A 55,753-nucleotide genomic window follows, 5' to 3' on the forward strand; every position below is an offset into this window, starting at 1 on the left:
CCACCAACGGCTCAGGCTCCGCCTCGGCAGCACCCACCGGCTCAGCCACCAACGGCTCAGGCTCCGCCTCGGCAGCACCCACCGGCTCAGCCACCAACGGCTCGGGCTCCGCCTCGGCAGCACCCACCGGCTCAGCCACCGGCGACTCAGGCCCGGCTTCGGGCCGCACCTCGGCAGCCGTTCCGTCGGCCACCTCGGGCTCGACCACCTCGGGTTCAGCCGCCGGCGGCTCGGGTTCGGGTTCGGCCGTGCTCACCGACTCGGCCACCAGCAGCTCGGGCTCGGTCTCCGTCGCGTGCACCGGCTCGGCCACCGCAGGCTCGGCCACCACAATCTCGGCCGGCACCTGGGCGCGCTCGGCGTCGAGCGTCTCCGTGCCCTCACGGACCTCTTCGTCTGCCACGCCCTGCCCTCCGCCGGAGCCGACCTACAGGTAGAGCCCCGTCCCGTGCTCGGTCCGCTCCGTCGCCACGGCGTGGATGTCGCGTTCGCGCATCACCAGGTGCCCCTCGCCCTGGATCTCGACCTCGAGCTGGTCCTCCGGGTTGAAGAGCACGCGGTCGCCCGTCTTGACGTTCCGCACACTGTTGCCGACGCCCAGTACATCACCCCAGGCGAGGCGGCGCGCGACCTGCGCCGTCGCCGGGATCACGATGCCGCCGCTGCTGCGGCGCTCGCCTTCTTCCGGGGACAGCCGCACCAGCACGCGGTCGTGGAGCATCTGGATCTCGAGTTTCGGCCCGTCAGACACGGCGTGCATGCTACTCGCCGGTCCGGGGCTCCCCGGCCATGACCAGGCTCAGCTCCCGCGCCCCGCCGTTCTCCAGCCGCACCGGGACTCCCCAGTCCTGCCGGGTGATGCGGCACACCGGGTGCTCGGCGCCGTCGTCGCAGCTCGCCGCCTGGGCGACCACCTGCAGCACGCCCTCGCCCGCGGCGAGCCGGATCTTGCGGCTGAGGTCCGTGCCCGTGCCACCGCCGTCCAGGAGCAGCGACGGCGGTGACGCGCTGATCTCCAGCCGCGTCGACGGGCCGAAGCGGTCGTCCAGCTTCTCGCCAGGCGGCGCCGTGAACACCACCGAAAAGTCGATCTCGCCCGGCGCGAGCACCGTCGGCGGACGGCGCACGGCGTGCGCGTCGCCGGTGACGACCGTCGGCTCGGCCGTGGGCAGCGCCGCGATCCGGTTGCCCGCGGACTCGACGACCAGCAGGTCACCCTCGTGCAGGAGCAGGCCCTGCGGTTCGGCGAGGCCGGTGGCGATCGTGGTCACCTCGCGGGTGAACACGTCGAAGCTACGGACGGCGCCGTTGTAGGTGTCGGCGATCGCGATCTTGTCGCCGGGCAGCACGGCCAGGCCAAGCGGGTGCTGGAGCAGCGCCTTGTCGGCCGGGCCGTCGGTGTGGCCGAAGGAAAACAGGTCGACGCCGATCGCGGTGTGCACCGTGAACGTCTCGCCGTCGGGCTCGATCCAGCGCAACGCCGATGTCTCCGCGTCGACCAGCCACAGCTTGTCGCCGTCCACGGCCAGGCCGGACGTCTGCGCGAAGAACGCTTCGCTGACGTCGCCGTCTCGGAGACCCTCCACGGTCGTCCCGGCGAAGCGGCGGATCGTGCCCGTGACCGGGTCGAACACGCTCAGCGTGTGGTTGCCCGCCATGGCGACGACGATCCCGCCGGCCGGGCCCCACCAGGCGACGTCCCAGGGGCTGGTCAGGTCGACCTCGACGCCCTTGCCGGAGTCCGGTCCGCTGCGCCACTGCGCGCCGGTGCCGGCGACCGTGGTGACTTCGCCGGTGATGAGGTCGAGGCCGCGCAGCCGATGTCCGGCGGTGTCGGCGACCACGGCGTGGTAGCCGGCGCGCTCGGCGATGTCGTACGGCAGGAGCGCGATGCCCGACGGCTCGGTGAAGGTCGCGATGTCGAACGGGCCGTCCTGACCACCGCGTTCGCCGCTGCCGAAGCGGCGGATGACGGTCTCGCCGTCCGAAGCGAACTCGACGATCGCGTGGTGCCCGGTGTCGGCGACCAGGACGCGTCCCTCGGCGGTGGCGACGGCCTTGCTGGGGAACCGCAGCTCGCCGGGCTGCTCCTCGACCGGCACGTACGGGCTGCCGCCGTGGCGGAGCGTCCCCTTCGCTTCATGCTTCGTCACGAGGTCGGCGATGACGCGGCGAAGCGCCTCTCCGTGCCCTTCGCCGGCCGCGACGTGCACGACGTACCCCTCGGGGTCGACGACGACCAGCGTCGGCCACGCACGCACGGCGTACTGCGACCACAGCTCCATCTTCGGGTCGTTGACGACCGGGTGGTGCACGTCGTAGCGGCGGACGGCGGCTTCGATCGACGCGCGCTCGCCCTCGTGCAGGAACTTCGGCGAGTGGACGCCGATCGTGACCAGCACGTCCGCGAACTCGGCCTCCAGGGGCCGCAGCTCGTCGAGCACGTGGTGGCAGTTGATGCAGCCGCTGGTCCAGAAGTCCAGCAGGACGATGCGCCCGCGCAGCCCGGCGAGGGTGAGCGGGTGGTCGCCGGTGTTCAGCCAGACGTCGCCGCGCAGCTCGGGGGCACGCACGCGGCTCTGCGGTCGTGGAGAAGTCACGGGAAGAGTGAACTACACGCGGGCGCGCTGTGTTCCGCGGTCCGGCCGATGAGAGAACAAACTCACCCCACCGGGGTCCGCCCAGGTCGGCGTGGAAAAGGACGCGCGGTGCGGGTGAGCCGCCGCTTAGGCTCGTGGTCATGACCCCCGTCCAGCCGGCCGGCGCCCTCACTCCGGAGGAGGCGCGGCACCTGCAAGAAAATCTCCGGGAACCCGTGCGTCCCGGGCTGACCGAGACCGAGCTCGACGACGTCGAGCGCCGCTTCGGCTTCCGCTTCGCCGCGGACCACCGCACGTTCCTGTCCGCGGGCGTCCCGATCGGCGACCGCTGGCCCGACTGGCGCTGCGGCAACGCCGAACAGCTGCGCAAACGTTTGGCATGGCCGGTCGACGGAGTGCTGTACGACGTCGAGCACAACGGCTTCTGGCTCCCGGACTGGGGCACGCGCCCGGTCGGCCCGGAGGACGCGGTCCGTGAAGCCCGCCGGCGCCTGGCCGACGCGCCGCAGCTGGTGCCGGTGTGCGGGCACCGCTACCTGCCCGGCCTGCCGGGCACAGTGGGTTATCCGGTGCTGTCGGTGTACCAGACGGACATCGTCGTCTACGGCTCCGACCTGCGGGATTACCTGCACCGCGAGTTCGCCACGGGCGGGATAAGCACCGCCCCACCGGACGGGCCGCGGTACATCCCGTTCTGGTCCCGCTTCATCGACTGATCAGCTGTCGCGACGCAGCATGCGGCTCACGCCCGCCGCCACGGTCGTCGCCAGGATCCAGCCGGATGCCGTGAAGCCCGCTGCCACCCAGTTGTCCGGGCCGTGCATGTACCACCGCGACTTGTTGCCGAAGTCGACGATCGGGACCAGCAGGTCCGCCGTGTAGATCACCGGGTTCCACTGCAGGCCCGTGTCCTGCTGGTTCACCACGCAGCGGGGGCCGCTCCTGACGTACCGGCCGCTGGTGTCGGTCACGCAGTCGTCGGTGCCCAGGCCGAACCACAGGCTGCCCAGCACCAGCAGCGTCAGCAGCCAGCCGAGCGCGCGCACCGGGCGGTAGCCGTAGCCGACCATCGAGCGCTGCAGCCAGCTCCACAGCCGCACCCCCGGGCCGAAGAACTTGAAGCCCCGCGCGAGTGCCTCGTAGCGGAACTGCTGCTTGCGCAGGGCCACCGTCGAGGCGTGCTCTTCGTTTCCCGCCGCGCGCAGCATGTGCGCGAGCTGGTCGTACGGGCCCGGCCGGTAGCCGCGCATCGCCTTGCGCAGCATCTCGATGCGGTCGTCGAGTGCCTTGTCGTCGGCGAGCGGGATGCCCTTCTTGAGCGCGTCGTAGCGGAAGTCCTCCAGCTCGATGCCGCCGGACGCGTCCCAGAACTGCTTGTTGTCGCTCAGCGTGCCGCAGTGGGCACGCCGGAGCACGATCCGGCCCGTCGGCGGGCTGCTGGGCGTCAGGATGAACTCGTCCGAGGCGACATCACCGGCGTCGAGAGCCACGCCGAACGGCGGCAACGAGCCCAGCTGGGAACCGCGCAGGTCCACGCGCCGGGCGACCTGCGCGCCGTCGAGGTTGACGCCCCCTTCGGCGACGAACGGGCGGCCGTTGTTGTCCCGCAGCGTCAGGTCACGACCGACGCGGCCGGTCCGGACGTCGAGGGAGTAACTGCTGGTGGCCCGCTGGCCGGGCTCGGTGAGCCGGGTGCCGGCGAGGTTGATGCTGCCGCCGACGTCGAGACCCTGCAGCCGCAGCGTGCCGTGGATCGTGGCGTCGGTGAGCTGGAAGTTGCCCGCGATCTTCGACCGGCGCGCCGAGAAGACGTCCCGGCCGGGGTGGCGGAACATCGAGTTCCAGGCCAGGAAGTTGCCGCCGACGGTGACGTCGGCCAGCCGCAGCTGCCCGGCGGGCACGCGCAGGCTCGTCGCCTCGATGTCGCCGCCGATCTCGGTGCCGTCCAGGTGCAGCGCGCGGTCGTAGTACGGCACCGTCTTGCCGCGCTCGACGCGGATCTCGGCGCCGGCCAGCCGCAGCGAGCCGCCGATGCGGGCGTTGACCATCCGCAGCGTGCCCAGCGCCTGCAGGCCGTCCGACAGCTCGACGTTCCCGTCGACGCGCATCCGGTCCGCGACCAGCGCCGGCCGCGGGTCCAGGTACGGGTCGTTGGACTTCCACGCGTCGACGGCGATCGGCCCGTGCTGCGACACCGTCAGCTTGGCCTCGCGCAGCGAGATGTCGCTGTCGACCGTGGCGCTCGGGAGGTACATGATCCCGGTGGCGGAGAAGCGTTTGCGCTGGCTGGCCGGGCCGTAGTTGTCCACCTCGCACAGCAGGCTGCCGCCGATGTGCAGGCCGTTGCCGTTGAGCGCGAAGCCGTCCGGGTTGTTCAGCGTGGCGCCGGAGAAGTTGACGTTACCGCCGGTCCGCACGCCGGGCAGCCGGACTTCGCCGTTGGCGACCATCCGGTAGGCCAGCAACGCGCCGGTCAGCACGAGCCGGTCGGCCTGGATCGCCTTGCCGTGCGGGTGCGAGATGACGGTGCGGGTGAGCACCATCGACCCCTCGATCACGGCGTCGGTCAGGTTGACCGCGGCGTTCGGCATCCCGCGTTCGCGGTCGTCGCCGCGCTGGACGGTGGTCTCTTCGATCTCGCGGTCGGCCCCGTCGACCTGCACGACGCTGCGGATCAGCCGGACGTCGTTGCGGCTGCGCATGTTGCGGGCCTTCAGTCCGGGCAGCCAGCACTTGCGGAACACGAGCCCCAGCAGGTTCGCCTCGCGCACGTCCGGCGGCTGCTCGAACCGGCAGCGCTCGAACCGGAACAGGTACTTCAGGTCCGCGGCCCGCAGGTCGAGGGTGCCGGTGATGTAGGCGTCCTCGACGTAGACGATCGGGGCGTTCGTGGCCTGCCGCCGCCAGCGCAGCAGCCCGGCGTTGCCGGGTTTCAGCAGCTCGGACGCCCTGACCTCGTATCGGCGGTCGGGGATCCCGGCGAACGGATCGAGAGGGGGCAACGCGCTTTCTGTCGTCAAAACACCCCGCCCCCTCCCTCACCCGCTTTCAAAATAGCGAATCCGAACGGTTTTCGTCAGGCGTTCGGGTTCAGCACCCGGGCGAGGAACGACTTGGTCCGTTCTTCACGGGGGCTCCCGATGACCTGGTCGGGCGGCCCCTCTTCGACGACGACGCCGCCGTCCATGAACAGGACCTTGTCCGCCACCTCGCGCGCGAACTGCATTTCGTGCGTGACGACGACCATGGTCATGCCGTCCTTGGCGAGCTGCTTCATCACGCCCAGGACGTCGCCGACGAGTTCCGGGTCCAGCGCGGACGTCGGTTCGTCGAACAGCATCAGCTTCGGCTGCATCGCGAGCGCCCGCGCGATCGCCACCCGCTGCTGCTGCCCGCCGGACAGCTGTGCCGGGTAGTTCTTCGCCTTGTCCGCGAGGCCGACGCGCTCCAGCAGCTCCAGCGCGCGCTGCCGGACCTGTGCCTTCGGCTCGCGCCGGACCTGGATCGGCGCCTCCATGATGTTCTCGAGCGCCGTCATGTGCGGGAAGAGGTTGAAGCGCTGGAACACCATGCCGATGTCCTTGCGCTGGAACGCGACCTCGTTCTCGCGCAGCTCGTGCAGCTTGTCGCCGCGCTGCTTGTAGCCGACGAGCACGCCGTCGACGTAGAGCCGGCCGGCGTCGATCTTCTCGAGGTGGTTGATGCAGCGCAGCAGCGTCGACTTGCCCGAGCCGGACGGCCCGATCAGGCAGAGCACTTCGCGTTCGTGCACCTCGAGGTCGATGCCCTTGAGGACGTCGACGCTGCCGAAGCTCTTGCAGATCTTCTGCGCGGAAACCACGGGGGTCATCGGCCTCCTCCACTGGAGCCGGAGCCGAACCGGAAGCCCAGCATCCGGGCCGCCCATCGGCTCTTCGTCGCGACGTCCCGCGAAGTACCCCGCGCGAAGCGCTTCTCGATCTGCATCTGGACCAGCGTCAGCACCGACGTCATGAACAGGTACCAGGCGGCCGCCACGATGAGCAGCGGGACCGTCTTGTAGTTCTGCGAGTAGATGGTCTGCACCGCGACCATCAGCTCGAAGTACCCGATCGCCACGACCAGCGACGTCGTCTTCAGCATGGAGATCGTCTCGTTGCCGGTCGGCGGGATGATCACCCGCATCGCCTGCGGCAGGACGATCCGCCGCAGCGTCTTCGTCCGGCTCATGCCCAGCGCGCTCGCCGCTTCCAGCTGGCCGCCGTCGACCGACTGGATGCCACCGCGCACGATCTCGGCCATGTACGCGGCCTCGTTGAGCCCGAGGCCGAGCAGCGACGCGGTGAACTGCGTGATCAGCTGGTTGGTGTCCCAGCTGACGAACTCCGGCCCGAACGGGATGCCCAGGCCCAGGCGCGGGTAGGCCAGCGCCAGGAAGTTCCAGATCACCAGCTGCGTGATCAGCGGCGTGCCGCGGAACAGCCAGATGTAGATGCCCGCCGCGCCCGACATCAGCGGGTTCGGCGACAGGCGCATCACGGCCAGCAGGATGCCGCCGACGATCCCGATCAGCATCGAGATCACGGTCAGGATCAGGGTGTTCTGCAGGCCGCGCAGCACCCGGTCGTCGAAGAGGTAGTCCCCGACGACCGGCCACTGCAGCGCGTCGTTCGTGATCACGCTGCGGATCACGATGAACGCCAGGAAAAGGATGACCACCCCGGCCACCCAGCGCCCGTAGTGGCGCACTGGGACGGCCTTGATGGGCTCGGCGTCGATCGGCGCCCCGTCGGGAAGTGCTTCGGGAGGCGCTTCGGAGGAACTCACGAACTACGTCCTATTCTCAGGAAGCCGGGTTGATCTCCGACTTGGTGACCGCGCCGGCGGCGTTCAGGCCCCACTTGTCCAGGATCTTCTTGTACGCGCCGCTGTCGATCAGCTTCTGGATCGCACCCTGGACGGCCTTGCCGAAGTCGCCGCTGTTCTTCGGCAGCACGATGCCGTACGGCGCCGTGTCGTACGGCGCGCCGACCGACTCGAGCTGGCCGTTGGTCTGCTTGACCGCGTAGTCGATGACCGGGGAGTCCGCCAGCTCACCCTGCACGCGCTTGGCGGTGAGGGCCAGGTTGACGTCGGTCTGGGCCTGCAGCTGCGTGACGTCGATGGCGGGCTTGCCCGCGCCGGTGCAGGCGGCGTTCTTCTTGTCGAGGTCCTCGACCTGCGTGGTGCCCTTCTGGACGGCGATCTTCTTGCCGCAGAGGTCGTCGACCTTGAGGCCGTCGGGGTTGCCCTTCAGCACGGCCAGCGAGGTGCCCGCGCTGTAGTAGGAGATCATGTCGACCGACTGCAGCCGGTCGGCGTTGATGCTGAACGACGAGATGCCCATCTCGTACTTCTTCGCGCCGATGCCCGGGATGATGCCGTCGAACGAGGAGTTCTGGAACTCCATCTGCACGCCGAGCACCTGGCCGATGGCCGTGCCGAGGTCGACGTCGAAGCCGGTCGCCTTGCCGCCGTCCTGGAACTCGTTCGGCGGGTAGCTCTGGTCCTGGCCGACCACGATCTTGCCGTCGGACTTGACGGCCGCGGGCACCATCGCGGCGAGCGCGTCGTCCTTCGCCACGGTCCCCGCATCCCCCGCGCCCGGCGCGGCCGCGCTGCTGGAGCTGACGCCGCCGGCGCCGCTGCCTCCCGCTCCGCACGCCACGGTCAAGCCGACCAGGGCGAACGCAGGCAGCAGGGCGATCGCCTTCAGCTGGGTTCCTCGGGCCACGTCGTCACTCCTCGTAGTTCTCAGGTTCTGAGAGCACGCATATTGCCACTCATCCATACCAAAGCACAGCACCGCGAAGTTACGGCGATGTTTAGACCGGCGCGCGTCGTACCGCCGGGTATCGCGTCCGACCCGGGGAGTGAGTAAGGATGTCGACCATGAACGCCACGCCGCCCCGGCTGCCCCCGTCCGGTCGACGTGCGCGGAAGGCGGCGACCAGCCGGATCACCCGGCCGGGTGCCCGGTTCGAGGGCTATCTCGCGCCGGACCGGCCGCACGCGGGTGCCTACGACGAGATGTTCGGCGCCGACGGCACCGTCCGCGGCCACTACCGCGCGCTGTACGAGTCGATCGCGGCCCTCGACGCGCACGACCTCAATTCGCGGGCGCTCGCGCTCGACCGGGCGATGGTCGACCAGGGCATCACGTTCTCCCTGTCCGGGCAGGAGCGGCCGTTCCCGCTGGACCTGGTGCCGCGCGTGATCCAGGCCGCCGAGTGGGCGAAGCTCGAACGCGGCGTCGCCCAGCGCGTCCGCGCGCTCGAGGCGTTCCTCGCCGACGTCTACGGCGATCGGCAGATCCTGCGCGAAGGCGTGCTGCCGCGCCGGCTGATCACCTCGTGCGAGCACTTCCGCCGGGAGGCGTTCGGCATCAACCCGCCCAACGGCGTGCGCATCCACGTGTCCGGTGTGGACCTGGTGCGTGACGAGGAGGGCACGTTCCGGGTGCTGGAGGACAACCTCCGCAACCCGTCCGGGGTCTCGTACGTGATGGAGAACCGGCGCACGATGGCCCGGGTCTTCCCGGACCTGTTCGCCCAGCACCGCGTGCGCCCGGTCGGTGACTACGCGTCGCACCTGCTCCGGGCGCTGCGCGCGGCGGCCGCCGCGAACGTCGCCGACCCGATGGTCGTCGTGCTCACCCCCGGCGTCCACAACTCGGCGTACTTCGAGCACTCGCTGCTGGCGCGGCTGATGGGTGTCGAGCTGGTCGAAGGCCGCGACATGTTCTGCCGCGACAACGTCGTCTACCTGCGGACGACCGAGGGCGAGCGCCAGGTCGACGTCATCTACCGGCGCATCGACGACGAGTTCCTCGATCCCGTGCACTACCGGCCGGACTCGGTCCTCGGCGTCGCCGGCGTGCTGAACGCGGCGCGCGCGGGCAACGTCGTCGTCGCGAACGCGATCGGCAACGGCGTCGGGGACGACAAGCTCGTCTACACCTACGTGCCGGAGATGGTGAAGTACTACCTGAACGAGAAACCGCTGCTGCCCAACGTGGACACTTTCCGGTGCTGGCTGCCGGACGAGTTCGACCACGTCATGGCGCACCTCGACGAGCTCGTCGTCAAGCCGGTCGAGGGTTCCGGCGGCTACGGGATCGTCTTCGGGCCGGAGGCGTCCAAGAAGGAGCTGGACACGCTCCGGCGCAAGGTGCGCGCGAACCGGCGCGGCTGGATCGCGCAGCCGGTGGTCCAGCTCTCGACGGTGCCGGCCAAGGTGGACGACCGGCTCGCGCCGCGGCACGTCGACCTGCGGCCGTTCGCCGTCAACGACGGCAAGGACATCTTCGTGCTGCCCGGCGGGCTGACCCGGGTGGCGCTGCCGGAGGGCAGCCTGGTCGTCAACTCCTCGCAGGGCGGCGGTTCGAAGGACACGTGGGTGCTGGCGTCCCGCGCGTCGACGGCCGAACGCGAGCTCGAGCGGCCCGCACTCGGCGCCGTGTCCACTGTGGACGGCATGGCCGCCGAGCAGGGGCCGGAGCTGACGACGTCCCAGCAACAGCAGCAACAACAGAGCTAGGGAGGTTCCGATGCTGGCTCGCAACGCGGAGTCGCTGTACTGGATCGGCCGGTACGTCGAACGCGCCGACGACACCTCCCGGATCCTCAACGTCTCGGTCCACCAGCTGCTGGAAGACGCGACGGTCGACCCGGACCACGCGAGCCGCCAGCTCCTGGCCGTCCTGGGCATCGACCCGGCGGGCACGGAGTCGCTCGACGTGTGGAAGCTGACCGAGCTGGTGGCGTACGCGAAGGACAACCCGGCGTCGATCGTCGGCTCGATCAACTCCGCGAGGGAGAACACGCGTGGCGCCCGCGAAGTCGTCTCGACCGAGCTGTGGGAATGCCTGAACGCGACCTGGAACGCGGTGCCCGACCGGCAGCGCTACGCCCGGCGCGCGGGGCCGCACGCGTTCCTGTCGTTCGTCGAGGAACGCGCGGCGATGTTCGCCGGCCTCGCGGATTCGACGATGAGCCGCGACGACGGCTGGCTGTTCATGGTGCTGGGCCGCTCGATCGAACGCGCCGACATGGTCGTGCGGCTGCTGCTCTCGCGGGTCGCGGACCGCGCGTCGTCGCCGGGCTGGATCACGGTGCTGCGCTCGGCGGGCGCACAGGACACCTACCTCAGGACGTACCGAGGCGCCCTGGACGCCGGCCGCGTCGTCCAGTTCCTGTTGCGGGACACGCTGTTCCCGCGCTCGGTGTTCCACGCGCTGCGGCAGGCGGAGGACTGCCTGCAACGGCTCGACCCGGGCGGCGGCTCGCGCAGCAACGAGAAGTCCGAGGCACTGCGCGAACTCGGCCGGGCCCGCAGCGAGCTGGAGTTCCTCCGCCCGTCGGAGCTGCTCACCGACCTGCCGAGGCGGCTCGCGGCGTTGCAGACGTCGATCAAGGAAATCGGGGAAGCGGTGTCGTTGCAGTACTTCAGCACGTCGCCGTGGGTGGCGTGGAGCGGTGCGGAGGTTTCGCTGTGACGTGGCAGCTGCGGGTGGCGCACCGCACGGGGTACCGGTACGCGACACCGGCGACGCAGTCGTACAACGAAGCCCGGCTGACCCCGCGCTCGGACCGCCGCCAGACGACGGTGGCGACGCGCATCGAGACGACCCCGGCGACCCGCGCCTACCGGTACACCGACTACTGGGGCACGGTCGTGACGTCGTTCGACCTCCACGCGCCGCACCGGGAGTTCACGGTCCTGGCGACGTCGGTGGTCGAGACGGCGGACGAAGCGGAGCCGATCCGCACGGCTTCTTGGAAGGACCTGCGTTCCGAGACGGTGATCGACCACCGCACCGAGTACCTGACCCCGACCGACTACACGCCGCGAGACGTCACGCTGGCGCGCGAGGCCCGCGAGCTGCGCCGCGGGCTGGACCCGGCGGACGCGGTGCTGGCGGTCTGCGAGTGGGTGAACAAGCAGCTGAAGTACCAGCCGGGCACGACGGGCGTCCACTCGACGGCGACGGACGCCTGGCAGGCGCGTGAGGGCGTCTGCCAGGACTTCGCGCACGTGACGCTGGTGATGCTGCGCGCGATCGGGGTGCCGGCGCGGTACGTGTCCGGGTACCTGCACACCAAGCCGGACGCGAAGCTCGGCGAGGTGGTCGAGGGCGAGTCGCACGCGTGGGTCGACGTCTGGACGGGCGGGTGGTGGGCGTACGACCCGACGAACGCGATCCCGGTCGGGCCGCGGCACGTGTGGGTGGCGATGGGCCGGGACTACGCGGACGTGGCGCCGTTGAAGGGGATCTTCACCGGCGGTGGGCAGTCCACTTTGGACGTCTCGGTCCACCTGACCCGGCTGGCCTGACGCTTCAGCTCGCGTGCGGAACGCCGGTCCGTTCGTCGAGCAGGGCCCGGAGGTGGTCGATCGTCGCGCGGACGTCGTTCTCCCACTGCCGGGCCCCTTCGTCACCGGCGCGGGCCGCGTCGAGCTGAGCGAGCACCCAGGCCCGGATCAGGGCGGCGAGCCGCCGCAGCTCTTCGATGCGATCCACGGGAATGCGCACGCTGTAGACCGCTGTCGGGCTCTTCGACGGCTCGCGATGCGGCACCCAGTCGACTTCGGCCTCCGGATCGGCCTCGGCGGCCTCGGCGACGCGGTCGCGAAGTTCCTTGTCCGTCATCACGGCACCTCCCACAGTCCTCGGTACACCTGCCGCACTCGCTTGCCGGCCGATCAACCGACACGGATCGAACACGGCCTCCACCGCGTGCTCCGGCTCGATGTCGAGCGCCCCCGGATAACGCAGTGACCTTCGAAGGTGCAATGGATCAGGTACGTGCACCTCCTCGAACGGCAGGCGGTCCATCCCCGATCGGGACAACGCCGACCTCGGCTGTCACAGCAGGAAGGTCCCGCCCGCCGCTTCGGCCAGGTCCGCGCCCAGGGCTGACGCCGGTGTGTGCGCACCCGGCTTGCCTTCGCCGCGGGCCAGGCGGACCGCCGTTTCGGCCACGACCGCCGCGGTGAAGTCCATGGCTTCGCCCGCACGCAGCCAGCCCTCCCGGGTCGTTCCGCCAGGCCAGGTCACGACCGCGTGCCCCCACGTGTGCGTGCGGGGGCGCGGCGCCGCCTTCGTCCGGACCGCGGCGAGCCGCCGGACGGCGAACCGGCGCACGGCCGGGATCGACACCACCCGCCCGAGCAGCGGGAGCAGGGCCCGGACCACCGGCGCGGTGGGGGCGAGCCCGGAGAAAACCGTGACGGCCGGTGTGCCGCTCGCGCGCTGAGCCGCAATCAGTTCCCCCGAGGGGACGCCCGCCACCTTCGCCGTCTCGCCGTCCGGCAGGACAAGGGTGCGCGGCTTCGCGCCCCGAGCCGAGACCGCGGTCATGGCGTCGACGATGCTGGCGGCCAGCGCGATCCCCACGGTCCCCTCTTCGGTGGCGACGGAGGCCAGCGCGTCGACCAGCACGCGGCTCGGTGTGTCACGCCCCTCGCACAGCTTCGCGACGACCGCCTCGGTGGCCAGGACGCCGAAGCCGGCGCCGGTGACGAACGTGCTGCCGCCGGCGAGGGCCTCTTCGTGCAGGTCGAGCAACCGCGGGACGGCGACCAGGTCCGCGGCCATGTCGACGTAGTGGCCGCCGGGCAGGCACGCGCGGGCGATCGTCGGGGCCGTGGCGGCGTACTCGCCGATCGTGTTGATGACGACGGTCGGCCGCTGCCGCCGGATCTCCGCCTCCATCGCCTCCACCCCGTCGGCGACGACGTACTTCGCGCCGGTCGCTTCCAGGCGTTCCCGGTTGCGCCCGACCAGCACGGCCGGCAGTCCGCGCGCGGCCAGTTCGGCGGTGATGGCCCGGCCGGTGCGGCCCAAGGCCCCGAGCACCCAGATCTCCATGACGACCTCCAAAGTGACGTCTCAGTGTGTCATCACTGAGGCTAGCACGTGATGACACACTGAGACATCGGTTAGGGTGAGCCGTGGCCAGATGGGATCCCGGGACCGCGGACCGGCTGCGGAAAGCCGCGTTGGAGCTGTACGCCGAGCACGGCTACGACGCCGTGACGATCACGCAGATCGCCGAGCGCGCGGGGATCACGCGTCGCTCGTACTTCCGCTACTTCCCCGACAAGCGCGAAGTCCTCTTCGCGGGCTCGGAACAGCTGCCGCCCGCGGTCGCCGAAGCCGTGCTCGCCGCCGAGGAGGGCGAGTCGCCTTTGCGCACGGTTCTCGCCGCGCTGGCCGACGTCGGTACGCGGATCACGCAGGCCGTCGACCCGTCGCCGGAGCGCCGCGCGGTCATCGCGGCCACGCCCGAACTCCGCGAACGCGAGCGGAGCAAGACAGCCGCGATCACCACCGCGATCCAGGACGCCCTCGAACAGCGGGGCACCCGCCCCGAGCTGGCGAAACCGGCCGCGCAGGTCGCGACGATCGTCTTCGGCGACGCGTTCGACCGGTGGATCGACGCGGCCGGTGACCGCAACTTCCCGGTCTACCTCGACGCGGCCGCTGAAGCATTCCGGGAAGCCTGCCGCTGACCGGGCACTTTTGCGTGAAAGTGCCCGGCCGGGTCGGTCAGCCGCGGGCGTGGGCGTCCAGGATGTGCGCGACGGCCTCGGTGACCTGCTGCGCGTAGTCCAGGTGCAGCCACTCGTCCGGCACGTGGATGTTCGAGTCGGCGCCGCACGCGCCCGTGACCAGGAACTGCGCGTCCGGGTACTTCCGCGACAGCAGACCCATGAACGGGATCGAGCCGCCCATGCCGGTCGCGCGGTGCGGGCGGCCGAACACCTCGTCGCTGACCGTGCGCAGGGCCGTCGTCAGCCACGGCGCCTCGGTCGGCGCGTTCCAGCCGTTCTCCGCCTGGGGCGAGCCGAGCGTGACCTTCGCGCCGTACGGGACGTCGGTGGTCAGGACGCGCTTCACGGCTTCGAGCGCCTTCTCGGCGTCGGCCGTCGGCGGGAGGCGGAAGCTCAGCGTCAACGTCGTGCTCTCGCGCAGGACGTTGCCGGCGTCGGCGGGCTTCGGGAAGCCGTCGGCGCCGATCACCGACAGCGTCGGGCGCCACGCGTTGTTGAGCATCAGCTCCAGCGCGTCTTCGGTGATCACGCGCCCGCCTTCGACCAGCGGGAACGCCTTCGCCAGCGCCTCGGGGAAGTCCTGCGAGACGGCCTTCAGCTCCGAGAGCCGGTTCGCCGGGACGTCGACCTTGAGCTCGTCGAGCAGCAGCTCGCCGGTCGCGCTGTCTTCGAGACGTTCGATCAGGTGGCGCAGGATCCGGAACGAGCTGGCGACGACGCCGGAAGCGACACCGGAGTGCTGCGCCGAGCCCAGCAGCTGCACCGTGACGTCGAGGTGCAGCATCCCACGCAGGCTCGTGACCAGCCACAACCGCTCGTAGTCGCTGCCGCCGGCGTCGAGGCAGACCACCAGCGAGACGTCGCCGATGCGGTCGGCCAGGTGCTCGACGTAGGCGGGCAGGTCAGGACTGCCGGACTCCTCGGCGGTCTCCAGCAGCACGACGATGCGGGCGTGCTCGCCGCCGGCCGCGTGCACGGCCTCGATCGCCGTCGTCGCCGCGTAGCCGGAGTAGCCGTCGTCGACGGACCCGCGGCCGTACAGCCGGCCGTCGCGGATCACCGGGGTCCACGGGCCGAGGCCTTCGGACCAGCCGCCGACCGGGGGCTGCTTGTCGAGGTGGCCGTACATCAGGACGGTGCCCTTGCCGGCCGCGCCCGGGGTCGCCGGGACGTCGACGAGCAACACGGGGGTCCGGCCTTCGAGCTGGACGACCTCGAGCGTCGCGCCGGGCAGGTCGCGCCCGGCGATCCACTCGCGGACGTGGTCGACGGCGGCGGCGAGGTGGCCGCTCTCGGCCCAGCCGGCGTCGAAGGCCGGGGAGAGGGCGGGGATGGCCACCAGCCCGGACAGGCTCGGGGTGACGTCGTTGATCCAGGCGGACACGACGGATTCACGGACGGATTTCTGCTCCACGCCGCCATCGTGCCACGCGCGCGACGACGTGCGGCACGTCACAACCTCGTCGCCGACCCGGGTGATCACGCGATCATGCGACCGCGCCACGCCTGGTGAGCGGGCGACCGGCGCCCTACTCTCGCAGGTCCGATGCTCGGGCTTCCTAACGTTTTCCCTGTTCAGGGGCCCTTTCTCAGCAACAAATCAGCATCCGTGACTCACCAAAGCGCGGACCTTCGTGCCAGGATGTCGGCGTGAACCGTCAACGCCGACGGTGACCGAGCGCTTCGGACCCGATGCGCTGGTCCCCGCCGGTGCAGTCGCTGTGGTCGCCACAAGCGGCCGCCAGAGGCACCGACACCGAGGAGTACTGCGCATGCCGTCCGAACAGTGGACGCACCCGGAGCCTGGAGACGGGCCGGCCGCCGTCGCGGCCCAGCCTTCCCCCGAGCAGGTGATCGCCGGATTGCGAGCAACCAGCGAAGGTGGCGCTGAGCTGACTCAGCTGCTCACCCCCGAAGGCGAACGGGTGCCCTCGCCCCAGTTCGACAAGTACGTCGACGACATCGACGCCGAAGCACTCCGCGGCCTGTACCGCGACATGGTGCTGGTCCGGCGGGCCGATCGCGAAGCGAACGCCATGCAGCGCCAGGGCCAGCTGGGCATCTGGGTCCCGCTGCTCGGCCAGGAAGCCGCTCAGATCGGCTCGGGCCGCGCGCTCAAGCCGAACGACATGGCGTTCCCCAGCTACCGCGAACACGGCGTCGCGTACGCGCGCGGCGTCGACATGAAGGACCTGCTGGGCATCTTCCGGTGCACCGACCACAGCGGCTGGGACTACCAGCGCCACGGTTTCCACCCGTACACCATCGTGATCGGCAACCAGGTGCTCAACGCCGCCGGTTACGCGATGGGCCAGAAGTTCGAGGGCAAGGTCGGGGACGACGACGGCGAAGCGACGATCGTCTACTTCGGAGACGGCGCGACTTCGCAGGGTGACGTCCACGAAGGATTCGTCTGGGCCGCCGTCTACGACGCGCCGCTGGTGTTCTTCTGCCAGAACAACCAGTGGGCGATCTCCGAGCCGACCGAGCGCCAGTCGCGCCTGCCGCTGTACCAGCGCGCCCGCGGCTACGGCTTCCCCGGCATCCGCGTCGACGGCAACGACGTCCTGGCCTGCCTCGCGGTGTCGCGCTGGGCGCTCGACGAGTGCCGCCACGGCAACGGCCCGGTGCTGATCGAGGCGTTCACCTACCGGATGGACGCGCACACGACGACCGACGACCCCACCCGCTACCGGCTCTCCGACGAGCTGGAGGAGTGGAAGCTCAAGGACCCGATCGAGCGCGTCCGCGCGTACCTGGCCCGCGGCGGCTACGCCGACCAGGCGTTCTTCGACAGCGTCCAGGCCGACGCCGACGCGTTCGCCGCCGACCTGCGCGACTACACGTTCAACATGCCGGAACCGCCGCCCGAGAGGATCTTCAGCAACGTCTACGCCGAAGGCAATCCGGTGCTGGACGCGCAGCGCGAAGAGTTCCTGTCCTACCTCGACGGCTTCGTATCGGCGGGTGAGCACTGATGAGCGACATCCAGAAACTCACCATCGGCAAGGCGCTCAACCTCGGCCTGCGCCGCGCGATGGAAGAGGACCCCAAGGTCCTGATCATGGGCGAGGACGTCGGCAAGCTCGGCGGCGTCTTCCGGATCACCGACGGCCTGCAGAAGGACTTCGGCGAGCAGCGCGTGCTGGACACGCCGCTCGCGGAGTCGGGCATCATCGGCACCGCGGTCGGCCTGGCCGTGCGCGGCTTCCGGCCGGTGTGCGAGATCCAGTTCGAGGGCTTCATCTTCCCCGGCTTCGACCAGATCTCTTCGCAGCTGGCGAAGCTGCACTACCGGACGCAGGGCAAGATCAAGATGCCGGTCGTGATCCGGGTGCCCTTCGGCGGCGGGATCGGCGCGGTCGAGCACCACTCGGAGTCGCCGGAGTCGCTCTTCGCGCACATCCCGGGCCTCAAGGTCGTGTCCATTTCGAACGCCGTCGACGCCTACTGGGGCATCCAGCAGGCGATCAAGTCGGACGACCCGGTGCTGTTCTTCGAGCCGAAGCGGCTGTACCACTCGGGGGCGCTGCGCGCGGAAATCGACGTCACCGGCACGCCGGTTCCGGCGTTCTCCTCGCAGGTCGTGCGCGAAGGCACGACGGCGACGGTCGTCGCGTACGGCCCGTCGGTGAAGGTCGCCCTCGACGCGGCCGCCGCGGCCGAGGACGAAGGCAAGTCCCTCGAGGTCATCGACCTGCGCACGCTCTCGCCGCTGGACCTGGGTCCGGTGTTCGAGTCGGTGCGCAAGACCGGGCGGCTGATCGCGCTTTCGGAGGCGCCGTCGGAGTCGTCGCTGACGTCGGAGATCGCCGCGCGCGTCCAGCAGGAGTGCTTCTACTCGCTGGAAGCGCCCGTCCTCCGGGTGACCGGGTTCGACACGCCGTACCCGCCGGCCAAGCTCGAGGAGCACTACCTCCCCGACCTGGACCGGGTGCTGCACGCCGTCGACCGTTCGCTCGCCTGGTAAGGGGGATCTCCGCGCAATGCCTACGTACAAACAGTTCCCCTTGGCCGACACGGCCGAGGGGCTGACCGAAGCCGACATCCTGAACTGGCACGTGAAGCCGGGCGACACGGTGACGGTCAACCAGATCGTGGTCGAGATCGAGACCGCGAAGGCCGCCGTCGAGCTGCCGATCCCGTGGGCCGGGGTGGTCACGGAGCTGCACGTCGAGCCGGGCCAGACGGTGGAGGTCGGCACGCCGATCCTCACCATCGACGTCGACCCCGGTGGGGCTTCCGCTCCTGCGCCCGCTGCCGCTGCGCCTGAGCCGGCCGAAGAAGAGATGAAGCCGCTGGTCGGCTACGGCTCCAAGGCCGTCGTCACGCAGCGGCGGGCCCGGAAGGGTGCCACACCCGCTCCGGCCGCCGCCGTCGCCGCTCCTCCGGCGCCTGCTCCCGCTGCTCCGGTTGCTCCTCGCGGCGGGTACGTCCCCTTGGCGAAGCCGCCCGTGCGGAAGCTCGCCAAGGACCTCGGCGTCGACCTGCACTCGCTGACCGGAAGCGCGGACGGCGGCGTCATCACCCGGGAAGACGTCGAGCGCGCCGCCAACGGAACCCCGGTCGTCGCGCCTGCCGTGGACAGCGGAGCGCGCGAGCGGCGCGTGCCGATCAAGGGCGTCCGCAAGGCGACCGCGGCCGCGATGGTGCAGAGCGCGTACACCGCTCCGCACGTCACGGAGTTCCTGACCATCGACGTCACGCCGATGATGGAGTTCCGCGAAAAGCTCAAGAAGTCGCGGGAGTTCGCCGGCGTCAAGGTCACGCCGCTGACGTTCGCGGCGAAGGCCGTGTGCCTGGCGGCGAAGCGCACCCCGGACGTCAACGCGGTCTGGGACGACGCGACGCAGGAGATCGTCTACAAGGACTACGTCCACCTCGGGATCGCGGCGGCGACCCCGCGCGGCCTGATCGTGCCGAAGGTCCGTGACGCCGACTCGATGTCGCTGAAGGAGCTGGCCCAGGCGCTGACGGCCCTGACCGACACGGCCCGCGAAGGCAAGACACCGCCGGCGGACATGCTGAACGGCACGATCACGATCACCAACGTCGGCGTGTTCGGCGTCGACACCGGAACGCCGATCATCAACCCGGGCGAGTCCGCGATCCTGTGCCTCGGCGCGATCAAGGACCAGCCGTGGGTGGTGGACGGCGAGATCAAGGTCCGCAAGGTGCTCCAGCTGTCGTTGAGCTTCGACCACCGGGTGGTCGACGGCCAGCAGGGCTCGGAGTTCCTGGCCGACGTCGGCGCGTTGCTGGCCGACCCGGCCATGGCGATGACCTACTGAGTCCCTGAAAAGCCGTGAAGGCCTCCTTACCGGCTCCTATGGCCGGTAAGGAGGCCTTCACGGCTTTCGGAAGACGATCTTCCCGGCGTCGAGGTCGACGCTGGTGCGCGGCGGGGCGCCGTCGGCTTCGTCGTCGACCAGCATCAGCTGGACCTGGCGCTGTTCCAGCTCGTGGTGCTTGGTACCGCCGAGGATCGCCTCGACCTCTTCGGTGGCGATCCCGGACGCCATGCGCGAGCCGTCGCCGCGGCGGTGCCACGGCAGGAACCCGCGGCCCCAGACCTCGAGCACGGCGAGCAGGAACAGCAGCACGACCAGGATCGGGAACGCCATCGCCCACAGGACTCCCATCCGGCCAACATATACTCGTTTGACGGAGTGAGCACTCACTCCGCACACTGGTGGCATGACACCAGCATCCGAAACCCGGCGAAGAGCGCCGGGCATGAGCGTCGAAGCCCGGCGCGCCATGATCGTGCACGCGGTGCTGCCCCTGCTGATGGAGCACGGCGCCAACGTCACGACCAGCCAGATCGCCCGCGCCGCCGGCATCGGCGAGGGCACCATCTTCCGCGCGTTCAAGGACAAGGACGAGCTCTTCGACGCCTGCACGGCCGAAGCGCTGCGGCCCGACCACGTCCTCGACGCGATCGCCGAAATCCCCGTGGACCAGCCCCTGGAAGACCGGCTCGTCGAGGCCGCCGAAGCACTGGGCGCCCACCTCGAGCGGATGGGCGCGCTGATGGGCGCCCTGCACGCGTCCGGCAGGCTCCGCCGCCGCGACCCCGAGCAGCCGCACGACGACCGCAAGACCTGGAAAGGCGGCCGCCGCGAGTCGATGAACGCGATGCGCGGCGCGATCACCGACCTGTTCGAACCCGAGAAGGACCGGCTGCGGTTGCCGCCCGAGCAGCTGGCCTCGCTGTTCCTGACCCTGCTGTTCGGCGGCCGCCGAATCTTCGCGGACGAGCACGCCGCCACCACGCGCCAGGTGGTCGACGTCTTCCTGCACGGCGCTGTGGAGGCTCAGTGATCCCGGGCGGTGGGGGCGGCATGGAGTTCATGCTGGCTCGGCGGGGACGGCGGCGGCACGCCGTCACCGTGCCGGAGAGCGGGCTCACCGGGCCCGTCGACATTCCGGAGCCGAAGCAGGAGGACCAGCCGAAAGACCTGCGCTCCCGGCTGAAGCGCGCGAAGACGTCCGTGGCGGGCACGGTCCGTGGCCTGCCGAAGGTCGTCAAGCTGACGTGGCAGGCCAGCCCGATCCTGACGATCCTCCTGGCGCTGATCACCCTGCTGTCCGGGCTCCTGCCGACCGTGACCGCGTACGTCGCGAAGCTGCTGCTCGACTCCGTCGTCGCGGCGATCCAGCACCGCGGCACGACGGGTGACATCGTGAACGTCGCGTTGTTCCAGTTCGGCGTGCTCGCCGCGACGGCGATCAGCAGCGCGCTGACGTCGATCGCGCAGTCGCTGCTGCAGGAACGCATGACGCTGACCATCCGCCACCAGGTGATGGCGCACGCCAGCGAGCTGCACCTGGCGTACTTCGAGGGCTCGACGTCGTACGACATGCTGCGCCAGGCCGCGCAGGAGGCGCCGACGCGGCCGCTGTCGATGATGAACTCCGCGCTGGGGCTCGTGCGGACGCTGATCACGTTCGGCAGCATGATCGCGCTGCTCGTCGCGATCAGCCCGCTGCTGGCCCTGGTCGCTCTGGTGGCGCCGATCCCGGCGTTCATCTCGCAGTCGAAGTACGGCTCGCGCGCGTTCTGGCTGACGTTCCTGATGTCGCCGATCAAGCGGCGGATGGACTACCTGTCGTCGCTGGTCACCACGGACACCTACGCCAAGGAGACGAAGCTGTTCGGGCTCGGCCCGTACTTCGTCGACCGGTTCCGCCGGCTCGGCCTGGTGTCGTACGAGCGGCAGCGGAAGCTGACGATCAACCGCAACATCAGCTCGACGTCCTGGGGGCTGCTCAGCACGTTCGCGGGCTCGGCGATCGCGCTGTACATCGCGCTGGAGGCGGTCGGCGGGCGGCTCACGCTGGGGGACCTGGCGCTGTACACGGCCGCGGCGGCGTCGGTGCAGACGTCGGTGTCCGGGCTGTTCACGGCGTTTTCCGGGATGTACGAGAACAACCTCTACCTCGACACGCTGTACCGGTTCCTGGACACGAAACCCGAGATCACGGCGCCTCCTTCGCCGCGGACGTTTCCCTCCACCGTGGAGGGTCACATCGAGTTCGACTCGGTGACCTTCACCTACCCGGGCGCCGAGGAACCGGCACTCGACAACGTCAGCTTCGAGATCCGGCCCGGCGAGACGGTGGCGGTCGTCGGCCGCAACGGCGCGGGCAAGTCGACGCTGTTCAAGCTGCTCTGCCGGCTGTACGACCCGACCGGCGGAAGCATCCGGCTCGACGGCGTCGACATCCGCGAGTACGACCCGGTCGAGCTGCGGACGCGGATCAGCGCGATGTTCCAGGACTACGTGACGTACCAAGGAACGGCGGCGGAGAACATCGGCCTCGGCGACCTGACCCGCCTCGAGGACCGGCCGCACATCGAGGACTCGGCGCGCCGCGCGGGCGCGGACGAGCGCATCGAGCGGCTGCCGTCCGGCTACGACAGCCCGCTGGGGCGCTGGTTCGACCAGGGCGTCTCGCTTTCCGGAGGCGAGTGGCAGAAGATCGCGCTGGCCAGGGCGTTCCAGCGGGAGGCGCCGATTCTGATCCTCGACGAGCCGACGTCGGCGTTGGACGCCCAGGCGGAGCACGACCTGTTCTCGCGGTTGCGTTCGTTGTCCGAGGGCCGCACGACGCTGTACATCTCGCACCGGTTCTCGACGGTGCGGCAGGCGGAGCGGATTCTGTTGCTGGACCACGGAAAGGTCGCGGAGTACGGCACGCACGAGGAGCTGATGGCCGCGAAGGCGGGGTACGCGGAGTTGTTCACGCTCCAGGCCCAGGCGTACCTCGACGAAGTGCCGAGCTAGGGAACGAGCACGACCTTGCCGACGCCTTCGCGGCTCTCGACGCGCGCGTGCGCGGCGGCGACGTCATCGAGGGGATAGGTCCGGTCGAGCACAGGGGTCAGCGTGCCGTTCGCGACGAGGCCGAGCGCCTCGTCGCGAACGGCCGCGACCCGCTTCCCGTAGGCGTCCGGCCCACCGAAGCCGATCAGGGTGATACCGCGCGCGACGAGGCCGGCGACGGGGAAGACCGGGAATTCGCCGCTGAGCAGGCCGTAGGCGAGGATCCGGCCGAACGGCGCGAGTTTCGCGGTGAGCTCGGCGGCCCGCGGACCACCGATCGACTCGAAGACGACGTCGATGCCGTCGGGCACCTTCTGCCGCCAGTCCGGGTCGTCGTGATCGATGTCGGCTTTTCCGTGGCCGGCGGTGGCCACGACTCGAGCGCCCTTCTGTTCGGCCAGCCGGGCCAGATAGCCGCCAATTGCTCCGGAAGCGGCCTCGACCAGCACGGTTTCACCGGCTTTGACATCCGCGGCGTTCATCAAGGCGAGCGCGACGGAGGCCGGAACGGCAGCGGCGACGGCCTGCTCGGGCGTGACGTCGTCGGGCACGAGCGTGTACTGGCTCGCGGCGACGACTTCGGCATAGGCGCCGCCGGTGAAGGACATCGTGACGACCCGGCGTCCTCGCAGGCTTTCGTCGTCGGCCTCGAGGACGATCCCGGCGGCCTCGTGCCCGAAGATCGCGGGCTCCGGCCCGGCCGGGATCAGCCCGGACCGCAGCTGGGTCTCGTAGAAGGGCACGCCGATCGCCTCGGTCCGGACCAGCACTTCCCCGCGTTGCCGCTGCGGCTCGGGCCGGTCCTCGACCTTGAGCACTTCGGGTCCACCCGTGCCGTGCTGCACGACTGCTCGCATTGCCACCCCTTAACTGGACCATCAGTCAACTTACGGTCGCCTACTATATGGACCGCCAGTCAAGTTGTCGAGGAGCAGACATGGAGCGCGCCGACGCGGCCCGCAACCGCCGCGCGATTCTGCGCGCGACAGAGGAGTTGCTGGCGACACACGACCTCTCCCAGGTATCGATGGACCGCGTCGCGGCCACGGCCGGCGTCGGCAAGGGGACGATCTTCCACCGCTTCGGCAGCCGCGAAGGCGTGATGCGCGCACTGGTGGAGTCACGAGTCGAGGCGCTGTCGACGGCTGTTTCGTCGGGCCCGCCGCCGCTGGGTCCAGGAGCGCCCCCGGCCGAGCGGCTGGCGGCGTTCTTCGACGCGGTGATCGAGCTGGCCTCGCGCAACGTGAAGGTGATGGCGGCGTTCGAGCAGGCGTCGACGGACCGGCTGAGCAGCCCGATCTACCTGTCGTGGCACGCGCACGTGTCGGGGTTGATCGCGTCGGCGGCACCGTCGTTGGACGCGGACCTCATCGCGCACTTGCTGCTGGGTTCGTTGCACAGCGATTTGATGCTGCGGTTTTTGAAGACGGGTGAGACGGATCGCCTGGCCGCGGGCCTGCGATCGATGATCAGGACGTTGCTGCGCTGATCGGCACCGTGTGGTGGGACGGCAGCAAGGTGCCACCGCGCAGTTCGACTACCTGCCACGGGAGTCGCACCGGGTCGTCGTCCTGGTCGGCGACGGTCACGGTGTCGAGTACGCAGCCGGTGAGCCGGACGTGCCGGGCGACCAGGCTCAGATCGACGCGGCACCGCTCGAACCGGCAGTTGTTCGCGAGCAAGGCCCCGGTCCGGAAGCCATAGCTGCTCGAAAGGTCGACTTCGAGGTCGGTGAAGTCACAGCGGTCGAACACCACCCTGCCGAAGGTGAAGTCGAGCTGCGAGAAGTCGACCACGGGCGCGGTGAACCGGCAGCGGAAGAAGGCCATCGAGGAGGACTCGAGGAGCGCGTCGGCGAAATCGACCTTCTCCCCGCCGAACTCCGCGCCGACGAACTCCGCCCGCCCCGAGGAGAGCGTCAGGCCGGTGAAGTTCGTCTCGGCCGCGGAGAACCGGGCACCGTGAAAGCTCACCAGCTTCCCGAACTGCGCACCGGCGAACGACGCCACGCCGCCCACGAACTCGGCACCGCCGAACAGGACTTCGCCGGCGAACCGCCGTCGCGCGAAGTCGACGTTCTCGCCGGTGATCCCGGTGAAGTCGAAGTCGAGCTCGGACCAGGAGGTCTCCGCCGCGATCCTGGTCCGGTCGCGGATCACGCGCAGGATCGCTTCGCGCACTTCGGTCTCGCCGTGGCCTTCGCGCGGGATGCGGAGGTAGCCGCACAGGACGTCGGCGCAGACCTGGCTTGTCGGCCCAGTCGTCGGCCAGGCCGGCCATCGCGTAGACGCCGGCGAGCCGAACGGCAGGGCTTTCGTTGGCGAGTTGCTCGGCGGCACTGCCGAAGCGTTCGTTGAACTTCTGGACGACTTCGCGTTCGGCTCGCTGAACGGCGAGATCGTGTTCGTCCTCGGCGACGCGTTGCTTCCGGTAGTTGACGGCGAGCAGCACAACACCGCCGAACCCGGCGACCACGGAAAGGGCGATCTTGAGCAGGTCGAGCAGCTGGTTGACGTCGAACTGGCTGGAGGAGGGCAGCCGCGGCCAGCCGAGGAACCACAGCAACACCCCAGCACTGAACCCGGCCACCAGCAGGGCGACGACCAGCCAGCCGACCACGGACAAGGCCATCCGACGGCGATCCGCGCGCGGCCGTCGCCGCCGTGTCCACACCAGTCCGGGAAACGACGACCGCCGACGCCGGCCGTGCCACACCAGAAGCAACGCCGCGAGCAGGCACATCCCGATCAGAAGCCAGCGGAGCCAGTCGGACACGAGGGGTGAGACTAGCCGGTGGCTGGGGAGCGCGGGAGCAAATCGGACAGGCCGTTCGTTGTCCGGGTATGGCTGTCGCGTTCTTGCTCTACGTCTTCGCCGAGATCGCCGCGATCTGGGCGGTGGGCTCGGCCGTCGGCGTGCTCGGCACGCTAGGCCTCCTGCTGGCCGGCGCGTTCTTGGGCTCCTGGCTGGCCCGCCGCGAGGGCGGCAAGGCGATGAGGGCCTTCGTCGCGGCGGCCCGATCGGGGCGGCCGGCGGAGAAGGAACTCACTGACGGGATGCTGGTCGGGCTGGGCGGGGTGTTGATCCTGGTCCCGGGCTTTGTCAGCGACGTGCTCGGCTTGCTCCTGATCCTGCCGCCCTCCCGGGCGGTGGCCCGCCGGCTGTGGCTGAAGCGGATGGAGAAGCGAGCGGTCCGGTTCGCGAATCAGCGTCGCGGGCCGGTGATGGTGGTGGACAGCGAGGTCGTTTCTTCAGAGGAACCGGGGCGGAAGCCACCTACGGTGATCGAGGGACGGATCGTCGAGAACTAGCCACGCTCGGCCCGGCACCCGAACCTTGCCACAATGTGCACGTGGAGCGTCTGAAGACCACATCCGCGGTGCGCATCCGGATGAGCAAGCAGAAGTCCCGCAACACCGGGATCGAGATGGCGCTGCGCAGAACTCTGCACGGCGCCGGATTTCGGTACCGGGTGCACAGACGACCGGTCAAAGGCGTGCGACGTGAGGCAGACCTGGTGTTCGGTCCCGCCCGTGTCGCTGTCTTCGTCGACGGATGCTTCTGGCACGGCTGTCCGGAACACGCCACGTGGCCCAAGAACAATGCGGAATTCTGGCGCGAGAAGATCGAAACAAACCGTAGGCGGGATGCCGACACCGACGCGCGGCTCCACGAGGCCGGTTGGCTCGCAGTCCGGATCTGGGAACACGAGACCGTGGAGGTTGCCGCAGACCGGGTCATCACGGCGGTCCGGCAACGTCGTTGAACGTCAGGCGTCTTTCACCAGTCCGTCGACCCCGTTGCGAGTGTCCTTCCAGCTTCGTTTGACGCACCGGTCCAGCTTCGCGACGTCAAGTTCCTTGCCCATGGCTGCGGCCAGGACGTGGGCCGCCAGTCGCGGCGGGATCGCATTACCGATCTGTTGGGCGATGCCCCGCCCGGACCAGGGATAATCAGGCGGGAAGGTCTGCAATCTGCCGGCTTCGTGGTCGGTGAAGCGGTCAGGCATGCCCTTCGAACGAGAATGGATCAGACGGTTGCGGGAGACCTTACCGGTGACGGTGAAAGCAGGCTCGGTCGACAACCGTTGGCCACGCGCTTTCGGGTCGCCACCGGTGCCGTAGTTGGACACCACCGTGACCTGCTCCGACCAGCCCAGCGCCTCCCCCATCGTCTTCCACGGACGTAAGCGAGGATCGCCTTCGCCGCGCGCCGCCCCCTTGCGATAGCGCCGGTGCGTGGGCTTGGGGAGCTTTGCCTCGCCGTCACGCCGGGCGATCAAGATCGCCCGGCGACGTGTCTGCGGAACTCCGAATTCCTCAGTGTGGAGGATTCCACAATCGACGCTATACCCGCGTTCTTCCAGCACTCGAGCGTACGCCTGCCATACCGGCAACACAGCGGGAACCTGTTCGAGAACAATCGCCTCGTACGGAACGCCCGCGTCCAGCGCCCACCGCAGGGGCTCCAGCACCAAGCCGGTGCGTTCGTCGTCCAACTGCGCGAGGTCGTCCTCGCTGACACCGTTGCCCTCAGCGACAGCATCAACGAAGGTAAGCACCCGATCCAGCGCACGCCTCCCGGCTCCCTGACCGGCGACAGTGTATGTCTGGCACGGAGGCCCTCCACTCAGAAAACGGGCCTTCGGGTAGTCAGCGGGCTTCGACAGCCGAACATCGCCGTGCTCGGTGTGCAACCTCGCTTGCTCGCGAGTGACGCAGGCATCGTCGTCCCATTCGATGCCGACGACGGACACGCCGAGCCAGTGGGCGGCGACATCGAGGCCGCCCGGACCGGCGAAGAGGTCCACCATCTCGACCTGCGCCTGTATCGGCAAGGCCAACTGTCCGTCGGTCATGGCTCGGAAGTCTATAAGTCCGGTGCGACTCTTCTGACGAGCCATGAATCCGACACGCCGGCGGCTGACCCGCTCGGCGCGTGACACGTTCGTGACCACACGGAGTAACGGATACAGCTGTCCGCGCGACATGATCGATCACGGAGGGGTTGTTTCCGGCAATCCTCACCAGTCCGGGGTTCACTCGTTCGAGGCATCTGACGGTGAGGCGGCCAGCACCTAACGTGGGGGTGAGTCGAGGGTGACCCCGGCTCGTCGATGCACCCGGACACGGAGTTGGAGGATCGGTGACCGACAAGTTCGACCAGCAGTACGCCGCGTTTCTCGACTTGGTGGACACCGGTACGCCGGAAAGCGCCATCAAGAGGATGGAACTCTTCGGCGCCGAGGACGAACTGCTCCAGCGGATCGCCGAGCGGCACGAGCGCGAAACCATCCGGATCAGGGAGCGCGAGGAACCGCGCAGCGTCATCCTCGACAACCGCTACACCTGGTACACCGGCCCCCGGCCACGCGACAGGTACTGGCCGGCACTCGAAGAGCTCTTGCGGAAGTCAGGGTGGTCGGAGTCGAGCCTCGACGACCTCGACAGCGCATCGACCAAGGTCGTCTCCCTGCTGAGTCACCCGCACGTGCCCAAGTTCTCGACGAAGGGCCTGGTCGTCGGCTACGTCCAGTCCGGCAAGACGACCAACTTCACGGCCGTGACGGCGAAGGCGGCCGATCGCGGTTACAAGCTCTTCATCGTGCTCGCCGGCATCCACAACGGCCTTCGTCGGCAGACGCAACTTCGCCTCGTCGACCAGTTGGTCAAGCCGAATCCATCGCGCTGGCTCCAGCTCACCGACCCCGACAAGGACTTCACGCCGCCGGCCAATGCGGCCGCCTACCTGTCCAAGAACAACAAACAGCACGTCCTGTGTGTGATCAAGAAGAATCCTCGCGTCCTCGAGAAGTTCTCGGCGTGGCTCGAGACGGCTTCGGAGTACCTGGCCGACTGCCCCGCGTTGATCATCGACGACGAGGCCGACCAGGCAACGGTCGCCACCGAAACCATCAACCCGTTGATCATCGAGATCCTCGGACGCCTGCCGAAATCGGCCTACGTGGGGTACACGGCGACCCCGTTCGCGAACCTGCTGATCGACCCTTCGGTCAAGAACCTGTATCCCGAGCACTTCATCGTCAACCTCCCCAAGCCGGAGGGTCACTTCGGGACCGAGGTGTTGTTCGGCCGGGACGTGATGGACGGCGAAGACCCCGAAGACGTCTTCGACGGGTACGACATGATCCGACAGGTCCCCGAGTCCGAGGTGGACCTCGTACGCCCGAGCTCACGCGCCGACGCCGACGGCTTTCACCCGGTGCTGACGGACACGCTTCGAACGGCGATCCGGTACTTCTGGCTCAGCACTGCTGCACGTCGGGTACGCAAGGCAGGAAATCCGCACTCGACGATGCTGGTGCACACGAGTGTCAACACCGCCGTCCACAACAGTTTCAAGCACCCCCTCACGAAGCTCCGCAACGAAAGCGAGGCCTTGCTGCGGGCTGGGGACACCGCGCTCCTGGCCGAGCTCCGCGAGCTCTGGGAGAGCGAAACGGCGCGCGTGCCCGCGGACCTGTTCGGCGAGCAAACGGTGACTTTCGACGAGCTGACGCCACTCCTTCCCGGTGTGCTGCACGATTGCCGGATCATCATGGACAACTCCGGCAGCAAGGACCGCCTCGACTACGAGAACGGTCCGGTCGTCGCCATCGCGGTCGGCGGTAACACCTTGTCCCGTGGTCTGACGCTCGAAGGCCTGTCCGTGAGCTTCTTCGTGCGCTCCGTCTCAGCGTACGACACGCTGCTCCAGATGGGGCGATGGTTCGGCTTCCGCAACGGCTACGCCGACCTTCCCCGCATCTGGATGACCGACGAGCTCCGCGACTGGTTCCGCCACATCGCGACGGTCGAGAGCGAGATGCGGCGCGACATCGACGTATATATGGTCGAGGACAAGACCCCGATGACCTTCGCCGTCCGACTGCGCACGCATCCGGCCCTTCGCGTGACGGCGGCCGCCAAGATGACCAACGCCGTCCCCTCGGCGTCGGCCTATGGCGGCCTGCGCATCCAGACGCGCTATTTCCGCACCGACCACGACTGGCTCGCAGACAACCAAGCAGCAGCTTGTCGGCTCGTCGGCAAGGCCGTGCTCGAGGGCAGTCCGGAATCCGGCAGGCAAGACGGCAACGTGCTCATCCGCGGGGTTCCGCACGAGCTGGTCACGGACTTCCTGCGCGAGTACCGATTCCACGAGAAATCCCAGGAGTGTGATTCCAAGCTGTTGACCGGCTACATCGCGAAGCGCATCGCCAGGTCCGGCGCGCTGCGCGGCTGGAACGTCGCCATCATCGGCGGTTCGGCAGGCACGAACTCTCCGAAGGAGTTCACCTTCGCCGACGGTTACACCGTCCGGATGGTCACTCGTTCGGCGCTGCCCGGCGACGACACCGGCACGGTCGACATCAAGACTCTGATGAGCCGCCGAGACGCGGCGATCGATCTCGATATCTCACCGGTGCGGGGAGAGTTGACCGAAGAAAAGATCAAGGCGTTGCGGCTCCAGCAGAGCCCGGACACTGCTCTCCTGGCGCTCTATGCGATTGACAAGGACTCGGGACCCGAGCCCCGTCGCACCCACAGCCGTCGCGCGCTGGACGCTGCCGAAGACGTCATCGGCGTCGGGCTCGTGTTCCCCCCGCCTTCGTCGGACGATTCGACGGTGGAGTGGCAGTACGTGGCCACCAACCTGGCGAAGGTTCCGATCGAGGAAGAGGATCTGAGCGGCCTCGACGCGGTGGACGACTGATGGCTGCACACCTGCGGAAGGTCGTCGACGACCATTGGGGGCGACTCGAAGAGGAACAGGTTTCCAGCCCGCAACGGGTCCGCACGTCCGACCTCCCGGTGGCGACCCCGTTGGGGCCGCTGCTCGCGGCCGTGGATCACGCGGGTAACCGCCACCTCCTCGTGCCGCTCACAGCTCACCAACACGTCCGGCTCGATCGGGGTGGCGCAGCACTGACCGTACGGGAGCGACCACTCGAAAACGATCAGGTTTACGAGCGGTATGCCGATCTAGGCTGCGACCGGAGGGATCTTGACGGTGTGTTCACAGGACTTGTCGTCAACGTGCTCGATGCTGTCGAAGAAACCCCTGATCGGCCACTGAAAGCGCTATACACCGTAGTCAGTCAATGGCGTGCGTTGTTCCAGCATTCTCCGGCACCGTTGAGTCCGGATCGGTTGGCGGGCCTGTTCGGCGAGCTGGTCGTGCTGAACGAACTCCTTGCGCAAGAGAGCACGGCCGTCGACTTCTGGACGGGTCCCGCCGGACACCGTCACGATTTCACCGTCGGCACGCAAGGGGTCGAGGTGAAGACCTCCACCGCGGCGACGGGACGTAAAGTCCGCATCCACGGCGTCGAGCAGCTCCAGCCACCGACGGATGGAACTCTCGACCTGGTGTGGATCCGCGTAGAACGGGTCGCCGAGCAAGGCAGCACGCTCTCCGATCTCGTCGATCGTGCGCGCCGGACCGGCGACGACGACACCGGATTGCTCTTCAAACTCGCCGAAGCCGGTTACCGACCGGCCGATGCAGACCTATACCAGGACGTGCGCTTCGCAGTTCGCGAGCAATGGTGGTACGAGGTGGATGACGACTTCCCCCGTATCGCTCCTTCATCGGTTCCCTTCGGGATATCCGACCTCGACTACACCGTCGACCTGGACCAGCAGCAGCCAGAAGTCACCGACGCCCGTGAAGTCCGTGATCGGATCGCCCGGATCACCCAGGAGAGCAAGTGACAACAGCGGCCTGGCACTCACAGACGTTCCCGCCCGAGGGGGCGAGTGCGGCCGAGGGGATCCGCAACCAACTCGGCAGGCCTGAGTTGGATCTGCTGACGATCCTCGTTCGCGAGTCCGCGCAGAACAGCTGGGATGCACGTACCGGCGAGACGGCCGTCGACTACCATCTCGATCTGAGAGTCGTCAGCCCGGCGCACGCACCGGTGTGGCGGGAGTTGCTCACCCGCAACGTACCCGCTCACGAGCAGCTGCCGCTGCGGCAGTCGATCTCGAGCCCGGTCATCCGCATCCTGACGGTTTCGGACCGCGGGACAACCGGCCTCGGTGGCCCCACACGCGCAGACAACGCGGTGGTCGAGAACCACGACTTCGTGTCCTTCATCAGGAACATCGGCGAACCGAGGGACACCGAACTCGGCGGAGGCACCTACGGCTTCGGCAAAGGGATCTTCTACCTCTTGAGCAGGCCAGGGACCGTGCTGGTGCACACGCGGTGTCGAGTCGCCGATGGGTTCGAGACGCGGCTGATGGGCTGCGCCCTCTGGAAGAGCTACGCCGAAGGCGAAGGGCTCTCCGGTCGCAGGTACACCGGACGGCATTGGTGGGGCGCCCATTCCCCGGACGGCGTGGTCGAACCGCTGATCGGCGCCGAGGCCGATGCCACCGCGGAGCGACTGGGTCTGCGCACCTATGGTTCGGAGGAGACCGGTACCACGGTCGTGGTCGTCGACCCCGATCTCGGCGAACGGGAGATCCAGGACGCCGGGAGCTACTTGGCGGAGACGATAGCCTGGAACCTCTGGCCGAAGATGCTGGCCGAGGCCGACGACGGCACTCCTCCGATGCGGTTTTCCGTGCAGTGCGACGGCATCACGGTTCCTGTCCCGGATCCACGCGAGACCATTCCGCTGGACATGTTCGTCACCGCGTACGAAGCGATGCGGTCGGAGGAAACCGGCAAAGAGCTCTGGTACCAGGGGCACCCCCGGACGAAACTCGGGATGCTCGGACTCGAGAAGCGCTTCGTTCCGCCGTTCACCGAGACTCCCGCAGCCGAGACGGCAGGTATCGCAAGCACCGTTCACCATGTCTGTCTCATGCGGACAGCGGAACTCGTGGTCACCTACCACGCCGGACCGATGCCGGCGGCCGAGTACGTATCCTACGCCGGCGTCTTCCGCGCAGACGTCGAACTCGACAGCACGTTCGCGTCCTCCGAACCACCCACTCACGACGCTTGGAACTGGCAATCGCTCGAAGGTCAGGACAAACGATTCGTCAAGATGGCGTTCACCCGGATCAAGGAATCGATCGAGGGCTTGATCGAGATCGACGGCCGAATCCGGACTAGCTCATCAGAGATCTCGCTGGGCGCCGCGAGCCGCTCGTTCTCCGATCTCGTGGCGGGTGCCTCGGGTTTCGGCGGAGCGTCCGACTACCGACGAGCATTCAAACCGGTGAAGCCGACAACACCGGCCGGAACTGTCCACCTGTCCGGGGACCTCTACGACGCCGGAAGCGGCACAGCTTCCCCGCTACAGGATGAGACCGGCCCTGCAGCCGACAGGCCGGGCAGAGGCCGGCCCCGGGTGGAGTATCTCGATGCGCCGTACTACGAGATCCGCGCGGGACAAGTCCTGCTGATCCAGGCGTTCCGCGTCTCCGCACTCGGCATGCACCGCTGCACCGCCGACCTCGGCGTCGCTTTGGCCGGAACCAGCAGCAGGGAAACTGACCCACCGCGAGGAGCCGACGAACCGCGCTTCTTCGGCTGGGAAGGTCCCGACGGTGCTCTCCACACTGATCCGGCGCAGATCCTCGAAGGCGGCGAAGACGTCTGGCGCCTCCTTGTCCGGCCGGCACCCGACACGACGACCGAGATCGCGGTGCACGCCCAGCGCAAGGAGATACAGCGATGAGCATGCAAGCACCGCCCTATCGCACGGCCCCCGCGGGGTCTGTCGTGGCCGGACCGTGGCAGTGGCTGATCGACGATGTCCCCACTGAACTGCCGGACGCCCTGAGCGACTGGGACTACCGCATGGATTTGTCCTTGCGGCAAACGGTGACCGTCGATGTCGGTCTGGTCCGACAGGCCACCGGGCTTTCCCCGACCGCGAAGTTGACACTCGCGATGATCTGGACCGCGTCCGGCTCGGGGCTGAAGGCGGCGGGCGACCGCATTCCCCTGCCGGCGTCGGGCATCGCGAACGTCGACCTGACCGCGGTGTTGCCCGGCAATCAACTCGGTGGCGTCCTCGGCCTGGAAACCACCTTGGTGCTCGCCGAATTCGCCGACGACGGCGGATTGGCTTCGCCCCGCCGAGCCGGGTCGATCCTGTGGACCAGCAAATACGAGACCCGACTCCAGGGCGATGCGCCGCTCTTCCCTATTGCCGTCGTCGACTTCGCCAAGACCCAATATCCCGAGGACGCCGGCTGGCACGTGGAGATCGGTGGCGACCTCGAAACGGCCACCATGGGTGCGTTGCTCCTGCTGGTGAACGAACGCAAACGAGTACTGGTCGACGCCATGCGCAACGCGGCCAAACCGCGCCCCGTCGACCGCGTGGTGTTGTCCAGCGTGCACGCGGACGTCGCTCGCACCTTGGTGGAGCACGCGCTGAACGACCAGGATTTCAGTCTCGAAGTCGACTTCGGCGAAGAGACCATCGGCAGCACACTCCAAGCGCTCGTCGGTCGTTTTTTCCCGGGCCAGAGCTTGACCCATCTGCGCAGGCAGCAAGCGCAGTCGCCGACCTCGTTCGCGACCGACCTCCAGCACGCTGTTCGGATTTTCGAGGAGTCCTGATGAGCCTCCTGTACCCGCGTCTGCTGCCTCGGCAGGCCCACAAGCTGTACGAGGAGTACAAGTCACTGACCATCGAGGAACTCGAACTGCGCACTGCGCTGCGCAACGACTCCGCCGTTTACGCGGCCACGGGTGGTGATCGGGTCGCCGAGAAGGATCTTGACAGGCTGCGTCAGGCGATTGTCGCCGTGGCTCGCGACGCCGGCTTCCCGAACCGATCGACGCCCGCCACAAAGAACGACTTCGACCGCAGGGTCGCCGAGTTGCTCCACCGCACGGCGGGGCTGGCTCCCGCCGAAGCAGCTTCTCGCGACATCTGGGTGTTCCTCGCTCTCGTCGTGCTGCCGGACGTCTCATTCTGGCGATTCGAGAAGCGAACCGACGAGCGCTTCCTCGCCAAGGACCTGACAAGGCACGTGTTCGGCCGCCTCTGGTGGCGAGCCCACCTCGTCCACGACACCGACAGTTCCGCTCCCTACGCCGCATTGAACATCCTAGGCGAAGGTGCCTTCGACCAGATTTACGCACGTCGACGTGCGCTGGGCGGCAGTCCCCAGCTGGTCCGCTCGATCCTGCACGTGTGGCACGAAATCGACACCGGCGGACTGAACGAGACCGAGTTGCTGAAAGACTTCCTGAAGCGCTTGTTGCGACTAGGCGCCTTCATGTCTTTCGAGACACTCCACGACGATCAGCTCAACGCCGAGGTGCGCCGAGCAGCACAGGACTCTTTGGATGCGTTCCAAGCGGAACGCCGCCCTCGGCACGCGCTCGAGCACGCCCGCGGGTGAAGCCGACAGCTAGTCCACGGATGGCTTGGGGATGTCGAAGTAGCTCGAGAAACGCACCGCCGGGGCGTACTCGCCCTTCACCTTCACCCGGCCCGTCACGAACATCGCCGCTACCGCCGCGTTGCCCGTGGCCATGCGGATGAAGTCCTCCACCGACAACGTGATCGTTGTGTCCGGCGTCCGGGACAGGTCCGTCGACGAGACGCACACCCCGTCCTCGATCACCGTCTGGAAGCGGTCGTAGCCGTCCTCGCCTGAGCCGTCCGAAAAGCGCCACGAAACCACGAAATCCACGTGACGGGCACGGGTCGGCGAGAAATGCTCGGACATTCGCCGGAATATCTCGTCCAGAAATACTGCGCGCAGCTCTGAATGAGAAGCGATCGCCTTCAGCTGGTCGCGGGATGACTGGCGGACCACGTCCACCAGTACGTCCGTCGACAACGAGCTGAGCTCGATGCCTGCTCCCGCTTCTCCCAGCATGTGCAGGGTTTCGAGGACCTGGGTGAACTGCGCGGGCGTCAGGCGCCCGATGACCAGCTTCTCCGCGAACGCGTTCACCACGTGGCCGCCGCGGTGACGGTGGGCGCGGGGGAGACGCCATTTCGCGTTTCGGGGCACGGGCGAACTATACGGGGTGCGGCAGGTCGAAGAAACCGATCAAGCCCGCCGCGAAGGCCAGGTCGCCTTTGACTTTGATTCTTCCCGTGACGAACAACACCGCCGGCGTTGCCTGGTGGGTGATCAACCTGAAGAAGTCGACCGGGGCGATCGTGATCGTGACGCGGGGGCGTCCGTTCGGGGAGCGGCTCACCGTGCACGCACCGTGGGAGATCGCCGTCTCGTAGCGGTCGAAGCCGCCTTCGCCTGAGCCGCCCGAGAGGCGCCAGTGGACCACCGCGTGCAGGTCGCGGGCCCTTTCTGGCCTGATGTGCGCGCCCATGCGGGCGAAGATCTCGTCCAGCACCCGCTCTCGCAGCAACCGGTCGGCGACGACGCTCTCCAACTGGGCTCGCGACGCCGAGGCCACCAGGGATGCGAACCGGGCCGGGTCCACCTTGCTCAGGTCGAACGCCGGGGCACGGGAGGCCAACCGGAGGAGCGCGTTCAGCAGCCTGCGGAAGTCGTCCTTGCGGAGGTCACGCGGGTTCAGCGCGTCGGCCAGCATGTTGACGTCGAGGGCGTGCGCCTCGGGGCTCAGCGGGTCCAGCCGCTCCAGTGCGTCGAGCAGCGCCGCGCCACGGAGGTCCGCGATCCGATCGGCGCTGGTCATCCCCGCGTTGTCGGCCATGGTCACCCCTCTCAAGTTACCCACGTGTAAGGCTACCCGTCAGTAGGTAGGCGGGCAAGCGTGCCGAAATCACTCTCCCGGGTCCACTGCCGGTACCGTCTCCGGGCAGCAACGAGGAGGTCCAGCGTGTCAGAGGAAGATCAGCGTCCGCCCGAACGGGCCAGGCGGCTGCCGCGCGCGGTGCGTGAGCGGCAGATCCTGGACGCGGCCGTCCAGGTCTTCTCGCGCCACGGCTACCACGCCGCGTCGATGGACGAGATCTCCGACGTCGCCGGGGTCTCGAAGCCGATGATCTACACCTACCTCGGCTCGAAGGAGGACCTCTTCGGCGCGTGCATCCGCCGGGAGGCGACGCGCCTGCTCGAGGCCATCCAGGCCGGCGTGCAGCCCGACCTGCCGCCGGACATGCAGCTCTGGCACGGCCTTCGATCGTTCTACCGCTTCGTCGCCGAGTACCGCGAGTCGTGGACGGTCCTGCACCGGCAAGCCCTGACCGTCGGTGGCGCCTTCGCCGCGGAGATCACCGACATGCGGGCGCGCGCGATCCAGCTGGTCGCCGTGCTCGTCGTCTCCGCCGGCACCCGCAAGGGCGTCGGCGAGCAGGCCGAGTTCTCCGGCGAAGGCCTGTCCGCGGCACTGGTCGGGGCGGCCGAGTCGCTGGCCGACTGGGCCCTCGACCACCCCGACATCTCCGACGGCGTCCTGGCGTCCTGGCTGATGAACCTCGTCTGGCTCGGCTTCAACGACCTCATCGAAGGCTCGGTCTGGAAGCCGTCAGAGTGAGCTGATCGTCCCCTCGAGGTGCGGCTTCGCCTTGCTCCACAGCTCGAACGCCCAGCCGTCGCCCACCGACCACGACGTGAAGCCCGCCTTGGCCGGCAGCAGCACCGGCTGCTTGAAGCGGACGTCCACCGTGAACGCCTCCGGCAGCCGCCCCTCGAACGCCGCCAGCGCGTGGGCCTTCGTCCACATCCCGTGCGCGATTGCGCGGGGGAAGCCGAACAGGCGCGCCGTCAGCGGGTGCAGGTGGATCGGGTTGCGATCGCCCGAGACCTCCGCGTAGCGCCGGCCGATGTCGGCCGGGACGCGCCAGATCGCGTCCGGCGTCGGCGGGGCCAGCTGCTCCCGGCGGGAAGAGCCGGAGCCTGCGCCGCGACGCAGGTACGTGCTGACGTCGACCCAAACGAGGTGATCACCGGCCCAAGCTTCGCTGACGACGTCGAACTGACGGCCCTTCTCGTGCGGACGCAGGTTCTCCGCCCGCACACGCACGGTCAGCGGCTCGGACAGCCGCAACGCGCGGTGCTGGGTGATCCGGTTCGCCACGTGCACCATGCCGAGCAGCGGGAACGGGAAGCCCGGCTCGGTCATCAGCGCCATCTGCAGCGGGAACGCCAGCATGTGCGGGTACGTCGCGGGCAGCTCGTCGCTCAGCCGGAAACCGCAGACCGTGTTGTACGCCGCGAGGTGCGCCGGGTCGACGACGACGCCGGTGCGCACCAGCTCCGTGTCCGGCAGCGAATCCCCGGACGGCTTGTGCAGGACGCCGCCGAGCAGCGCCTTCGGGTACAGCGTGGCCAGGCTCGGCGTGCTGTCGAGTTCGCGGATCGCCACGTCACGCCCCCAGCAGGGCCTGGCCGCAGACGCGGACCACGTTGCCGTTCACTGCGGACGACGCCGGGTTCGCGTACCAGGCGATCGTCTCGGCGACGTCGACCGGCAGCCCGCCCTGGCCGAGGCTGGACAGCCGCCGCCCGGCTTCGCGGATGAACAGCGGGACCGCCGCCGTCATCTTGGTCTCGATGAACCCGGGCGCGACGGCGTTGATCGTGCCGCCGTACTCCGCGAGCTGCGGGGCGCCGACGTTCACCATGCCGATGACACCCGCCTTCGACGTCGCGTAGTTCGTCTGGCCGACGTTGCCGGCGATGCCCGCGATCGACGAGACGCCGATGATGCGGCCGTTCTCGTTCAGCACGCGGTCGGCGAGCAGCTTGTCGTTCACGGCGAGCTGTGACGCGAGGTTCACGGCGATCACCGAGTCCCAGGCGCTCTCGCTCATGTTGCCCAGCGTCTTGTCGCGGGTGATCCCGGCGTTGTGCACGACGATGTCGACGCCGTCGTGGCGCTCCTTCAGGTACTCCGCGAGCTTCGCGGGCGCGCTCGGCGACGTGATGTCGAGCTGCAGCGACGACCCGTCGACCTTGTTGGCGACCTTCGACAGGTCGCCGCCCTGCGCGGGGATGTCGAGCGCGACGACGTGCGCGCCGTCGCGGGCCAGCACCTCGGCGATCGCCGCGCCGATGCCGCGGGACGCGCCGGTGACCAGCGCGACCTTGCCGTCGAGGGGCTTCTCCCAGCTGGCCGGGGCGGTGGCCGTCTTGCCCTCGGTGCCGATCCGGATCACCTGCGCGTCGACGAACGCCGACTTCGCCGAGAGCAGGAAGCGCAACGTCGACTCCGTCGCCTCTTCGGCGCCGTCGGCGACGTACACGAGCTGGGCGGTCGCGCCGCGCTTCAGCTCCTTGCCCACCGAGCGGATGAAACCTTCGAGCGCACGCTGGGCGATCCGCTCACGGCCCTCGACCTGCTCCGGCGGCGTGCCCAGCACGACGACCCGGCCGGACGGGCCGACGCTGCGGATCACCGGGTGGAAGAAGTCGTAGACCTCGCGCAGGCGGGCGGGGTCGGTGACGCCGGTGGCGTCGAAAACCAGCGCAGCGTGCCGGTCGGCCGGGGTGGAGATCACCTCGATGCCCGCGTCGGCGAGCTGGTCCCGGAGGGTTTTCTCCAGCCGTCCGCCGGGCGCGGCGCCGAGGAGTGCGGGACCCTCGAGGGCGGGTTGCCCGGGCCGGTACCGGCGCAGCGTGGCGGGGTTGGGCAAGCCGAGCTTCGGCACCACGAACTTCCCCAGCGGGGTTTTCGTGAACTGCTGGTACCTGTCAGCCATCGGTTGCCTCCCGTGCCGTTCGCGTCACTTCGCAGTCTAACCTACTCCTGAGTAGGTTAAAGTGTGCAAGAGCCGACGAGAGAGGTGGAAGTCATGCCGCCGAAGAAGACACCTGCCGTTCGCAAGGTCGCGATCATCGGGGGCAACCGGATCCCCTTCGCGCGGTCCAACGGCCCGTACGCGAAGGCGTCGAACCAGGACATGTTCACCGCCGCGCTCGACGGCCTGGTCAGCCGCTTCTCGCTGCAGGGCGAGGTGATCGGCGAGGTCGCGGCCGGCGCCGTGCTCAAGCACTCGAAGGACTTCAACCTGGCCCGCGAGAGCGTGCTGGGCAGCAAGCTCTCGCCCGCGACACCCGCGTCCGACGTCCAGATGGCTTGCGGCACCGGGCTGCAGGCCATCATCAACGTCGCGAACAAGATCGCGCTCGGCCAGATCGACTCGGCCATCGCCGGCGGCGTCGACACCACGAGTGACGCCCCGCTGGCCGTGAACGAGGACCTGCGCCAGATCCTGATCGGGCTCAACGCCGCGAAGACGCTCGGCGACCGGCTCAAGCTCGTCGCGAAGATCCGGCCCGGCCACATCGTGCCGGCGATCCCGCGCAACGCCGAACCGCGCACGGGCCTCTCGATGGGCGAGCACGCCGCGCTCACCGCGAAGGCCTGGGAGATCACCCGCGAGGCCCAGGACGAGCTGGCCGCGAGCAGCCACCAGAAGCTCGCCGCCGCCTACGAGCGCGGGTTCTTCGACGACCTCGTGACGCCGTTCCTCAAGCTCGCCCGCGACCAGAACCTGCGCCCGGACTCGACCGCGGAGAAGCTCGCCAAGCTCAAGCCGGCGTTCGGCGGCCCGGACGGCACGATGACCGCGGGCAACTCGACGCCGCTGACCGACGGCGCGTCGACGGTCCTGCTCGCCACCGACGAGTGGGCGAAGGCGCACAAGCTGCCGGTGCTGGCGTACCTGACGTTCTCGCAGACCGCGGCGGTCGACTACGTCCACGGCGACGAGGGCCTGCTGATGGCGCCCGCCTACGCCGTGCCGCGGATGCTCGCGCGCGCCGGGCTGTCCCTGCAGGACTTCGACTTCTACGAGATCCACGAGGCGTTCGCGTCGCAGGTGCTGGCCACGCTCAAGGCGTGGGAGGACCCGGCGTTCGCCAAGGAGAAGCTGGACCTTGAAGAGCCGCTCGGCGCGATCGACCGGGCGAAGCTCAACGTCAACGGCTCGTCGCTGGCGGCCGGGCACCCGTTCGCCGCGACCGGCGGCCGGATCGTCGCGACGCTGGCGAAGCTGCTGCACGAGAAGGGTTCGGGCCGCGGCCTGATCTCGATCTGCGCGGCCGGCGGCCAGGGCGTCACCGCGATCCTGGAGAAGTAGCGCGCAAAGCCGTGAAGGCCTCCTTACCGGCTCTTATGGCCGGGAAGGAGGCCTTCACGGCTTTTGGCCTCAGTTGGGGAGCGCCTTCTGGGCGCGCTTCGCGAGCTTGTTCGCGCGCTTCTCGGCCTTGCGGCTCAGCTTGCCGGCCGCGGCGCTGACGTCCTTCGCGGCGTGACGCGCACGCCAAGCCGCCGACGGCTTCCCGTGCGTGTCGCCGACCGCGAGCAGCAGGCCGCCGGCCAGGCTCGCGTTCTTGAAGAACTGGACCTGCTGCTGCTGGCGCTCGCCGGGGTCCTTGATGGTCCAGAAGTTGTGCGTCGCCAGCGTGGTCGGCACCAGGCTGCCGAGGAGCAGCCCCGCCGCGAGCCGCGGCGCCTTGCCGGACGCGAGCGCGAGACCGGCGCCGATCTTCACGGCGGCGTCGATCCGGACGAGCGTCACCGGATCACGCGGAACCTGCTCGGGGACGACGTCGCCGAGCTTGTCGAACGCGTTGTTGAGGAACGGTTCCGCCGCCTTGGCGTGGCCCTCGGCCTGCCTCAGCGCATTGATCCCGCCCGTCACGAAGATCGTGGCGAGCAGGGGACGTGCCACTCGACGGAGTATCACGGTCATAGCCTTCCTCGTACGGGCCGCTGCCTGGTCGAACCTACTCCGTGGATGCCCGCTCGGCCCGTGCTCGAATCCTCATCGCTCTTTCTGGCTCTTTATAGTCATGAGTCTAGAGATGACTATAAAGATCGAGCGTTGACCTTGACGCTGCGTCAACTTCTATCGTCGAAGTCATGGAGTGGTCGATCCAGGACATCGCCCGCTCGGCGGGGACCACGAGCCGGACGCTGCGCCACTACGGCGCGGTCGGCCTGCTCGAGCCCAGCCGGATCGGCAGCAACGGCTACCGCTACTACGACGAGCAGGCACTCGTCCGGCTGCAGCGGATCCTCTTGCTGCGCGAGCTCGGTCTCGGGCTGCCGGCCATCGCCGAGGTGCTCGAGGGGCAACGCGACAGCGCCGCGGCCCTCGAAACCCACCTGGAGCTGCTCGAAGACGAGCAGCGGCGGATCGGACGGCAGATCGAATCGGTCCGCACGACGCTCCGGAAACTGAAGGGAGGTGAACGACTGATGGCACAAGAAGTCTTCGACGGCTTCGACCACACGAAGTACGAGAAGGAGGTGACTTCGCGCTGGGGCGCCGAGGCCTATCGCCGCGGCAACGAGTGGTGGAACTCGATGTCGGCGGAGGAGAAGAAGGCCCACCAGCAGGAGCAGCGTGACATCGCGGCGGCGTTCGGCGCGGCGTCCGGGCTCGCCCCTGACTCCGACGAGGTGCAGGCGATCACGCGGCGGCTGCACGAGTGGCTGCTCGGCCCGGTCGCGACGGTGTCGAAGAGCTACTTCGCGGGCCTGGGCCAGTTGTACGTCGACGACCCGCGCTACGGGTTCGAGGGCGAGACGGCGGAATTCGTCCGGGACGCGATGAAGATCTACGCGGAACGGAACCTGACCGACCAGTGACGCGTCGTAAGAGCGCACTGGGGGTAGGGACGAGCAGGGCTGCAGACCTGTTCGTCTCTATGTACGGCCATCCGGTCGAACCTCGGCGACACGCGCTAGGCGTCTATGGCGGAATATCGGGCTCGCGCTAGATACGCCGATAGCTTGGCAGAGTGGACCCCATCCGCAACCCCTTCGCGCCGGGCGCCGGGCAGCGGCCGCCCGAGCTGGCCGGGCGCGAGCGTGAGCTGCATGCCTTCGAGGTCGTGCTCGAGCGGGTTGCCCGGGGGAGACCCGAACGCAGTCTCGTCCTCACCGGGCTCCGGGGTGTCGGCAAGACCGTGCTGCTCGGGGAGCTGCGGGCGATGGCCGTGCGGCACAAGTGGGGTGCCGGGAAGATCGAGGCGCGGCCGGATGCCGAGCTGCGGCGGCCGCTGTCGGCCGCGCTGCACCGGGCCATCCGGGACCTTGCCGTGCGGCATCGGGCGCCGGATCGGGTCGAAGAGGTGCTCGGTGTCCTGAAGGCGTTCGCGCTGCGGGCCAACAAGCCCGATGCCAAGCTGCGCGACCGGTGGCAGCCGGGCATCGACGTGCCCGCCGCGCAGGGGCGGGCCGACTCCGGGGACATCGAGATCGACCTCGTCGAGCTGTTCACCGACGTCGCCGAGCTGGCCGCGGACGTCGGCACCGGCGTCGCGCTGCTCATCGACGAAATGCAGGACCTGCAGCCGGACGACGTCTCGGCGTTGTGCGCGGCCTGCCACGAGCTGTCGCAGTCCGGGGCGCCGCTCGTGGTCGTCGGCGCCGGGCTGCCGCACCTGCCCGCCGTGCTGTCGGCGTCCAAGTCATACTCCGAGCGGCTCTTCCGGTACTCGCGCATCGACCGGCTCAGCCGCGAGGACGCCGACTTCGCCGTGATGGCGCCGATCGAACGCGAGGACGCCGGCATCGAGCCGGAAGCCCTCGACGCGCTCTTCGACGCCTCCGGCGGCTACCCCTACTTCATCCAGGCCTACGGCAAGGCGGCCTGGGACGCGGCGCCGTCCGACCCGATCACGGTCAAGGACGTCCAGGTCGCCGCGCCCGAAGCGGAGTCGGAGCTGGCCGTCGGCTTCTTCGGCTCACGCTACGAGCGCGCGACGCCGGCCGAGCGCGAGTACCTGCAGGCGATGGCCGAGCTGACGCAGGGCCGCGACGAGCCCGCCGGCACCGCCGACGTCGCCGTGTTCCTCGGGCGCAAGCCGTCGTCCCTGTCACCCGCGCGCGACAGCCTGATGAAGAAGGGCCTCGTCTACTCCGCCGAGCGGGGGCAGATCGCCTTCACCGTCCCGCACTTCGGCCACTACCTGCTCGGCCGCGACTGACCTGCGCTTTCCGGCTCTCTCGCGGCCTATCCGCGTCGATACTTCTCTCTAGCTCTGATGCTAGAGAGAGTTAGACAGCAGTAGCAGGTTGCTCCGCGGTGACGGCCGCCACCCTGAATCTCTCCGGTTCGCACCCAGATCTGCCGATGATTCATCGGCAAGTGCGCCACATCACCGGATATTCGTTGGAGTCTTTGTGAAAAAAGGTGCATACTAGAAGCACAAGCCACCGAGACCCTCCGAAGGGGATGCAGAAACCGATGAACAACATCGCCGCCAAGCTCCGTGCCCGTCGCGCCGAGGCTCGCACTCGCCGGGCGCTGAACCGGGCGATCGACACCGCCGCCACCGCGACGGTCCGTCAGGAACTCATCGCGATCGCGCAGGCTCGTTCCGGCTACATGCGCTGATCTCTCACCCCGTGGTGGTCGCCCATTCGAGTGACCTAGACCACATAGTGCTCACGATGTAACGCCACGCGAAGTGGCGTCGATACCCCGTACGACCCCGTGATGCTGGCGGACCCCCGACCTGGCAGCATCGCGGGGTTTCCCATGTGCGCGGCAATGTCCGGGGCAGGAAATTTCGCTTGCCTCCGCCGGGTCGCACAGTATTCTTTGACTTCGTCAACGAGTTTGTTGAGGTGGTCAATGAACGACGCTCGGCTGGCCGACCGCGTCTCCGCGGTCCGCGCCTTCAACCGGCTCTACACCGGAGTGATCGGCGTACTCGACGAAGGACCGGCGGACGCGGAGTACTCGCTCCCCGAAGCCCGCGTGCTCTTCGAACTCGCCCACCAGGCCCCCCTGCCGGTGACCGACCTGCGCAAGCGCCTCGACCTCGACGCGGGTTACGCCAGCAGGCTGCTCGCGCGTCTCGAGGCACGTGGGCTGATCGTGCGCGAACGGTCCGAGGAGGACGCCCGCCGTCAGCTCTTGCGCCCGACAGCGGCGGGCCGGGACGCGTTCGCCGTGCTCAACCGCCGGTCCACCGAGCAGATCGCCGGGCTGCTCCGCCGCTTCGCCGACGAAGACCAGCAGCGCCTGCTGACCGCGATGCGCACGATCGGCGACCTGGTCGGCGACCGCCGTCGCGACCCCGCCCTCGTCCTCCGCCCGCCACGTCCGGGTGACCTCGGCTGGGTGGTGGAACGTCACGGCGCGTTGTACGCCCGCGAGTACGGCTTCGACGCGCGGTTCGAAGCCCTCGTCGCCCGGGCCGTGGCCGGCTTCGCCGAGAGCCACGACGATCCGCGGCAGGCGTTCTGGATCGCCGAGCTCGACGGCGAACGCGTCGGCAGCATCGGCTGCGGCCGGGGTTCCGGCGAAGACACGGCCCAGCTGCGGCTGCTCCTGCTCGAGCCGTCGGCCCGCGGCCACGGCGTGGGCAAGCGGCTGGTCGCCGAGTGCGTCGAGTTCGCCAGGGCGCACGGCTACCGGGCGATGGAGCTGTGGACGATGTCGGTGCTCACCGCCGCGCACGCGATCTACCGCGCCACCGGGTTCGAGCTGGTCGCGGAAGAGCCGGACGACGGCTTCGGGCCGGCGCTGACCCGCCAGTTCTGGCGCCTGGAGTTCTGACGCGGTTGGCTGGCACCGTGACGGACTACGTCGACGGGTACTGCGAACGGGTCGCGCCCGGGCTCTGGGGAGAGCCGTTCAACAGTGTCAGCAACCTCGCCTTCCTCGTCGCCGCCGTGCTGGTCTGGCGGCTCGCCGAGGGCGATCGGACCGGGCGGCTGCTCGCCGCGTCGATCGGTCTGGTCTTCGCGGCCGGCGCGGCTTTCCACCTGCTCGCGACGCGCTGGGCGGCCGTCGGGGACTCGGCGGCCATGCTGGTGTTCGCACTGGTCTACGCCGTGCTGTTCCCGCGCGTGTTCTTCGGTTGGCGATACTCGTGGCTCGCCGCGCCGGCGTTCCTCGCGCTGACCGTCGGCACCGCGCTGCTGGGTGGCGGGCTCTACCTCTCCACACTGATCGGACTCGGAGCCTTCGCCGCGATACTCGGCTTCGCCCGCGACGCGTACTGGACGCACTACGCCGTCGCGGGCGCGGTGTTCGCGCTTTCGCTTTCCCTGCGCGCGCTCGACCGGGACGTCTGCGACTACGTCCCGGTCGGCACGCACTTCCTCTGGCACCTGCTCAGCGGCCTGGTGCTCTACCTCGTCTCGCGGACGATCGTCCTGGCGAACCGTCCTTAGTGGACACCGACGGGACGCAGGTCCTTGTCGTGCTCGTCGGCGTGGTAATCCTCGGGATTGGTGTCGTCGGTGCCGTTGAACACCTTCATCCGCCGCGCGATCACCGTGCCGATCACCACCACCACCAGGTTGCCGATCAATGCCACGAACCCGACGTAGATCTGCACCTGCGAGCCGGCGAACGGGTGCCAGCCGAGGAGCGACAGGTTGCCCAGCGGCAACGCCGAGCCACCGAAGTGGAGCTTTCCGTTGGCGGCGTTGGGGATGCCGTACAGCATGAGCAGGCCCCAGGCGATGCCGACGACCCAGCCGGCGATCAGGCCGACGCGGTGGAACCAACGCGTGTACAGCGCGAGCGCCACCGCCGGCAGCGTCTGCAGGATCAGGACCCCGCCGATGAGCTGCAGGTCGATGGAGAACTGCGGGTCGAGCAAGAGGATCACCACGACCGCGCCGAGCTTCACGACCAGCGAAGCCAGCTTCGCCTGCTTCGCCTCTTCCTTGGGCGTCGCGTTCTTGCGGATGTACTCCTTGTAGATGTTCCGCGTCCACAGGTTGGCCGCGGCGATCGACATGATCGCGGCCGGCACCAGCGCGCCGATGCCGATCGCGGCGAACGCGATGCCGGCGAACCACGACGAGAACTGGCTGTCGAACAGCAACGGGACGATCGTGTTGCTGTCCGGCTTGCCGGTGGCCGCGTTGGTCAGCGGCTTGACGCCCGCCGTGATCGCGACGTAGCCGAGCAGGGCCAGCAGGCCCAGCACCAGCGAGTACGCCGGGAGCGCGACCATGTTCCGCTTGATGACGTTGCGGCCGCGCGAAGCCAGCACGCTGGTCAGCGAGTGCGGGTAGAGGAACAGCGCGAGTGCCGAACCCAGCGCCCACGTCGCGTACTGCAGCTGGTTGTTGGCGTTGAGCAGGATGCCGTCGGCCTTCGTCGGCGTGGCGTCGTACTTCTTGGCCGCCATGTCGAAGATGTGCGACCAGCCGCCCAGCTTCGCGGGCAGGTAGACGATCGCCACCAGGATCACGACGTAGATCAGGATGTCCTTCACGAACGCGATCAGCGCGGGCGCCCGCAGGCCGGACTGGTAGGTGTAGAACGCCAGGATGACGAAGGCGATCAGCAGGGGCAGGTGCCCCACGATGTCGCCGCCGTTGATGCCCATCGTCCGCAGCACGGCTTCGAGGCCGACCAGCTGCAGCGCGATGTACGGCATCGTCGCGACGATGCCGGTGATCGCGATCAGCAGGGCGAGGGTCGGGGAGCCGAAGCGGCCGCGCACGAAGTCGGCCGGGGTGACGTAGCCGCGCACCCGCGAGACCGACCACATCCGCAGCGCCGGGAGCAGCACGATCGGGTAGACGACGATCGTGTACGGCAATGCGTAGAAGCCGAGCGCGCCGGCGCTGAACACCAGCGCGGGCACCGCGACGAACGTGTACGCCGTGTAGAGGTCACCGCCGAGCAGGAACCACGTGATCCACGAGCCGAACTTGCGGCCGCCGAGACCCCACTCGTCCAGGTGGTCCAGCGTGCTGCCCCGCTGCCAGCGCGACGCCATGAACCCGAGGACGGTGACCAGCGCGAACAGGATCGTGAAGATGACCAGCTGCGGCCACTCCAGGTTGCTCATCGGGCGTCCCCCTCGTCCAGGTCGTCGACGCTCAGCTTGTCCGCCGCGTCAGCGGTCGGCTTGTCCCGCGTCATCACGTAGACGATCCAGGTGCTCAGCACGCCGACGACCACGAAGGCGAGCTGGAACCAGTAGAAGAACGGCATCCCGAACAGCCGTGGACCGTCCACGTTGAACAACGGCGTGACCAGGATCAGCAGGGGGACGATCAGGAGCAGGTTCCAGGGACTGAACTGGAACCCGCGCACCTTCCCGTCGTGCTTCGCAGTCGACATCGACCTCACCTAACACTCCCGTAACCGACTGCCTGACCTTAGAACCTGGGTGACAGCCAGTCACGTCTGTCCGATATCGATTTGATCGCCGGCGCCGATGCCGACCAACGTCGGTTGCCGCGTTCCGGCGAGCCCGATATCAATAGGCCGACTCCGCACGCAAAACCCAAAAGGGGCAACCGTATGACTCGACTCCGCTACGCGGTGGTGATCCCGGCGGTTGCCGGCACCCTGCTGGCCGGGTTCACTCCGGCGTTCGCCGGTCAGGAGGTCGCGGCGGGTAATCAGCCGCAGAGCTCCGTCCCGGCGCAGTACGCGAACCAGAAGCTCGACTGGCACAAGTGCGCTGTCCCCTCCGAGCTGCCGACGGCCCCGCCCGCGGGCGCCGAGGACATGGAGTGCGCGACCTTCAAGACACCGCGCAACTGGTACCAGCCGAACGCCCAGATCGACCTGACCATCGCGGTCAGCCGCCTCAAGGCGACCAAGGGCGCGACGGCCAGCGTCGTCACCAACCCCGGCGGCCCGGGCGCGCCCGGCCGCAACTTCCCGGCCCGCCTGCGCAACCAGCCCAAGCTGCGCGAGCACCAGGAGATCGTCGGGTTCGACCCGCGCGGCACCGGCAAGAGCACCAACATCACCTGCGGCGGCGCCATCGGCACCGGCTCGGACCTCGACCCGCGCGACCGCAGCCGCGAGAACCTCAACCTGATCCTGCAGGCGACGAAGTACGCGGCGCTGTCCTGCCAGCAGAAGTCCGGCGAACTCGGCCCGCTGATCAACACCGACCAGACGGTCAAGGACATCGACCTGCTGCGCGTGCTGCTCGGCCGCGACAAGATCAACTGGGTCGGCTACTCGGCGGGCACGTGGATGGGCGCGCACTACGCGCAGGCCTACCCCACGCACACCGGCCGGTTCGTGCTCGACTCGTCGACCGAGTTCACCACGACCTGGCAGAAGTCGTTCGACTGGCAGCCGCTCGGCTTCGAGCGCCGCTGGCGGCAGGACTTCCTCCCGTGGATGGCGAAGTACGACAAGCTCTACCACTTCGGCACCACCGGCGAGGCGGCCCGCCAGACCTACGAGCAGGTCCGCTACGCCCTGACCCAGGGCGCGGTCACCCTGCCCGACGGCTCGACCGTGTCGGCCAACGGCCTGGACTCCTTCATCGCGTCGAACATCTACTCGAAGCGGTCCTTCCCCGGTCTGGCCGACTACCTGGTCAGCGTCCGCACGCTGACCCAGGGCACCGCCTCGGCGCAGGCCAAGTCCTCGGCCGCGCAGAAGCTCAAGGCCGCCGACAAGAGCACCGAGACCTCCGGCGCGCAGCCGCTGATGGTGCCGACCGACGGCGACTCCTACGACGCCAGCTTCTGGACCATCCCGTGCAACGAGGGTCCGTGGACCGGCAGCACCCAGAGCGCCATCCGGCAGTCGCAGAAGCTGATCGACCAGCAGCTGCCCCTGCTCGGCGCGGGCTGGTTCATCCAGCCGTGCCTGTTCTGGAAGAAGCCGCCGGCCCCGCTGCCGGTGCTGGACGGCCGGGGTGTCCCGCCCGTGCTGATCGTCGAGTCGGAGCACGACCCGGCGACGCCGATCGAGGGCGCGCGGCGTGCGCACAAGGCGTTCGCGGGTTCGCGGATGCTGACCATCACCGGTGAGGGCGACCACGGCATCTACGCCGGCGGCAACGCGGGTGTGGACAAGGTCGTGGAGGCCTACCTGGTCGACGGCGTCGTGCCGAACGACCAGAGCCTGCCCGGCATGCCACTGCCGGTGCCCGCGGGCGCCTGACACCACAACGGGTAGTGGAAGCCCCGCCGAACGGAGGTTCGGCGGGGCTTTTCCACACCTGTGCACAGAGTTGTCCACAGGCGGTGGACAACTGGAGTGGTATTAGAATCACGTTCATGGTGCGAGTGCCGCTGACGGACGAAGAGCGTGAACGGGGCGAGCGCCTCGGCCAGGCGCTGCGGGTGGCGCGGGCCGGCCGGAGCATGGTCGACGTCGCCACCGAGGCGGGGATCTCGGTCGAGACGCTCCGGAAGATCGAGACCGGCCGCATCCCCACGCCGGCGTTCTTCACGGTCACGGCCATCGCCGACGCCGTCGGCCTGCCGCTGGAGGAGCTCCGCGCGGCCGTCGCGCCCGCCGCGTCGCCGCCGCTTTCCCAGGCCAGTTAGAGCGGGCGCAGCTGCTTGAGGATGTGCTCGCGGTCGTTGAGGAACGCGCAGCCGGGCACCGGCAGGTCGTAGCTGTTGAGCAGCTTCTCGAAGTCGGAGAACTCGTCCGGCGAGAGGTTCAGGCCGACCTTGACGGCGTGCGCGGCCAGCACGTCGGCGAACTCCTCCCACTCGCCGGCCCACAGCAGCGTGCGGTAGTGCGTGTAGTCTTCCGGCGAAAGCCGGCTGCCGACCGTGGTCAGCACGCTGTCGGCGAAGAAGCTGATGCGGTTCTCCCTGAGGTCGGCGACCGTCGGGTTCGCCGGGTCACGCGCGGTGTCGGGGTTGCGGACCACGCCGGGTCCCGCCACCGGGTACGCGGTGTACACGCGCCCGTCCGGCTCGACCAGGACGATCAGGTGCACGTTGAACCGCTCGCCGGCACACCGCCAGCGGCCGTTCTGCTGCTGCCGCCGGGCTTCGCTGGGGTCGTTCGCGACGTCCTTGACCACCGAGATGATGTGTTCGTCGGTCCAGCCGGCCGGGAATTCACTGGTCGCCCTGCGTCCGACACCCGGTGCGTGCCCGCCGCCCACTGGTTGCTCCCTTCGTCGGCCCGAGCGTAGGTCAAATGGCGGCGGCGAGCAGCACGATGCCGACGACGAGCAGGTCGAGACCACGGAAGAGCTGCCGCAGGAGATTGGCGGGCATCGGCCCCATCGGGGTGTCGGTGAAACCCGGGTTCGCGTAGTCGACCGAGGTCCGGGTCACCGTGCGCAGGATGGAAAGCACCGCGAGCGGCACGGCGAGCCACGCCGTCGCGGCGAACGACGTCCCACCCGCGAGGGTGACCACCGCGAGCAGCGCCGCCCAGAGCAACCCCACGCCGGCCAGGACCAGTCCGTGGGCCAGGACCAGCTCGCGGTTCGCCGATCCCAGCCACCGGCGACGGCCCGGGTTGCGCCAGAGCTCGCCGAGCCCGCCGCCGAACGGCGTCAACGCGATGTACGCGCCGACGCCGACCAGGACCGCGCCCGGCACTGTCGGCACGGCGATGTGCGCGACGACGACCGCGAAGGCGATCAGGACCGCCGCAGCCGCGTACCGCCGGCGGCCGAGCGTGCCCGCCCAGGCCAGTCGCAGCGGCGTCGGCCGGCGCAGGGACAGCCCCCCGACCGGCGACGACGGCGGCAACAGCATCATCGGGTCGAGGAAGGTGACGGCGACCGAGCGCAGCACCCGGCCGTCCCACCCGGCCAGCAGCGTCGCCCGGCCCGCGCGCACGACCGGCTCGCCGCCGAACGCCAGGGGCAGCGCCGCGACCAGCACCCCGGCCGCGACGAACTGGACGGTCACCGGGCCGAGACCGAACGCGGCGATCGCCAACCCGAGCACGGCGAGCAGCAGCGGCCCGAGCGCGTCGAACCGGAGAGCCGTCCGCCGGGCCGAGGCGAAGGCGACGACACCGGTCGCGGCGACGACGGCGAAGGCCGCGCGCCACTGGTCGAGCCCGGCGCCGCCGACGGCCAGGAGCAGCGCCGCCAGATAGGCGGTCACCGCGACCACGCCGGTCCAGGCGCCGAGCAGCCGCAGGGTGACGACGCGGCCGCGGTCCACCGGCGCGAAGTCGAGCCAGGTCAGCTCCGCCGGTTCGACCCAGACGAAGCCGCGGCGCAGCAGGCCGCGCCAGCCGACCGCGCAGCAGAGCGTGAGCAGCCCCAGCACGGCCGGGAAGTCGACCCGCGACGAGCCGTAGAGGGCCGGGCGCCAGCCGTCGACGTGGAAGAACGCCGTGAAGAGGAACCCGAAGCCGAACAGGAAGACGAACCCCGAGGTGTCGCCGCTGAAGATCCCGCCGAACCGCTTCCGGCCGGGGATCCGCATCCGGCGCGGTGCGACAGTCACCACAGTTCGAGCACGCTGTCCGCGGCCTCCAGCAGCGGCGGGTGGTGGGTGGCCACCACGACCGCCGCGCCGGCCGCCGTCGACCGGGCGATCACCTCGACCAGCCACTCCTTGCCCGCCGTGTCCAGCGCGCGCTCCGGCTCGTCGAGCAGCAGCAGCCGGTGGGGCCGCGCGGTGACGCCGAGCAGGAGCAGCCGTCGCCGCTGGCCCGCGGAGAAGTGCCCCGACGTCACGCGCATGCGCTCGCCGAGGCCCGCGTCGCGCAGCAGTTCCTCGTGGTCGCCGAGGTCGGCGCCGAACGAGCCGGACAGGAGTTCCAGGTGCTGCATCGGCGTCAGCTCGGCGAAGAAGTCGGAGTCGTCGAACAGCACCGACACCTTGCGGCGGAACTCGACATCCCGCTCGTCCGGCGGCCTGCCGTCCACCAGCACACGACCCCGCTGCGGTGTCTGCATGCCGTAGAAGCAGCGCAGCAAAGTCGACTTGCCGACTCCGTTCGGCCCGACGATCACCGCGCACTCGCCGGGGTCCACCGAGAAGTCCAGGTCGTCGAACAGCCACTGCTCGCCGGCCCGGACGCCGAGTGCCTTCGCGTCGATCATCGGAGGTGTTCGAGGACCGGCGCGAACTCGTCGAGGAACGGCTCGAGGATGGTGAAGTAGCTGAACCCGAAGCGCTCCCGGCGCGCGCGGAGCTGGTCGGCGATCTGCGCCGCCGTACCGACCAGCACGACCGGCAGCTCGCCGAGCTCTTCGGCGGTCAAGCGGCCGACGGTCTGCTGGAGTTCGGCCAGGGCGGCCGCGCGGTCGTTCGTGACCTTCACGAACTGGCAGAGCAGGTTGAACTCCACCTGCGCCTCGCGGTCGCCGAGCTTCGCCCGCACGAACGCCACGCGCTCGTCGACCTCCTCGGGGCCCGCCGCGGCGAGGGTCGCTCCGTCCGCGGTCGCCGTCATGCCGGTGAAGCCGATGATGTCCGCGTGCTCGACGGCCAGACCCAGCACGCGGTCGCCGCGCCCGCCGAGCAGCAGCGGCGGTCCTCCGGGCCGGACCGGCGCGGGCTTGTGCTCCGGATCGGCGTACAGCCGCTTGAGCTCGGTGATCGTCCGCTCGAGGTGGTCGACGCGCTCGCGCGCGGGCGGGAACGGCATCCCGGCGGCCTCGAACTCCGCCTTGACGTACCCGGCGCCCAGGCCCAGCTCCAGCCGCCCGTCGGTGAACTGGTCGGTGCCGGTGACCTCCCGGGCGAGCAGCACCGGGTTGTAGAACGGCGTGTTGAGCACGAACGTGTTCAGCTTGACCCGCGAGGTGACCTCACCGGCCAGCACCAGCGCCGGGAACGGCGGCGCCATCCCCAGGTGGTCGGCCGCCGACAGGACGTCGTAGCCGAGGTCCTCGACCTTGCGGCACTTCTCGACCCAGGCGGCGCGGCTGTCCGGCACGACCATGTTGACGCCGAAGCGGAACGGTTTCTCCCCAGTCATACCGACAACGTACTCAGCTTCTCGATCACGGGAGCGAGCCTGGTCAGGTCGTCTTCGAGCACCGTGAAGTAGCTGACGCCGAGGGTCTCGCGGGTGCGCAGCAGCTGCTCGGCCACCGCGTCCGCCGAGCCGGCGAGGACCGTGGCCAGCTCGCCGAGCTCTTCGACGTCCAGGTGCGGCACGAGCTGGTGCGCCGCCTGCAGGGCCGCCCGCCGGTCATCGGTGATCCGGACGAAGTGGACCATCAGGTTCAGTTCGGCGTCCCGGCCGTCGAGCACCCGCTTCACGAAGTCGGCGCGTTCGGCCAGCGCGTCGGCACCGGCGAGGGCCAGCCGCCCCTCGGGCGCGCCCGGCGCCGTGCCGGTGAGGGCGATGGTGTCGGCGTGCGCGGCGGCGAAGGTCAGCATCCGGTCGCCGCGGCCGCCGAGCAGCAGCGGTGGCCGCCGTCGATCGGCGAACTCGCGCTCGATCTCGGTGACCACGTCGACGAGCCGCCCGAACCGGCGGCCGGGCGTGCCCCAGTCGATCCCGGCGGCTTCGAACTCCTCGCGGACGTACCCGGCGCCGATCCCGATCTCCAGCCGGCCGCCGGTGAACTCGTCGAGCGCGGCGAGGTCGCGGGTCAGGACCGCCGGGTTGTGGAAGCTCGCGTTGAGGACGTACGTGTTCAGCCGGATCCGCTCGGTGGCCTCGGCGGCGAGGAGCAGGGCAGGTACCGGCGCGACCCGCCCGAGGTGGTCGACCACGCCGACGACGTCGTAGCCGAGGTCCTCGGCCTGGCGGCATTTCGCCACCCAGTCGGCCCGTGAACCGGGAACGTACAACGCCACCCCGAAGCGAAAAGATCTCATGGCCGCGAAACTACATGCGGAAGGGGACGTCCCGAGGGACGTCCCCTTCCGGCTCGGCCGGCTCAGCTCAGGCGCTGGGCCAGCGCGTCCAGCTCGTCACGCAGCGACGTCGGGACCTTGTCGCCGATCTTCTCGAACCACTCCTCGATCAGCGGCAACTCCTCGCGCCACTCCTCGGGCTTGACGTCCAGGGCGGCCTGGATGTCCTCGATCGGCTCGGTCAGGCCCTCGGTGTCGAGGTCCTCGGCGCGCGGCACGAACCCGACCGGCGTCTCGACGGCGTTGCCGCGACCCTCGACGCGCTCGATGACCCACTTGAGGATCCGCGAGTTCTCGCCGAAGCCCGGCCACAGGAACCGGCCGTCGTCGCCGCGGCGGAACCAGTTGACGTAGAAGATCTTCGGCAGCTTGTTCGCGTCGGCGTTCTTGCCCAGGTTCAGCCAGTGCTTGAAGTAGTCACCGGCGTGGTAGCCGAGGAACGGCAGCATCGCCATCGGGTCGCGGCGGACGTTGCCGACCGCGCCGGCCGCCGCGGCGGTGGTCTCCGACGACATCGTGGCGCCCATGAAGACGCCGTGCTGCCAGTCGCGGGCCTCGTTGACCAGCGGCACCGTCGTCTTGCGGCGGCCGCCGAACAGGATCGCCGAGATCGGCACGCCCTTCGGGTCGTCCCACTCCGGGGCGAGGATCGGGCACTGCGACATCGGCGTGCAGTAGCGCGAGTTCGGGTGGGCCGCCTTCTCCTCGGAGTCCGGCGTCCAGTCCTGGTGCTTCCACGACGTCGCGTGGGCGGGCTTGTTCTCCATGCCCTCCCACCAGATGTCGCCGTCGTCGGTCAGGGCGACGTTCGTGAAGACCGTGTTGCCCTTCTCGATCGTGCGCATCGCGTTCGGGTTGGTGTGCCAGTCGGTGCCGGGCGCGACGCCGAAGAAGCCGAACTCGGGGTTCACCGCGTACAGGCGGCCGTCCTCACCGAAGCGCATCCAGGCGATGTCGTCGCCCAGGGTCTCGGCGCGCCAGCCCGGGATGGTCGGCTGCAGCATGGCGAGGTTGGTCTTGCCGCAGGCGCTCGGGAACGCGGCCGCGACGTAGTGGACCTTGTCCTCCGGCGAGATCAGCTTGAGGATCAGCATGTGCTCGGCGAGCCAGCCCTCGTCGCGGGCCATCACCGACGCGATGCGCAGCGAGTAGCACTTCTTGCCCAGCAAGGAGTTGCCGCCGTAGCCCGAGCCGTAGCTCCAGATCGCGCGCTCCTCGGGGAAGTGCGAAATGTACTTCGTTTCGTTGCAGGGCCAGGAAACGTCCTTCTCGCCCGGTTCGAGCGGCTTGCCGACCGAGTGGAGCGCGGGCACGAATTCGCGCTCGGTTCCGTCCGGCGCGACGAACTTGTCGAGGGCCGCCTTGCCGGCGCGCGTCATCACGCGCATCGAGGCGACGACGTAGGCGAAATCGGTGATTTCGATACCCAGCTTGGGATTCTCGTCGCCGAGCGGGCCCATGCAGAACGGGATGACGTACATCGTGCGGCCACGCATCGAGCCGCGGAACAGCTCGGTCATGGTGGCCTTCATCTCGGCCGGGTCCATCCAGTTGTTGGTCGGACCGGCGTCCTCGGGACGCTCCGAACAGATGAAGGTGCGGTCCTCGACGCGGGCGACGTCGTTCGGGTCGGAAGTGGCCCAGAAGGAGTTCGGCTTCGACTTGAGCTGCACGAACGTGCCGGCCTCGACCAGCTCCTGGTTGATCCGGGCGGCTTCTTCGTCGGACCCGTCGACCCACACCACACGGTCCGGGGTGGTCAGCTCGGCGACCTCCCGGACGAAGGACAGCACGCCAGTGTGCGTCGTCGGCGCGGTGTCCAGTCCGGGGATGGCGACTGCGGTCATCTCTACTCCTGACTTCCGACGACAAAAGAAGCCC

At 69.1% G+C, this 55,753-nt stretch carries 54 protein-coding genes and 1 pseudogene; 28 read left to right on the forward strand and 27 right to left on the reverse strand.

All coding sequences use genetic code 11. The features are described from left to right. The 3 genes and pseudogenes from AB0G28_RS05910 to AB0G28_RS05920 form a co-directional block, all read right to left on the reverse strand. Window positions 1-403: pseudogene (locus AB0G28_RS05910) on the reverse strand (hypothetical protein); the annotation flags it as partial. A gap of 24 nt (window positions 404-427) precedes the next feature. Then, complete coding sequence (locus tag AB0G28_RS05915) at window positions 428-760, reverse strand: co-chaperone GroES (protein ID WP_285457269.1); 333 nt, start codon at window positions 758-760, stop codon at window positions 428-430. Between the two features lies 1 nt (window position 761). Continuing rightward, window positions 762-2,573, reverse strand: coding sequence for an NHL domain-containing thioredoxin family protein (locus AB0G28_RS05920; protein ID WP_361084120.1), 1,812 nt, complete (start codon window positions 2,571-2,573; stop codon window positions 762-764). 167 nt (window positions 2,574-2,740) lie between these two features. On the opposite strand from AB0G28_RS05920, the gene AB0G28_RS05925 reads away from it, so the two are divergent. After that, window positions 2,741-3,316, forward strand: coding sequence for a hypothetical protein (locus AB0G28_RS05925; RefSeq protein WP_361083385.1), 576 nt, complete (start codon window positions 2,741-2,743; stop codon window positions 3,314-3,316). On the opposite strand, the gene AB0G28_RS05930 is transcribed toward AB0G28_RS05925, so the two are convergent. The 4 genes from AB0G28_RS05930 to AB0G28_RS05945 are packed head-to-tail and all read right to left on the reverse strand — an operon-like array spanning window position 3,317 to window position 8,352. After that, a complete protein-coding gene (locus AB0G28_RS05930) occupies window positions 3,317-5,620 on the reverse strand; it encodes an oxidoreductase (RefSeq protein ID WP_361083387.1) in 2,304 nt (767 codons plus the stop codon). Window positions 5,621-5,676: 56 nt separating this feature from the next. Further along, on the reverse strand, window positions 5,677-6,450 hold the full coding sequence (locus AB0G28_RS05935) for an amino acid ABC transporter ATP-binding protein (protein ID WP_361083389.1): 774 nt from the start codon (window positions 6,448-6,450) through the stop codon (window positions 5,677-5,679). Further along, window positions 6,447-7,406: an amino acid ABC transporter permease gene (locus AB0G28_RS05940; RefSeq protein WP_361083391.1), complete on the reverse strand. Its 960-nt coding sequence runs from the start codon at window positions 7,404-7,406 to the stop codon at window positions 6,447-6,449. The genes AB0G28_RS05935 and AB0G28_RS05940 overlap by 4 nt, the downstream gene beginning before the upstream one ends. A 16-nt stretch (window positions 7,407-7,422) precedes the next feature. Beyond that, a complete protein-coding gene (locus tag AB0G28_RS05945) occupies window positions 7,423-8,352 on the reverse strand; it encodes an ABC transporter substrate-binding protein (protein WP_361083393.1) in 930 nt (309 codons plus the stop codon). 149 nt (window positions 8,353-8,501) lie between these two features. Here AB0G28_RS05945 and AB0G28_RS05950 point away from each other — a divergent pair, with 149 nt between their 5' ends. Genes AB0G28_RS05950 through AB0G28_RS05960 form a run of 3 tightly spaced genes read left to right on the forward strand, consistent with a single transcriptional unit; the run spans window position 8,502 to window position 11,954 of the window. Further along, complete coding sequence (locus tag AB0G28_RS05950; protein WP_361083395.1) at window positions 8,502-10,157, forward strand: circularly permuted type 2 ATP-grasp protein; 1,656 nt, start codon at window positions 8,502-8,504, stop codon at window positions 10,155-10,157. Between the two features lie 10 nt (window positions 10,158-10,167). Beyond that, window positions 10,168-11,115: an alpha-E domain-containing protein gene (locus AB0G28_RS05955; RefSeq protein ID WP_361083397.1), complete on the forward strand. Its 948-nt coding sequence runs from the start codon at window positions 10,168-10,170 to the stop codon at window positions 11,113-11,115. After that, window positions 11,112-11,954, forward strand: coding sequence for a transglutaminase family protein (locus AB0G28_RS05960; protein ID WP_361083399.1), 843 nt, complete (start codon window positions 11,112-11,114; stop codon window positions 11,952-11,954). The genes AB0G28_RS05955 and AB0G28_RS05960 overlap by 4 nt, the downstream gene beginning before the upstream one ends. A 4-nt stretch (window positions 11,955-11,958) precedes the next feature. Here AB0G28_RS05960 and AB0G28_RS05965 read toward each other — a convergent pair whose 3' ends face one another. Together AB0G28_RS05965 and AB0G28_RS05970 are read right to left on the reverse strand one after the other, a co-directional pair. Then, window positions 11,959-12,270, reverse strand: a complete 312-nt coding sequence (locus AB0G28_RS05965) for a hypothetical protein (RefSeq protein ID WP_361083401.1) — start codon at window positions 12,268-12,270, stop codon at window positions 11,959-11,961. Window positions 12,271-12,486: 216 nt separating this feature from the next. Next, window positions 12,487-13,491 (reverse strand): hypothetical protein, encoded by a 1,005-nt coding sequence (locus AB0G28_RS05970; RefSeq protein WP_361083403.1) that lies wholly within the window; start codon window positions 13,489-13,491, stop codon window positions 12,487-12,489. An 83-nt stretch (window positions 13,492-13,574) separates the two neighbouring features. On the opposite strand from AB0G28_RS05970, the gene AB0G28_RS05975 reads away from it, so the two are divergent. After that, complete coding sequence (locus AB0G28_RS05975; RefSeq protein ID WP_361083405.1) at window positions 13,575-14,135, forward strand: helix-turn-helix domain-containing protein; 561 nt, start codon at window positions 13,575-13,577, stop codon at window positions 14,133-14,135. A gap of 37 nt (window positions 14,136-14,172) precedes the next feature. Here the strand turns inward: AB0G28_RS05975 and AB0G28_RS05980 are convergent, their stop codons facing one another. Then, window positions 14,173-15,591: a M20/M25/M40 family metallo-hydrolase gene (locus AB0G28_RS05980; RefSeq protein ID WP_361083407.1), complete on the reverse strand. Its 1,419-nt coding sequence runs from the start codon at window positions 15,589-15,591 to the stop codon at window positions 14,173-14,175. Window positions 15,592-15,949: 358 nt separating this feature from the next. Between AB0G28_RS05980 and pdhA the strand changes: the two genes are divergently transcribed. From pdhA to AB0G28_RS05995, 3 genes are read left to right on the forward strand one after another with little or no spacing between them, the layout of a single operon-like run. Next, a complete protein-coding gene (gene pdhA, locus AB0G28_RS05985; protein WP_361083409.1) occupies window positions 15,950-17,155 on the forward strand; it encodes a pyruvate dehydrogenase (acetyl-transferring) E1 component subunit alpha in 1,206 nt (401 codons plus the stop codon). After that, the gene (locus AB0G28_RS05990) at window positions 17,155-18,147 is read left to right on the forward strand and encodes an alpha-ketoacid dehydrogenase subunit beta (RefSeq protein ID WP_361083410.1); all 993 of its coding nucleotides are present in this window, start codon (window positions 17,155-17,157) and stop codon (window positions 18,145-18,147) included. Before pdhA ends, AB0G28_RS05990 begins: the two co-directional genes overlap by 1 nt. Window positions 18,148-18,163: 16 nt before the next feature. Next, complete coding sequence (locus AB0G28_RS05995; protein ID WP_361083412.1) at window positions 18,164-19,468, forward strand: dihydrolipoamide acetyltransferase family protein; 1,305 nt, start codon at window positions 18,164-18,166, stop codon at window positions 19,466-19,468. 57 nt (window positions 19,469-19,525) lie between these two features. Here AB0G28_RS05995 and AB0G28_RS06000 read toward each other — a convergent pair whose 3' ends face one another. Continuing rightward, entirely contained in the window at window positions 19,526-19,819 is a 294-nt protein-coding gene (locus AB0G28_RS06000; protein WP_361083414.1) for a DUF6191 domain-containing protein, read from the reverse strand. 94 nt (window positions 19,820-19,913) lie between these two features. On the opposite strand from AB0G28_RS06000, the gene AB0G28_RS06005 reads away from it, so the two are divergent. Together AB0G28_RS06005 and AB0G28_RS06010 are read left to right on the forward strand one after the other, a co-directional pair. Further along, the gene (locus AB0G28_RS06005) at window positions 19,914-20,501 is read left to right on the forward strand and encodes a TetR family transcriptional regulator (RefSeq protein ID WP_361084123.1); all 588 of its coding nucleotides are present in this window, start codon (window positions 19,914-19,916) and stop codon (window positions 20,499-20,501) included. 20 nt (window positions 20,502-20,521) lie between these two features. Then, window positions 20,522-22,468, forward strand: coding sequence for an ABC transporter ATP-binding protein (locus AB0G28_RS06010; RefSeq protein WP_361083415.1), 1,947 nt, complete (start codon window positions 20,522-20,524; stop codon window positions 22,466-22,468). On the opposite strand, the gene AB0G28_RS06015 is transcribed toward AB0G28_RS06010, so the two are convergent. Further along, complete coding sequence (locus tag AB0G28_RS06015) at window positions 22,465-23,364, reverse strand: zinc-binding dehydrogenase (RefSeq protein ID WP_361083417.1); 900 nt, start codon at window positions 23,362-23,364, stop codon at window positions 22,465-22,467. The two genes, AB0G28_RS06010 and AB0G28_RS06015, sit on opposite strands and share 4 nt — an antisense overlap. Window positions 23,365-23,444: 80 nt before the next feature. Between AB0G28_RS06015 and AB0G28_RS06020 the strand changes: the two genes are divergently transcribed. Beyond that, on the forward strand, window positions 23,445-23,996 hold the full coding sequence (locus AB0G28_RS06020; RefSeq protein ID WP_361083419.1) for a helix-turn-helix domain-containing protein: 552 nt from the start codon (window positions 23,445-23,447) through the stop codon (window positions 23,994-23,996). Here the strand turns inward: AB0G28_RS06020 and AB0G28_RS06025 are convergent. Then, the gene (locus AB0G28_RS06025) at window positions 23,977-24,846 is read right to left on the reverse strand and encodes a hypothetical protein (protein WP_361083421.1); all 870 of its coding nucleotides are present in this window, start codon (window positions 24,844-24,846) and stop codon (window positions 23,977-23,979) included. The genes AB0G28_RS06020 and AB0G28_RS06025 overlap by 20 nt on opposite strands. On the opposite strand from AB0G28_RS06025, the gene AB0G28_RS06030 reads away from it, so the two are divergent. From AB0G28_RS06030 to AB0G28_RS06040, 3 genes are all read left to right on the forward strand, one after another. Then, entirely contained in the window at window positions 24,833-25,291 is a 459-nt protein-coding gene (locus AB0G28_RS06030; protein WP_361083422.1) for a hypothetical protein, read from the forward strand. The two genes, AB0G28_RS06025 and AB0G28_RS06030, sit on opposite strands and share 14 nt — an antisense overlap. 59 nt (window positions 25,292-25,350) lie before the next feature. Then, a complete protein-coding gene (locus AB0G28_RS06035; protein ID WP_361083423.1) occupies window positions 25,351-25,818 on the forward strand; it encodes an FxsA family protein in 468 nt (155 codons plus the stop codon). Between the two features lie 80 nt (window positions 25,819-25,898). Continuing rightward, entirely contained in the window at window positions 25,899-26,273 is a 375-nt protein-coding gene (locus tag AB0G28_RS06040; protein WP_361084126.1) for a very short patch repair endonuclease, read from the forward strand. Window positions 26,274-26,276: 3 nt separating this feature from the next. On the opposite strand, the gene AB0G28_RS06045 is transcribed toward AB0G28_RS06040, so the two are convergent. Next, window positions 26,277-27,365: a DNA cytosine methyltransferase gene (locus tag AB0G28_RS06045; protein WP_361083425.1), complete on the reverse strand. Its 1,089-nt coding sequence runs from the start codon at window positions 27,363-27,365 to the stop codon at window positions 26,277-26,279. A gap of 287 nt (window positions 27,366-27,652) precedes the next feature. Here AB0G28_RS06045 and AB0G28_RS06050 point away from each other — a divergent pair, with 287 nt between their 5' ends. From AB0G28_RS06050 to AB0G28_RS06070, 5 genes are read left to right on the forward strand one after another with little or no spacing between them, the layout of a single operon-like run. Beyond that, entirely contained in the window at window positions 27,653-30,223 is a 2,571-nt protein-coding gene (locus AB0G28_RS06050; protein ID WP_361083427.1) for a Z1 domain-containing protein, read from the forward strand. Then, window positions 30,223-31,224 carry a PD-(D/E)XK motif protein gene (locus AB0G28_RS06055; RefSeq protein WP_361083429.1) on the forward strand — a complete coding sequence of 334 codons (1,002 nt, stop codon included), beginning with the start codon at window positions 30,223-30,225 and terminating at the stop codon, window positions 31,222-31,224. The genes AB0G28_RS06050 and AB0G28_RS06055 overlap by 1 nt, the downstream gene beginning before the upstream one ends. After that, window positions 31,221-33,146 (forward strand): hypothetical protein, encoded by a 1,926-nt coding sequence (locus AB0G28_RS06060; RefSeq protein WP_361083431.1) that lies wholly within the window; start codon window positions 31,221-31,223, stop codon window positions 33,144-33,146. The genes AB0G28_RS06055 and AB0G28_RS06060 overlap by 4 nt, the downstream gene beginning before the upstream one ends. Then, window positions 33,143-34,039: a hypothetical protein gene (locus AB0G28_RS06065; protein WP_361083433.1), complete on the forward strand. Its 897-nt coding sequence runs from the start codon at window positions 33,143-33,145 to the stop codon at window positions 34,037-34,039. The genes AB0G28_RS06060 and AB0G28_RS06065 overlap by 4 nt, the downstream gene beginning before the upstream one ends. Continuing rightward, the gene (locus AB0G28_RS06070) at window positions 34,039-34,830 is read left to right on the forward strand and encodes a DUF6339 family protein (RefSeq protein WP_361083435.1); all 792 of its coding nucleotides are present in this window, start codon (window positions 34,039-34,041) and stop codon (window positions 34,828-34,830) included. The genes AB0G28_RS06065 and AB0G28_RS06070 overlap by 1 nt, the downstream gene beginning before the upstream one ends. 9 nt (window positions 34,831-34,839) lie before the next feature. Here the strand turns inward: AB0G28_RS06070 and AB0G28_RS06075 are convergent, their stop codons facing one another. Both AB0G28_RS06075 and AB0G28_RS06080 read right to left on the reverse strand, forming a co-directional pair. Continuing rightward, window positions 34,840-35,391 (reverse strand): alkyl sulfatase C-terminal domain-containing protein, encoded by a 552-nt coding sequence (locus AB0G28_RS06075; protein WP_361084129.1) that lies wholly within the window; start codon window positions 35,389-35,391, stop codon window positions 34,840-34,842. Between the two features lie 67 nt (window positions 35,392-35,458). Beyond that, on the reverse strand, window positions 35,459-36,121 hold the full coding sequence (locus AB0G28_RS06080) for an SCP2 sterol-binding domain-containing protein (protein ID WP_361084132.1): 663 nt from the start codon (window positions 36,119-36,121) through the stop codon (window positions 35,459-35,461). Between the two features lie 126 nt (window positions 36,122-36,247). On the opposite strand from AB0G28_RS06080, the gene AB0G28_RS06085 reads away from it, so the two are divergent. Beyond that, window positions 36,248-36,904 carry a TetR/AcrR family transcriptional regulator gene (locus AB0G28_RS06085; RefSeq protein ID WP_361083436.1) on the forward strand — a complete coding sequence of 219 codons (657 nt, stop codon included), beginning with the start codon at window positions 36,248-36,250 and terminating at the stop codon, window positions 36,902-36,904. Here AB0G28_RS06085 and AB0G28_RS06090 read toward each other — a convergent pair. Together AB0G28_RS06090 and AB0G28_RS06095 are read right to left on the reverse strand one after the other, a co-directional pair. After that, window positions 36,896-37,735, reverse strand: a complete 840-nt coding sequence (locus AB0G28_RS06090; protein ID WP_361083438.1) for a MaoC/PaaZ C-terminal domain-containing protein — start codon at window positions 37,733-37,735, stop codon at window positions 36,896-36,898. The genes AB0G28_RS06085 and AB0G28_RS06090 overlap by 9 nt on opposite strands. Before the next feature lies 1 nt (window position 37,736). After that, on the reverse strand, window positions 37,737-39,071 hold the full coding sequence (locus AB0G28_RS06095) for a 3-oxoacyl-ACP reductase (RefSeq protein ID WP_361083440.1): 1,335 nt from the start codon (window positions 39,069-39,071) through the stop codon (window positions 37,737-37,739). A 93-nt stretch (window positions 39,072-39,164) separates the two neighbouring features. On the opposite strand from AB0G28_RS06095, the gene AB0G28_RS06100 reads away from it, so the two are divergent. Beyond that, window positions 39,165-40,454: an acetyl-CoA C-acetyltransferase gene (locus AB0G28_RS06100; RefSeq protein WP_361083442.1), complete on the forward strand. Its 1,290-nt coding sequence runs from the start codon at window positions 39,165-39,167 to the stop codon at window positions 40,452-40,454. Between the two features lie 69 nt (window positions 40,455-40,523). Here the strand turns inward: AB0G28_RS06100 and AB0G28_RS06105 are convergent, their stop codons facing one another. Continuing rightward, window positions 40,524-41,069: a DoxX family membrane protein gene (locus AB0G28_RS06105; protein WP_361083444.1), complete on the reverse strand. Its 546-nt coding sequence runs from the start codon at window positions 41,067-41,069 to the stop codon at window positions 40,524-40,526. Between the two features lie 170 nt (window positions 41,070-41,239). Here AB0G28_RS06105 and AB0G28_RS06110 point away from each other — a divergent pair, with 170 nt between their 5' ends. From AB0G28_RS06110 to AB0G28_RS06130, 5 genes are all read left to right on the forward strand, one after another. Beyond that, window positions 41,240-41,971, forward strand: a complete 732-nt coding sequence (locus AB0G28_RS06110; RefSeq protein ID WP_361083446.1) for a MerR family transcriptional regulator — start codon at window positions 41,240-41,242, stop codon at window positions 41,969-41,971. Window positions 41,972-42,123: 152 nt separating this feature from the next. After that, entirely contained in the window at window positions 42,124-43,314 is a 1,191-nt protein-coding gene (locus AB0G28_RS06115) for an ATP-binding protein (RefSeq protein ID WP_361083448.1), read from the forward strand. Window positions 43,315-43,574: 260 nt separating this feature from the next. Then, window positions 43,575-43,724 carry a hypothetical protein gene (locus AB0G28_RS06120; protein WP_167344411.1) on the forward strand — a complete coding sequence of 50 codons (150 nt, stop codon included), beginning with the start codon at window positions 43,575-43,577 and terminating at the stop codon, window positions 43,722-43,724. A 240-nt stretch (window positions 43,725-43,964) separates the two neighbouring features. After that, complete coding sequence (locus AB0G28_RS06125) at window positions 43,965-44,894, forward strand: helix-turn-helix domain-containing GNAT family N-acetyltransferase (protein ID WP_361083450.1); 930 nt, start codon at window positions 43,965-43,967, stop codon at window positions 44,892-44,894. Between the two features lie 17 nt (window positions 44,895-44,911). Continuing rightward, window positions 44,912-45,514 (forward strand): hypothetical protein, encoded by a 603-nt coding sequence (locus AB0G28_RS06130; RefSeq protein ID WP_361083452.1) that lies wholly within the window; start codon window positions 44,912-44,914, stop codon window positions 45,512-45,514. Here the strand turns inward: AB0G28_RS06130 and mctP are convergent. Both mctP and AB0G28_RS06140 read right to left on the reverse strand, forming a co-directional pair. Then, window positions 45,511-47,154, reverse strand: a complete 1,644-nt coding sequence (gene mctP / locus AB0G28_RS06135; protein WP_361083453.1) for a monocarboxylate uptake permease MctP — start codon at window positions 47,152-47,154, stop codon at window positions 45,511-45,513. The two genes, AB0G28_RS06130 and mctP, sit on opposite strands and share 4 nt — an antisense overlap. Continuing rightward, entirely contained in the window at window positions 47,151-47,429 is a 279-nt protein-coding gene (locus tag AB0G28_RS06140) for a DUF3311 domain-containing protein (RefSeq protein ID WP_361083455.1), read from the reverse strand. The genes mctP and AB0G28_RS06140 overlap by 4 nt, the downstream gene beginning before the upstream one ends. A 183-nt stretch (window positions 47,430-47,612) precedes the next feature. Between AB0G28_RS06140 and AB0G28_RS06145 the strand changes: the two genes are divergently transcribed. Next, window positions 47,613-49,226, forward strand: a complete 1,614-nt coding sequence (locus AB0G28_RS06145; RefSeq protein WP_361083457.1) for an alpha/beta hydrolase — start codon at window positions 47,613-47,615, stop codon at window positions 49,224-49,226. Between the two features lie 116 nt (window positions 49,227-49,342). Next, window positions 49,343-49,615, forward strand: a complete 273-nt coding sequence (locus AB0G28_RS06150) for a helix-turn-helix transcriptional regulator (protein WP_361083459.1) — start codon at window positions 49,343-49,345, stop codon at window positions 49,613-49,615. Here the strand turns inward: AB0G28_RS06150 and AB0G28_RS06155 are convergent. The 6 genes from AB0G28_RS06155 to AB0G28_RS06180 all read right to left on the reverse strand — a co-directional run bounded on the left by AB0G28_RS06155 (window position 49,612) and on the right by AB0G28_RS06180 (window position 55,719). After that, a complete protein-coding gene (locus AB0G28_RS06155; protein ID WP_361083461.1) occupies window positions 49,612-50,190 on the reverse strand; it encodes an EndoU domain-containing protein in 579 nt (192 codons plus the stop codon). The two genes, AB0G28_RS06150 and AB0G28_RS06155, sit on opposite strands and share 4 nt — an antisense overlap. 31 nt (window positions 50,191-50,221) lie before the next feature. Beyond that, window positions 50,222-51,502: a hypothetical protein gene (locus AB0G28_RS06160; RefSeq protein WP_361083463.1), complete on the reverse strand. Its 1,281-nt coding sequence runs from the start codon at window positions 51,500-51,502 to the stop codon at window positions 50,222-50,224. Next, window positions 51,496-52,101, reverse strand: coding sequence for an ABC transporter ATP-binding protein (locus tag AB0G28_RS06165; RefSeq protein ID WP_361083465.1), 606 nt, complete (start codon window positions 52,099-52,101; stop codon window positions 51,496-51,498). Before AB0G28_RS06165 ends, AB0G28_RS06160 begins: the two co-directional genes overlap by 7 nt. Beyond that, window positions 52,098-52,982 (reverse strand): LLM class F420-dependent oxidoreductase, encoded by an 885-nt coding sequence (locus tag AB0G28_RS06170; RefSeq protein ID WP_361083467.1) that lies wholly within the window; start codon window positions 52,980-52,982, stop codon window positions 52,098-52,100. The genes AB0G28_RS06165 and AB0G28_RS06170 overlap by 4 nt, the downstream gene beginning before the upstream one ends. After that, a complete protein-coding gene (locus tag AB0G28_RS06175; protein WP_361083469.1) occupies window positions 52,979-53,833 on the reverse strand; it encodes a TIGR03621 family F420-dependent LLM class oxidoreductase in 855 nt (284 codons plus the stop codon). The genes AB0G28_RS06170 and AB0G28_RS06175 overlap by 4 nt, the downstream gene beginning before the upstream one ends. A gap of 62 nt (window positions 53,834-53,895) precedes the next feature. Then, complete coding sequence (locus AB0G28_RS06180) at window positions 53,896-55,719, reverse strand: phosphoenolpyruvate carboxykinase (GTP) (RefSeq protein ID WP_361083470.1); 1,824 nt, start codon at window positions 55,717-55,719, stop codon at window positions 53,896-53,898. Window positions 55,720-55,753 lie beyond the last annotated feature (34 nt).

The sequence above is a fragment of the Amycolatopsis sp. NPDC021455 genome, assembly GCF_040640995.1.
Lineage (GTDB): Bacteria > Actinomycetota > Actinomycetes > Mycobacteriales > Pseudonocardiaceae > Amycolatopsis.

Bases quoted from the DNA above. Each gene is read 5' to 3' on its own strand.
- AB0G28_RS05915 (WP_285457269.1), bottom strand. From the start codon at position 760: ATGCACGCCGTGTCTGACGGGCCGAAACTCGAGATCCAGATGCTCCAC.
- AB0G28_RS05925 (WP_361083385.1), top strand. From the start codon at position 2,741: ATGACCCCCGTCCAGCCGGCCGGCGCCCTCACTCCGGAGGAGGCGCGG.
- AB0G28_RS05935 (WP_361083389.1), bottom strand. From the start codon at position 6,450: ATGACCCCCGTGGTTTCCGCGCAGAAGATCTGCAAGAGCTTCGGCAGC.
- AB0G28_RS05950 (WP_361083395.1), top strand. From the start codon at position 8,502: ATGTCGACCATGAACGCCACGCCGCCCCGGCTGCCCCCGTCCGGTCGA.
- AB0G28_RS05955 (WP_361083397.1), top strand. From the start codon at position 10,168: ATGCTGGCTCGCAACGCGGAGTCGCTGTACTGGATCGGCCGGTACGTC.
- AB0G28_RS05965 (WP_361083401.1), bottom strand. From the start codon at position 12,270: ATGACGGACAAGGAACTTCGCGACCGCGTCGCCGAGGCCGCCGAGGCC.
- AB0G28_RS05970 (WP_361083403.1), bottom strand. From the start codon at position 13,491: ATGGAGATCTGGGTGCTCGGGGCCTTGGGCCGCACCGGCCGGGCCATC.
- pdhA (WP_361083409.1), top strand. From the start codon at position 15,950: ATGCCGTCCGAACAGTGGACGCACCCGGAGCCTGGAGACGGGCCGGCC.
- AB0G28_RS05990 (WP_361083410.1), top strand. From the start codon at position 17,155: ATGAGCGACATCCAGAAACTCACCATCGGCAAGGCGCTCAACCTCGGC.
- AB0G28_RS05995 (WP_361083412.1), top strand. From the start codon at position 18,164: ATGCCTACGTACAAACAGTTCCCCTTGGCCGACACGGCCGAGGGGCTG.
- AB0G28_RS06000 (WP_361083414.1), bottom strand. From the start codon at position 19,819: ATGGGAGTCCTGTGGGCGATGGCGTTCCCGATCCTGGTCGTGCTGCTG.
- AB0G28_RS06005 (WP_361084123.1), top strand. From the start codon at position 19,914: ATGAGCGTCGAAGCCCGGCGCGCCATGATCGTGCACGCGGTGCTGCCC.
- AB0G28_RS06010 (WP_361083415.1), top strand. From the start codon at position 20,522: ATGGAGTTCATGCTGGCTCGGCGGGGACGGCGGCGGCACGCCGTCACC.
- AB0G28_RS06015 (WP_361083417.1), bottom strand. From the start codon at position 23,364: ATGCGAGCAGTCGTGCAGCACGGCACGGGTGGACCCGAAGTGCTCAAG.
- AB0G28_RS06020 (WP_361083419.1), top strand. From the start codon at position 23,445: ATGGAGCGCGCCGACGCGGCCCGCAACCGCCGCGCGATTCTGCGCGCG.
- AB0G28_RS06035 (WP_361083423.1), top strand. From the start codon at position 25,351: ATGGCTGTCGCGTTCTTGCTCTACGTCTTCGCCGAGATCGCCGCGATC.
- AB0G28_RS06040 (WP_361084126.1), top strand. From the start codon at position 25,899: ATGAGCAAGCAGAAGTCCCGCAACACCGGGATCGAGATGGCGCTGCGC.
- AB0G28_RS06045 (WP_361083425.1), bottom strand. From the start codon at position 27,365: ATGACCGACGGACAGTTGGCCTTGCCGATACAGGCGCAGGTCGAGATG.
- AB0G28_RS06055 (WP_361083429.1), top strand. From the start codon at position 30,223: ATGGCTGCACACCTGCGGAAGGTCGTCGACGACCATTGGGGGCGACTC.
- AB0G28_RS06065 (WP_361083433.1), top strand. From the start codon at position 33,143: ATGAGCATGCAAGCACCGCCCTATCGCACGGCCCCCGCGGGGTCTGTC.
- AB0G28_RS06070 (WP_361083435.1), top strand. From the start codon at position 34,039: ATGAGCCTCCTGTACCCGCGTCTGCTGCCTCGGCAGGCCCACAAGCTG.
- AB0G28_RS06080 (WP_361084132.1), bottom strand. From the start codon at position 36,121: ATGGCCGACAACGCGGGGATGACCAGCGCCGATCGGATCGCGGACCTC.
- AB0G28_RS06095 (WP_361083440.1), bottom strand. From the start codon at position 39,071: ATGGCTGACAGGTACCAGCAGTTCACGAAAACCCCGCTGGGGAAGTTC.
- AB0G28_RS06100 (WP_361083442.1), top strand. From the start codon at position 39,165: ATGCCGCCGAAGAAGACACCTGCCGTTCGCAAGGTCGCGATCATCGGG.
- AB0G28_RS06105 (WP_361083444.1), bottom strand. From the start codon at position 41,069: ATGACCGTGATACTCCGTCGAGTGGCACGTCCCCTGCTCGCCACGATC.
- AB0G28_RS06110 (WP_361083446.1), top strand. From the start codon at position 41,240: ATGGAGTGGTCGATCCAGGACATCGCCCGCTCGGCGGGGACCACGAGC.
- AB0G28_RS06120 (WP_167344411.1), top strand. From the start codon at position 43,575: ATGAACAACATCGCCGCCAAGCTCCGTGCCCGTCGCGCCGAGGCTCGC.
- AB0G28_RS06125 (WP_361083450.1), top strand. From the start codon at position 43,965: ATGAACGACGCTCGGCTGGCCGACCGCGTCTCCGCGGTCCGCGCCTTC.
- mctP (WP_361083453.1), bottom strand. From the start codon at position 47,154: ATGAGCAACCTGGAGTGGCCGCAGCTGGTCATCTTCACGATCCTGTTC.
- AB0G28_RS06140 (WP_361083455.1), bottom strand. From the start codon at position 47,429: ATGTCGACTGCGAAGCACGACGGGAAGGTGCGCGGGTTCCAGTTCAGT.
- AB0G28_RS06145 (WP_361083457.1), top strand. From the start codon at position 47,613: ATGACTCGACTCCGCTACGCGGTGGTGATCCCGGCGGTTGCCGGCACC.
- AB0G28_RS06150 (WP_361083459.1), top strand. From the start codon at position 49,343: ATGGTGCGAGTGCCGCTGACGGACGAAGAGCGTGAACGGGGCGAGCGC.
- AB0G28_RS06165 (WP_361083465.1), bottom strand. From the start codon at position 52,101: ATGATCGACGCGAAGGCACTCGGCGTCCGGGCCGGCGAGCAGTGGCTG.
- AB0G28_RS06170 (WP_361083467.1), bottom strand. From the start codon at position 52,982: ATGACTGGGGAGAAACCGTTCCGCTTCGGCGTCAACATGGTCGTGCCG.
- AB0G28_RS06175 (WP_361083469.1), bottom strand. From the start codon at position 53,833: ATGAGATCTTTTCGCTTCGGGGTGGCGTTGTACGTTCCCGGTTCACGG.
- AB0G28_RS06180 (WP_361083470.1), bottom strand. From the start codon at position 55,719: ATGACCGCAGTCGCCATCCCCGGACTGGACACCGCGCCGACGACGCAC.